This window comes from Micromonospora sp. NBC_01412 (assembly GCF_045040215.1).
Classification (GTDB): domain Bacteria; phylum Actinomycetota; class Actinomycetes; order Mycobacteriales; family Micromonosporaceae; genus Micromonospora; species Micromonospora rubida.
The window spans coordinates 2,916,297-2,972,017 of record NZ_CP109528.1 but is presented as its reverse complement, the minus strand read 5'-3'; the positions used below and the strand labels follow the sequence as shown (position 1 = coordinate 2,972,017).

At 72.8% G+C, this 55,721-nt stretch carries 57 protein-coding genes and 1 pseudogene (1 of these 58 only partly in view); 14 read left to right on the top strand and 44 right to left on the bottom strand.

Annotated features, from left to right (window positions below; all coding sequences use genetic code 11):
* Positions 1-72 precede the first annotated feature (72 nt).
* Together OG617_RS13605 and OG617_RS13600 are read right to left on the bottom strand one after the other, a co-directional pair.
* Entirely contained in the window at positions 73-1,275 is a 1,203-nt protein-coding gene (locus OG617_RS13605; RefSeq protein WP_405101827.1) for an ABC transporter substrate-binding protein, read from the bottom strand.
* Between the two features lie 71 nt (positions 1,276-1,346).
* Complete coding sequence (locus OG617_RS13600) at positions 1,347-2,150, bottom strand: alpha/beta hydrolase family protein (RefSeq protein WP_405101825.1); 804 nt, start codon at positions 2,148-2,150, stop codon at positions 1,347-1,349.
* Between the two features lie 74 nt (positions 2,151-2,224).
* On the opposite strand from OG617_RS13600, the gene OG617_RS13595 reads away from it, so the two are divergent.
* The gene (locus tag OG617_RS13595; protein ID WP_405101823.1) at positions 2,225-2,836 is read left to right on the top strand and encodes a bacterial proteasome activator family protein; all 612 of its coding nucleotides are present in this window, start codon (positions 2,225-2,227) and stop codon (positions 2,834-2,836) included.
* 36 nt (positions 2,837-2,872) lie between these two features.
* On the opposite strand, the gene OG617_RS13590 is transcribed toward OG617_RS13595, so the two are convergent.
* From OG617_RS13590 to OG617_RS13580, 3 genes are all read right to left on the bottom strand, one after another.
* Positions 2,873-3,685: an HAD family hydrolase gene (locus OG617_RS13590; RefSeq protein ID WP_405101821.1), complete on the bottom strand. Its 813-nt coding sequence runs from the start codon at positions 3,683-3,685 to the stop codon at positions 2,873-2,875.
* On the bottom strand, positions 3,685-4,506 hold the full coding sequence (locus OG617_RS13585) for an HAD family hydrolase (protein WP_405101819.1): 822 nt from the start codon (positions 4,504-4,506) through the stop codon (positions 3,685-3,687). The genes OG617_RS13590 and OG617_RS13585 overlap by 1 nt, the downstream gene beginning before the upstream one ends.
* A 386-nt stretch (positions 4,507-4,892) precedes the next feature.
* On the bottom strand, positions 4,893-5,657 hold the full coding sequence (locus OG617_RS13580) for a hypothetical protein (RefSeq protein WP_405101817.1): 765 nt from the start codon (positions 5,655-5,657) through the stop codon (positions 4,893-4,895).
* Positions 5,658-5,849: 192 nt separating this feature from the next.
* Between OG617_RS13580 and OG617_RS13575 the strand changes: the two genes are divergently transcribed.
* The 3 genes from OG617_RS13575 to OG617_RS13565 all read left to right on the top strand — a co-directional run bounded on the left by OG617_RS13575 (position 5,850) and on the right by OG617_RS13565 (position 7,608).
* The gene (locus OG617_RS13575; protein WP_396676738.1) at positions 5,850-6,281 is read left to right on the top strand and encodes an OsmC family protein; all 432 of its coding nucleotides are present in this window, start codon (positions 5,850-5,852) and stop codon (positions 6,279-6,281) included.
* A 127-nt stretch (positions 6,282-6,408) separates the two neighbouring features.
* The gene (locus OG617_RS13570; RefSeq protein ID WP_396676857.1) at positions 6,409-6,756 is read left to right on the top strand and encodes a metallopeptidase family protein; all 348 of its coding nucleotides are present in this window, start codon (positions 6,409-6,411) and stop codon (positions 6,754-6,756) included.
* Positions 6,757-6,885: 129 nt separating this feature from the next.
* Positions 6,886-7,608, top strand: coding sequence for an AIM24 family protein (locus OG617_RS13565; RefSeq protein WP_387022512.1), 723 nt, complete (start codon positions 6,886-6,888; stop codon positions 7,606-7,608).
* A 41-nt stretch (positions 7,609-7,649) separates the two neighbouring features.
* On the opposite strand, the gene pheA is transcribed toward OG617_RS13565, so the two are convergent.
* The 5 genes from pheA to OG617_RS13540 all read right to left on the bottom strand — a co-directional run bounded on the left by pheA (position 7,650) and on the right by OG617_RS13540 (position 11,131).
* The gene (gene pheA / locus OG617_RS13560) at positions 7,650-8,606 is read right to left on the bottom strand and encodes a prephenate dehydratase (protein WP_405101814.1); all 957 of its coding nucleotides are present in this window, start codon (positions 8,604-8,606) and stop codon (positions 7,650-7,652) included.
* A 10-nt stretch (positions 8,607-8,616) separates the two neighbouring features.
* Positions 8,617-9,129 (bottom strand): hypothetical protein, encoded by a 513-nt coding sequence (locus tag OG617_RS13555; protein ID WP_405103680.1) that lies wholly within the window; start codon positions 9,127-9,129, stop codon positions 8,617-8,619.
* 150 nt (positions 9,130-9,279) lie between these two features.
* Positions 9,280-9,669, bottom strand: a complete 390-nt coding sequence (locus tag OG617_RS13550; RefSeq protein WP_405101812.1) for an ACT domain-containing protein — start codon at positions 9,667-9,669, stop codon at positions 9,280-9,282.
* Between the two features lie 93 nt (positions 9,670-9,762).
* On the bottom strand, positions 9,763-10,218 hold the full coding sequence (locus OG617_RS13545) for a PAS domain-containing protein (RefSeq protein WP_405101810.1): 456 nt from the start codon (positions 10,216-10,218) through the stop codon (positions 9,763-9,765).
* Positions 10,219-10,390: 172 nt separating this feature from the next.
* The gene (locus OG617_RS13540; protein ID WP_405101808.1) at positions 10,391-11,131 is read right to left on the bottom strand and encodes a hypothetical protein; all 741 of its coding nucleotides are present in this window, start codon (positions 11,129-11,131) and stop codon (positions 10,391-10,393) included.
* Between the two features lie 164 nt (positions 11,132-11,295).
* Between OG617_RS13540 and OG617_RS13535 the strand changes: the two genes are divergently transcribed.
* Positions 11,296-12,534, top strand: a complete 1,239-nt coding sequence (locus tag OG617_RS13535) for an arginine deiminase (protein WP_405101806.1) — start codon at positions 11,296-11,298, stop codon at positions 12,532-12,534.
* Between the two features lie 64 nt (positions 12,535-12,598).
* Here the strand turns inward: OG617_RS13535 and OG617_RS13530 are convergent, their stop codons facing one another.
* From OG617_RS13530 to OG617_RS13470, 13 genes and pseudogenes are all read right to left on the bottom strand, one after another.
* Positions 12,599-13,483: a DUF5926 family protein gene (locus OG617_RS13530; protein ID WP_405101804.1), complete on the bottom strand. Its 885-nt coding sequence runs from the start codon at positions 13,481-13,483 to the stop codon at positions 12,599-12,601.
* 106 nt (positions 13,484-13,589) lie between these two features.
* Complete coding sequence (locus tag OG617_RS13525) at positions 13,590-14,042, bottom strand: ATP-binding protein (protein ID WP_405101802.1); 453 nt, start codon at positions 14,040-14,042, stop codon at positions 13,590-13,592.
* Positions 14,043-14,082: 40 nt separating this feature from the next.
* Positions 14,083-15,537 (bottom strand): ATP-binding protein, encoded by a 1,455-nt coding sequence (locus OG617_RS13520; protein ID WP_405101800.1) that lies wholly within the window; start codon positions 15,535-15,537, stop codon positions 14,083-14,085.
* Positions 15,538-15,635: 98 nt separating this feature from the next.
* Entirely contained in the window at positions 15,636-16,424 is a 789-nt protein-coding gene (locus tag OG617_RS13515; protein WP_396676747.1) for a glycerophosphodiester phosphodiesterase, read from the bottom strand.
* 11 nt (positions 16,425-16,435) lie between these two features.
* A complete protein-coding gene (locus tag OG617_RS13510) occupies positions 16,436-16,771 on the bottom strand; it encodes a rhodanese-like domain-containing protein (protein WP_396676859.1) in 336 nt (111 codons plus the stop codon).
* Between the two features lie 78 nt (positions 16,772-16,849).
* Positions 16,850-17,788, bottom strand: a complete 939-nt coding sequence (locus OG617_RS13505; RefSeq protein WP_405103678.1) for an LCP family protein — start codon at positions 17,786-17,788, stop codon at positions 16,850-16,852.
* Positions 17,789-18,018: 230 nt separating this feature from the next.
* On the bottom strand, positions 18,019-19,206 hold the full coding sequence (locus OG617_RS13500; RefSeq protein ID WP_405101798.1) for an LCP family protein: 1,188 nt from the start codon (positions 19,204-19,206) through the stop codon (positions 18,019-18,021).
* A gap of 221 nt (positions 19,207-19,427) precedes the next feature.
* Positions 19,428-20,678, bottom strand: a complete 1,251-nt coding sequence (locus tag OG617_RS13495) for an LCP family protein (protein WP_405101796.1) — start codon at positions 20,676-20,678, stop codon at positions 19,428-19,430.
* A gap of 77 nt (positions 20,679-20,755) precedes the next feature.
* Complete coding sequence (locus OG617_RS13490) at positions 20,756-21,733, bottom strand: NAD-dependent epimerase/dehydratase family protein (RefSeq protein ID WP_405101794.1); 978 nt, start codon at positions 21,731-21,733, stop codon at positions 20,756-20,758.
* Positions 21,734-21,834: 101 nt separating this feature from the next.
* Positions 21,835-23,508: a cation acetate symporter gene (locus OG617_RS13485; protein ID WP_405101792.1), complete on the bottom strand. Its 1,674-nt coding sequence runs from the start codon at positions 23,506-23,508 to the stop codon at positions 21,835-21,837.
* Complete coding sequence (locus OG617_RS13480) at positions 23,486-23,890, bottom strand: DUF485 domain-containing protein (protein ID WP_396676752.1); 405 nt, start codon at positions 23,888-23,890, stop codon at positions 23,486-23,488. The genes OG617_RS13485 and OG617_RS13480 overlap by 23 nt, the downstream gene beginning before the upstream one ends.
* Positions 23,891-24,113: 223 nt before the next feature.
* A pseudogene (locus tag OG617_RS13475) lies at positions 24,114-24,668 on the bottom strand (flavin reductase family protein); the annotation flags it as partial.
* An 82-nt stretch (positions 24,669-24,750) separates the two neighbouring features.
* Entirely contained in the window at positions 24,751-25,245 is a 495-nt protein-coding gene (locus OG617_RS13470; RefSeq protein WP_405101789.1) for an SRPBCC family protein, read from the bottom strand.
* Positions 25,246-25,325: 80 nt separating this feature from the next.
* On the opposite strand from OG617_RS13470, the gene OG617_RS13465 reads away from it, so the two are divergent.
* A complete protein-coding gene (locus OG617_RS13465; RefSeq protein ID WP_161688624.1) occupies positions 25,326-25,580 on the top strand; it encodes a hypothetical protein in 255 nt (84 codons plus the stop codon).
* 66 nt (positions 25,581-25,646) lie between these two features.
* Here OG617_RS13465 and OG617_RS13460 read toward each other — a convergent pair whose 3' ends face one another.
* From OG617_RS13460 to OG617_RS13400, 13 genes are all read right to left on the bottom strand, one after another.
* A complete protein-coding gene (locus tag OG617_RS13460; RefSeq protein WP_405101787.1) occupies positions 25,647-27,335 on the bottom strand; it encodes an ABC transporter permease in 1,689 nt (562 codons plus the stop codon).
* Positions 27,320-28,084, bottom strand: coding sequence for an ABC transporter ATP-binding protein (locus OG617_RS13455; protein ID WP_396676756.1), 765 nt, complete (start codon positions 28,082-28,084; stop codon positions 27,320-27,322). The genes OG617_RS13460 and OG617_RS13455 overlap by 16 nt, the downstream gene beginning before the upstream one ends.
* Positions 28,085-28,224: 140 nt before the next feature.
* Positions 28,225-29,883 (bottom strand): cation acetate symporter, encoded by a 1,659-nt coding sequence (locus OG617_RS13450; protein WP_405101784.1) that lies wholly within the window; start codon positions 29,881-29,883, stop codon positions 28,225-28,227.
* Position 29,884: 1 nt separating this feature from the next.
* Positions 29,885-30,289: a hypothetical protein gene (locus OG617_RS13445; RefSeq protein ID WP_405101782.1), complete on the bottom strand. Its 405-nt coding sequence runs from the start codon at positions 30,287-30,289 to the stop codon at positions 29,885-29,887.
* Between the two features lie 143 nt (positions 30,290-30,432).
* Positions 30,433-32,289, bottom strand: coding sequence for a DUF4153 domain-containing protein (locus OG617_RS13440; RefSeq protein ID WP_405101780.1), 1,857 nt, complete (start codon positions 32,287-32,289; stop codon positions 30,433-30,435).
* 101 nt (positions 32,290-32,390) lie between these two features.
* On the bottom strand, positions 32,391-33,449 hold the full coding sequence (locus OG617_RS13435) for an ATP-binding protein (protein WP_405101778.1): 1,059 nt from the start codon (positions 33,447-33,449) through the stop codon (positions 32,391-32,393).
* A complete protein-coding gene (locus tag OG617_RS13430) occupies positions 33,446-34,123 on the bottom strand; it encodes a response regulator transcription factor (RefSeq protein ID WP_405101776.1) in 678 nt (225 codons plus the stop codon). The genes OG617_RS13435 and OG617_RS13430 overlap by 4 nt, the downstream gene beginning before the upstream one ends.
* Positions 34,124-34,272: 149 nt before the next feature.
* Positions 34,273-36,363, bottom strand: a complete 2,091-nt coding sequence (locus OG617_RS13425; RefSeq protein WP_405101774.1) for a carboxypeptidase-like regulatory domain-containing protein — start codon at positions 36,361-36,363, stop codon at positions 34,273-34,275.
* 191 nt (positions 36,364-36,554) lie between these two features.
* Positions 36,555-37,271: a DUF5701 family protein gene (locus OG617_RS13420; RefSeq protein ID WP_405103676.1), complete on the bottom strand. Its 717-nt coding sequence runs from the start codon at positions 37,269-37,271 to the stop codon at positions 36,555-36,557.
* A gap of 73 nt (positions 37,272-37,344) precedes the next feature.
* Positions 37,345-38,106: a LytR/AlgR family response regulator transcription factor gene (locus tag OG617_RS13415; protein WP_405103674.1), complete on the bottom strand. Its 762-nt coding sequence runs from the start codon at positions 38,104-38,106 to the stop codon at positions 37,345-37,347.
* Positions 38,107-38,129: 23 nt separating this feature from the next.
* The gene (locus tag OG617_RS13410) at positions 38,130-39,353 is read right to left on the bottom strand and encodes a sensor histidine kinase (protein ID WP_405101772.1); all 1,224 of its coding nucleotides are present in this window, start codon (positions 39,351-39,353) and stop codon (positions 38,130-38,132) included.
* 40 nt (positions 39,354-39,393) lie between these two features.
* The gene (locus OG617_RS13405) at positions 39,394-40,965 is read right to left on the bottom strand and encodes a sugar transferase (RefSeq protein WP_405103672.1); all 1,572 of its coding nucleotides are present in this window, start codon (positions 40,963-40,965) and stop codon (positions 39,394-39,396) included.
* A 265-nt stretch (positions 40,966-41,230) separates the two neighbouring features.
* On the bottom strand, positions 41,231-42,091 hold the full coding sequence (locus OG617_RS13400; protein ID WP_405101770.1) for an Fpg/Nei family DNA glycosylase: 861 nt from the start codon (positions 42,089-42,091) through the stop codon (positions 41,231-41,233).
* Between the two features lie 24 nt (positions 42,092-42,115).
* On the opposite strand from OG617_RS13400, the gene OG617_RS13395 reads away from it, so the two are divergent.
* Positions 42,116-43,378, top strand: coding sequence for a glycosyltransferase (locus tag OG617_RS13395; protein WP_405101768.1), 1,263 nt, complete (start codon positions 42,116-42,118; stop codon positions 43,376-43,378).
* 51 nt (positions 43,379-43,429) lie between these two features.
* Positions 43,430-43,915: a hypothetical protein gene (locus OG617_RS13390; protein WP_405101766.1), complete on the top strand. Its 486-nt coding sequence runs from the start codon at positions 43,430-43,432 to the stop codon at positions 43,913-43,915.
* Between the two features lie 41 nt (positions 43,916-43,956).
* On the opposite strand, the gene OG617_RS13385 is transcribed toward OG617_RS13390, so the two are convergent.
* From OG617_RS13385 to OG617_RS13375, 3 genes are read right to left on the bottom strand one after another with little or no spacing between them, the layout of a single operon-like run.
* A complete protein-coding gene (locus OG617_RS13385; RefSeq protein WP_405101764.1) occupies positions 43,957-45,066 on the bottom strand; it encodes a hypothetical protein in 1,110 nt (369 codons plus the stop codon).
* Positions 45,050-46,933, bottom strand: a complete 1,884-nt coding sequence (locus OG617_RS13380; protein ID WP_405101762.1) for a sensor histidine kinase — start codon at positions 46,931-46,933, stop codon at positions 45,050-45,052. The genes OG617_RS13385 and OG617_RS13380 overlap by 17 nt, the downstream gene beginning before the upstream one ends.
* Positions 46,926-47,531, bottom strand: coding sequence for a winged helix-turn-helix domain-containing protein (locus OG617_RS13375; protein WP_405101760.1), 606 nt, complete (start codon positions 47,529-47,531; stop codon positions 46,926-46,928). The genes OG617_RS13380 and OG617_RS13375 overlap by 8 nt, the downstream gene beginning before the upstream one ends.
* Positions 47,532-47,715: 184 nt before the next feature.
* On the opposite strand from OG617_RS13375, the gene OG617_RS13370 reads away from it, so the two are divergent.
* Together OG617_RS13370 and OG617_RS13365 are read left to right on the top strand one after the other, a co-directional pair.
* Entirely contained in the window at positions 47,716-48,312 is a 597-nt protein-coding gene (locus tag OG617_RS13370; protein ID WP_405101758.1) for a hypothetical protein, read from the top strand.
* A gap of 263 nt (positions 48,313-48,575) precedes the next feature.
* Entirely contained in the window at positions 48,576-49,034 is a 459-nt protein-coding gene (locus tag OG617_RS13365) for an RICIN domain-containing protein (protein WP_405101756.1), read from the top strand.
* Between the two features lie 64 nt (positions 49,035-49,098).
* Here OG617_RS13365 and OG617_RS13360 read toward each other — a convergent pair whose 3' ends face one another.
* From OG617_RS13360 to OG617_RS13345, 4 genes are read right to left on the bottom strand one after another with little or no spacing between them, the layout of a single operon-like run.
* Positions 49,099-49,314 (bottom strand): hypothetical protein, encoded by a 216-nt coding sequence (locus tag OG617_RS13360; protein WP_405101754.1) that lies wholly within the window; start codon positions 49,312-49,314, stop codon positions 49,099-49,101.
* Between the two features lie 2 nt (positions 49,315-49,316).
* A complete protein-coding gene (locus OG617_RS13355; protein WP_405101752.1) occupies positions 49,317-50,519 on the bottom strand; it encodes a helix-turn-helix domain-containing protein in 1,203 nt (400 codons plus the stop codon).
* Positions 50,506-50,676 (bottom strand): hypothetical protein, encoded by a 171-nt coding sequence (locus tag OG617_RS13350; protein WP_405101750.1) that lies wholly within the window; start codon positions 50,674-50,676, stop codon positions 50,506-50,508. Before OG617_RS13350 ends, OG617_RS13355 begins: the two co-directional genes overlap by 14 nt.
* The gene (locus OG617_RS13345; RefSeq protein ID WP_405101748.1) at positions 50,673-50,894 is read right to left on the bottom strand and encodes a hypothetical protein; all 222 of its coding nucleotides are present in this window, start codon (positions 50,892-50,894) and stop codon (positions 50,673-50,675) included. Before OG617_RS13345 ends, OG617_RS13350 begins: the two co-directional genes overlap by 4 nt.
* Positions 50,895-51,023: 129 nt before the next feature.
* Here OG617_RS13345 and OG617_RS13340 point away from each other — a divergent pair, with 129 nt between their 5' ends.
* Together OG617_RS13340 and OG617_RS13335 are read left to right on the top strand one after the other, a co-directional pair.
* Positions 51,024-51,851 (top strand): helix-turn-helix transcriptional regulator, encoded by an 828-nt coding sequence (locus tag OG617_RS13340; protein ID WP_350880050.1) that lies wholly within the window; start codon positions 51,024-51,026, stop codon positions 51,849-51,851.
* A gap of 8 nt (positions 51,852-51,859) precedes the next feature.
* Positions 51,860-52,054 (top strand): DUF397 domain-containing protein, encoded by a 195-nt coding sequence (locus OG617_RS13335; protein ID WP_405101746.1) that lies wholly within the window; start codon positions 51,860-51,862, stop codon positions 52,052-52,054.
* Between the two features lie 340 nt (positions 52,055-52,394).
* Here the strand turns inward: OG617_RS13335 and OG617_RS13330 are convergent, their stop codons facing one another.
* The gene (locus OG617_RS13330) at positions 52,395-53,393 is read right to left on the bottom strand and encodes a tetratricopeptide repeat protein (protein ID WP_405101744.1); all 999 of its coding nucleotides are present in this window, start codon (positions 53,391-53,393) and stop codon (positions 52,395-52,397) included.
* 295 nt (positions 53,394-53,688) lie between these two features.
* Between OG617_RS13330 and OG617_RS13325 the strand changes: the two genes are divergently transcribed.
* Both OG617_RS13325 and OG617_RS13320 read left to right on the top strand, forming a co-directional pair.
* Entirely contained in the window at positions 53,689-54,018 is a 330-nt protein-coding gene (locus OG617_RS13325; protein ID WP_405101742.1) for an effector-associated constant component EACC1, read from the top strand.
* A gap of 28 nt (positions 54,019-54,046) precedes the next feature.
* Positions 54,047-55,721 carry the 5' portion of a CHAT domain-containing protein gene (locus tag OG617_RS13320; protein WP_405101740.1) on the top strand. 584 nt of this gene lie beyond the right edge of the window, so only the first 1,675 of its 2,259 coding nucleotides appear in the window; it begins with the start codon at positions 54,047-54,049; the stop codon falls past the right edge of the window.

Below are 55,721 nucleotides of genomic sequence, written 5' to 3'. Positions count from 1 at the left end.
GACACCTGCCCGTCGAGGTCCGGCCCATTGAGCCGAGCCCTCGACACCTGCCGGCGTCGCGGCGCGGCCCGTTCAGCCGAGCGTGGCCAGCTCGTTGATCAGCACGTTGGACAGCAGCCGGCCGTCCCGCTGGACCTTGCGCAGGTACCACTTCTGCTGCGGGGTGCGTGGCTGGTTGAACTGCCACGCCCCGCGCGGGCTGTCGATCTGGCCGATCTTGCCCATCGCGAGGTTGACCTGCTGCGAGGTCGGGTCCGGCCCGGCCAGCCGGATCGCCTTGTCCAGCACCTGAGCCGCGTCGTACGACGCCATCGCGTAGGTGGTGGGCGACGTGCCGTGGGTCTTGCGGTACGCCGCGGCGAAGGTGCGGTTCGCGGTGTTGTTGAGGTCGGCGGAGTAGTTCAGCGCGGTCACGATGTTGCGCGCCTCCACCTCCTGCACCTCGCTGAGCACCGTGCCCTCGGTCAGAAAGCCGGGGGCGTAGATCGGGCCGGCGTACCGCTCCCGGTGCAACTGCTTGATGAACTGGACCGCGGACGGCCCGGCGAAGTGGCAGAAGATCGCGTCCGGCTTCCGGCTCAGCGCCCTGCGGATGTCGGCGCCGTAGGTGGTGCTTTCCGGGGTGGTGGTGGGGTCGGTCCAGATCACCGGGTCGGAGATCCGGGGGTCCGTCGAACCGGCCGCGCTGAACTGGGCCTGGAGGCCCTGGATCACGTCCCGGGAGCCCAGGTTGTCCGGCGCGATCATGGAGATCCGGCTGCCGGCGGGAAGCCGCTGCGCCATGTACGGGCCGAGTGCTCGGCCCGGCTCGTCCAGTACGTACGAGGTGCGCCAGATGTAGACGACGCTCTGCAGGCTCTTCGGGGAGGCGTTGGAGCCGATCAGCGGGACCCGGGCCTTCTCCACGGTGTCCCGGATGCCGACCATGACCGCCGAGTTGACCACCCCGGTCAGCGCCAGCGCACCCTGCTTGAGCAGGTTGTCCACCGCCGCCTTGCCGGTCTTGGCGTTGTCGCCCTCGTCGGCGGTCAGCAGGGTCACCGGGTGGCCGCCGAGTTGCTGGTCGTGCAGGGTGAGGTAGAGCTGGAAGCCGTTGAGGACCTCGTCGCCGATGGCCTTGTAGCCGCCAGACTGCGGCGCGATGAGGCCGATCTTGACAGGGGCGCCGGTGGGGGCCGAGCCGTCCTCGTCCTCCGCGGCGCAGGCGGTGGTGAGGCCGGTGGTACCGAGAGCGGCCAACAGTTGGAGCGCCCGCCTACGGTTCATCTGGGACACCGAGTTCCTTCCGGGAGCTGAGCAGGGCCGATACCGCCCCTTCGGCGTTCTACCCCCTCCGCGACGCTGCGTCAATGACAGTGATCAACCTGCAAGGAACGCAGCGCAAGGGCCACTTCGGGCCAGGCGGACGACTCCGGATCGATAAGCCCGAAATGCTCGCATCCAGGGAGCTCGACCAAGCGGATCCGGCTCCCCGCCGCCCGCGCGGCGGCGACGTAGGACCTGCTCAGCGCCACCGGCACCTGCCGGTCCAGGGTGCCGTGCACGACTACGGTCGGTGTCGGTGGCGGTACCCGAACCGCGGGGTCCGCGTCCGCGTACCGCTCGGGGTGCTCCGCCGGGCTGCCGCCGAGCAACGCCGCCACCGCGCCCGAGTCCAGGTCCAGCCGGTACGCCTCGGCGAGGTCGGCCACCGGGGCCAGCGCCAGCACCCCGGCCACCGTGTCCGGGGCGGACGCGGCGGCGTACAGCGCGAGGTGGCCGCCGGCCGAGTGGCCGACCAGCAGCGGCGGACCAGGGCACAGCCGGCCCCCCAGCACCGGCCCGGCCAGCCCCGGCAGCGCCGCCACCCCGGCCAGCACGTCGGTCAGGGTGCCTGGCCAGCCGCCCCCCGGCTGACCGGTCCGCCGGTACTCCAGCTGGGCCACGGGGTGACCGAGCTCGGCCAGGGCCGCCGCCAGCGGGCCGGTGTGGGCCCGGTCGTACTCCGCCCGCCAGAAGCCGCCATGCACCACCACGACCAGCGGCCGGGGCGGGCCGTTCCCCGTCGGGCGGCGCAGGTCGGCGACCTGGTCCGGATGCCTGCCGTAGGCGACGGTGGCGTCCGGGGCGGGGGCGGAACGGTCGAGCACGGCACGGGGGTCGGCGGGCATGCCGGCGACGGTAGCGCGGAAACTCGCAGCCAGGATCGGTCCCGGCGAGCGTGCCGCCGCTCGGCTGGGCGAAGATGGGACGCATGACCGAAGTGCACTCCGCTGGACAGAACGACGAGCCGGATCACGAGGGTGTCGGGGGCGCCGGCATGGTGGTGGTGGTCGGCCCGGACGGCCGGCCGGTCGGCACCATGCAGACCGACGAGGCCGTCGGGGAGGACCCGACGCGCCTGGTGGAGCAGCCGGCCAAGGTGATGCGGATCGGCAGCATGATCAAACAGCTGCTGGAGGAGGTCAAGTCCGCCCCGCTGGACGACGCGAGCCGGCACCGGATGCGGGAGATCCATGAGCGCTCGATCGTCGAGCTGAAGGAGGGCCTGGCCCCCGAGCTCCGCGAGGAGCTGGAGCGGATCTCGCTGCCCTTCGCCGAGGACAAGGCGCCCAGCGAGGGCGAGCTGCGGATCGCCCACGCCCAGCTCGTCGGCTGGCTGGAGGGGCTGTTCCACGGCATCCAGGCGGCCCTGGTGGCCCAGCAGATGGCCGCCCGGGTGCAGCTGGAGCAGATGCGCTCCGGCCGGCAGGCGCTGCCCAGCGGCCCGGCCGGGCTGGTGCCGGGTATGCCCGGCATGCCGGGCATGGGCCAGCCGCAGGGCGGCGAGGGGCACAGCACCGGTCAGTACCTCTGACCGCCGCGCGCCGGGCCGTCCGCGGCCCGGCGCGGCTCACCCCACCCCGAAGACCTTCTCCAGGTACGCGGCCACACCGTCCTCCGAGTTCGCCGAGGTGACCTCGTCGGCGATCTCCAGGACGGCGGGGTGCGCGTTGGCGACCGCCACCCCCCGACCCGCCCAGGCCAGCATCGGCACGTCGTTGGGCATGTCGCCGAAGGCCAGCACATCCCGCTGGTCGATGCCGGCCCGGGTGCAGTACCAGGCCAGCCCGGCGGCCTTGGTCACCCCGGCCGCCGAGATCTCCACGAGCCCCGTGTACGACGAGTGGGTCGCCTCGGCCAGCCCGCGCAGCGCCCCGGCGACCACCTGGACGAACAGGTCCGGATCCTGTTCCCCGGCCCGGGCCAGCAGCTTCACCGCCGGCACCGAGTGCAGCTCCTCGGGCGAGGTGATCGCCCGGATCGCCTCGGCGTCGGCGTCCCAGCGCAGCGGGTAGCCCGCCTCGTGCCGCATCTCCCGGCTGTCGACGATCTCCACGGCGAAGCTCACCCCGGGCACCTCGGCGCGCAGCCGGCGGGCCACCTCGGCGAGCAGTTCCGGGGCGAGCGGGTCGGCCCGCAGCACCTCGTCGGTCACCGGGTCGTACACCACGGCCCCGTTGGCGCAGATCGCCGGCAGCGGCTCGGCGAGCTGCTCGTACACCAGGGAGAGCCAGCGGAGCGGGCGGCCGGTGACCAGCACGACCGGGGTGCCCCGCGCGGACATCCGGGCCAGCGCGTCCCGGGTGCGTGGGCTGATCGCGCGGTCGTCGCCGAGCAGCGTGCCGTCGATGTCGGTGGCGACCAGCCGAGGTGTCTCTCCCATCACCGGGAGAGTAGTCGGTCCAGGTAGACCGCGACTCCGTCGTCGTCGTTGCGCAGGGTCACCTCGTCGGAGGCGGCCCGGACCGCCGGGTGGGCGTTGGAGACGGCCACCCGGCCCCACCCGGCCCACGCGAACATCGGCAGGTCGTTGGGCATGTCGCCGAAGACCAGCACCTCGGCCGGGTCCACCCCGAGCCGCTGCGCCACCACGGTCAGCCCGGACGCCTTGTCGACGCCGGGCGCGCAGATCTCGATGAAGCCGAGCCCGGCCTGGGTCAACGATGCGACCTCCGCCGGGATGATCCGGCGGGCGGTCTCCAGCAGCGTGTCCACGTGGTGTTCGGCGGTCCGGGCGAACGCCTTGATCACGTCGCCGGAGAGGCACTCGTCGCGGGTGCGGGCCTCGAACCGGTCCGGGTACGGCCAGCTCGGGTGGTAGTCGCCCCAGAGCGGGGCGTCGTGCTCGTCGGATGCCTCGACCATCACGGTGAGCGGGCCGACCGCGGTCTCCAGGTCGGCGACCAGCCGGGCCAGCACCTCGCCGGAGAGCCGCTCGTCGCGCAGCACCAGCGGGCCGGCCGGGTCGCTCTGGTCGACCACCCGGCCCCCACCGGCCATCACCAGGAAGTCGGCGGCGCGGATGTCGTTGCGGGTCAGCTCGGTCAGCCGTGGCCCCCGACCGGTCGCGCAGACCACGGGGATGCCGGCGGCCCGCACCCGGTCGAGCACCTCGTGCGTGTACGCCGAGACCGTCTCGTCGCTGCGGACCAGGGTCCCGTCGAGGTCGGTGGCGATCAGCTTGGGTAGTCCCGGGCGGGTCATCGTTCCTCCTTCGCCCGCCGCCGTCGCGCCGGCCCGTTCGTTCGGTCGTCGGTGCCTTGACCGGGAGTGACGGCGGGCAGCAACCGTACCTCGCCGCGCAGGTCGCAACATGGCTTCCCGGCGAACCGGCCGGCACCGGTGGACGGCCACCCGGTGTCCCCGCCACCGGCCCGGCGGCGGTCGTGAGCGGCGTGGTGCAGCCGTGGCCTGAGATGCCGGCGGGGTGCCGGGTCCGCGCCGCTTGGCGGGGCGCCGGGCTTCCGTCGAGCCCGGTGATCAAGAGGTTTGCGTCAGGGTTCACGCCCACGATGACGCAAACTTCTTGATCAACACGTGGGCCGGCGGGGGACGTGTGGGTCGCCGGACCCCGGCGGCCGGGGCGGTTGTCAGGCGGGCGGTTCGGGGCGGGCGAACGGCAGCGTGGGCTGGACGGTGAGGTCCGCCGGCGCGGGCGGCAGGTCGGCGTCGTGGCCCGACCGGGGCGTGCCGCCCCGCCAGCCCCAGCGGCCCGGGTCCGGCTCGGGCTCCGCCGGCCCGGCCCCGTCGACCGGGGCGCTCTCCCGGCCGGGCGGGCCGGGGGCCGGCACCCGACCGGCGAGGTGCAGCGCTGCGGTCAGCAGCGCACAGGCCGCGAAGGCCATCACCAGGCCCCGGCCGTAATCGACCCGGAAACCGTCCTCGGAGGAGTAGAAGAAGGTGCGCTGGCCGGAGTCGTCGAGCGAGAACGCCGTGGCGACCAGGACGCCGAGTAGGGCCGCCGCCAGGGCGAGGCCGGCCACCCGCGCGTTGTGCCGCACTGCGGGTGTGCCCCGCAGGGCCAGGGCCACCGCCGCGGCCAGCGCGAAGAGGCCCATCAGGTAGCCCACCCCGAACCCGCCGATGTCGGACACCCCGCCCGGCACCCGCAACGTGGTGTTGCCCTCGGGGCCACCGTTCGGCACGGTCAGCACCATCCACTCGCCGACCAGGGAGGCGAAGGCAGCCGCCAACCCGAGACCGGCCGGCAGCAGCGGCAGCCGCCAGTCCCGCCCCAGCCCCGCCAGCGTCCGGCCGGCCCGCCCGGGAGGCGTGGGTTCGGGCCCGCCCCACTCCAGGACGGCGGTGCCGTCGGACCGGGTGTCCTGCCGGGGGATGGGGAGATCCTGGGACATCGGCCACCTCTCCACCGCTCGCGGGCCTGAGCCGAATAATGACACAGCCGACACCGCGCGGCCGGGAACCGGATCGGCTCCGGTCCCGTCGGCGGGATGACCGGCGGACGCCGGGCCGCAGGGCCGCCCGGAACCTGATCCGATCGGACGCAGTCGGTCGCCCGCCGTCCGGCTTTCGGTTAGCGTCGGTGCATGCCTATCCGTACCGCATCCGCACGCTGGCAGGGCGATCTCACCGAGGGTTCCGGCACGGTCCGCACCGGCAAGGGCGGGCTCCAGGGGAACTACTCCTTCAAGTCGCGCTTCGAGGAGGGCGAGGGGACCAACCCCGAGGAGCTGATCGGGGCCGCCCACGCCTCCTGCTTCTCGATGGCGTTCTCGAAGCAGCTCGCCGACGCCGGCGTCACCGGCACCTGGGTGGAGACCGCCGCCAAGGTGCACTTCGACAAGACCGACGCGGGGATGACCGTCACCCGGATCGACCTGGAGACGGTCGGCCAAGCGCCGGGCCTCGACGAGGTCCAGTTCACCAAGCTGGCCGAGACTGCCAAGGAGAACTGCCCCATCTCGCGCCTGCTCTCCCCGGGCGCCCAGATCAGCCTCACCGCCCGCCTCGCCTCCTGACCCCTCCGGCGCACCGCGCCCGCCCGTCGCGGAGGTCCCCGTCCGACCCGGATGGGGGCCTCCGCGTGCCGGGCCGGATCTTGGGCTCGGCGGAGCGGGGCGGCTCGGGAAGAATGGGGGCGTGGCGGTGGAGATGAGTCGGGAACGTTTCGAGGAGCTGGTCGGCGACGCCCTCGACGAGGTGCCCGAGGAACTGCTCGGGCTGATGAGCAACGTGGTGATCCTGGTCGAGGACGATCCGCCTCCGGGCGACGGTGACCTGCTCGGCCTCTACGAGGGGCACGCGCTCACCGACCGGGGCTGGGACTACTCCGGCGTCCTGCCGGACCGGATCCTCATCTACCGCCGTCCCATCCTGCGGATCTGCGACAACGAGGAGGACGTCGTCGACGAGGTGGCGGTGACCGTGGTGCACGAGATCGCCCACCACTTCGGCATCGACGACGACCGGCTGCACAACCTCGGCTGGGGCTGAGATCCACTTGCCGGCGCCGCCCCACGGCGACCGTCACCGGGCCGACTTGGCGGCCCCGCTCGGCCGATGCCGCCGGTTGCGCTGGCCGCCTACTCTCCGGGCAGGCACCCCGAATCAGGAGGCACTTCCATGCGCAGCGCGCTGTTTTCCGCCGAGAACCTGGAGAAGGAGTCCGCCCAGCCCGGCATGCGGCTGCAGAACTCCAAGATGTTGAAGATCGAGCTCAACGGCGAGGCGATGGCCCGGGTCGGGTCGATGGTCGCCTATCAGGGGCAGGTGCAGTTCCAGGCGCTCGGCTCGGGCGGCCTGGGCAAGTTCCTCAAGCAGAAGCTCACCGGCGAGGGCGTCCCGCTGATGAAGCTCAGCGGCCGGGGTGACGTCTTCCTCGCCGAGCTGGCCAAGGACGTGCACATCGTCGACCTGGAGCCGGGCGACGCGCTGTCCATCAACGGCTCGAGCGTGCTGGCCTTCGACTCCACCCTCCAGTACGACATCAAGATGGTCGGCGGCGCCGGGATGGCCTCCTCGTCCGGCCTGTTCAACTGCGTCTTCACCGGCCACGGCCGGATCGCGATCACCACGAAGGGCACCCCGGTGGTGCTGAACGTCGACGCCCCGACGTACGTCGACCCGCAGGCCGCCGTCTGCTGGTCGGCAAACCTCCAGACCGGCTACCACCGGGCCGAGCAGTTCGGCCTGGGCTCGCTGCTGGGCCGCACCACCGGCGAGGCGTTCACGATGAGCTTCGCCGGGCAGGGCTTCGTGGTGGTACAGCCCTCCGAGGAGCCGCCGGTCGCCGGCAGCGGCGCCCAGGAGCAGCAGGGCGGCCTGCTCGGCGGCCTGCTGAGCTGACCGACCGGGGCGGGGTGCCCGCGCAACCGGGCACCCCGGTCTCAGCTCAGCTCGCCGGCACGCAGCCGGGCCAGCCAGGCCGCCGCGTCGGCGTAGTCGGCGTCCGAGAGGCCGGCCGGGGCGGGGACCGGCCGTTCGGCCGCCCCGTCGGCCCAGCGGTGCCGGGGGTACGACCCGAGGAAGCGCACGTCCGCACAGACCCGGCGCAGCCCTCGCAACGCCTCGCCGAGCCGGACGTCGGCCACGTGGCCGGTGCAGTCGAGGAAGAAGACGTACCGGCCCAGCGCCTCGCCGGTCGGCCGGGACTCGATCCGGGTCAGGTTGACCCCGCGCACGGCCAGCTCCATCAGGACCGACAGCAGGACACCCACCCGGTCGTGGGCGATGTAGACGGCCAACGACGTCACGTCGTCCCCGGTGGGGGGCGGCGGCGGGCCGGGGCGGGACAGCAGGGCGAACCGGGTCACCGCATCGGCGTGGTCGGCGATCTTGTCGGCCAGCACGGCCAGCCGGTGCCGGGCCGCCCCGATGGGGGCGCAGATCGCCGAGTCGTACTCGCCACCCGCGGCGCCGGCTGCAGCGGCCCCGTTGGAGAGCACGTCGACCACGACGGCGTCCGGCAGGTACGTGCGTAGCCAGCCACGGCACTGGGTGGACGCCTGCGGGTGGGCGGCCACCGACCGGATCGCCGCCAGGGAAGTCCCCTGGCGGGCGCCGAGCACGAACTCGACGGGCAGGATCACCTCTCGCGTGATCACCAAGGGCTCGCCCTCGGCCAGCTCGTCCAGGGTCACCCCGACCGCGCCGCCGATCGAGTTCTCCAGCGGGACCAGGGCCGCGTCGGCGTCCCCCGACCGGACGCTCTCCAGCGCCTCGCCGACGCTGCGGGCGGGCGTGCGGGTGCCGTGTTCGGCGGCGGGCACGGTGCGCAGTGCCTGCTCGGCGAAGGTGCCCTCGGGGCCGAGGTAGACGAAGCGGGTGGGCGGTGTTCCGGGCATGTCGCCCAGCCTACGCACCCGGTACGCCTCCCGGGACGCCGTCGCAGGCGAGCGTCCGGATGCCGATCGGCCCGGCCACCCGTACCTCGATGGTGCAGACGTCGGTGCCGGCGGTGACCAGCTCCAGCGTGCCGGGCCAGCCCCGGGTGACCACCTGGAGCTCCTCGTGCCCGGTCACCCGGAGCACCGTGTACTGCCAGTCCCCGGCGCAGAGCGGGCCGGTGCCCACCTGCACCCCGACCGCCCGGGGCAGCACGTCGGCCGAGCCCCGCAGCAGTGTGATCACCCGGTCCCCGGACGGGCCCTCGCGGCATGCGGTGGCGACCAGGTCGGAGCCGGCGGTGGGCGACGGGACGGCCGGCGGCGGGGGGACCGGGACCGGTGGGACGGCCGGGGTGGCGGGCGTGGTCGGGCCGGCGGAGGCGCCCGCCGTGGCGGTCGGCGCCGGGGCCGGCCGGCGCAGCTCCGGCGGCGTGCCGCAGCCGGCGGACGCGAGAGCGAGGGACGCGACGGCGAGCAGCACGGCCGGGCGGGGTGGCCGGCGGGCTGCGGCGCGGTGCGGTGCGGTGGGCGGCACGAGCCGATCCTTGCATCGAAGAACGTCGTGACGGCCGGGTGGCCGAGCCCATCGTAGGAGCCGTTGGCGCTCCGGTGAAGACCGCTGCGGGGATTGTCAGTCGAGGAGGCGGTGGCCGGCCCGGCGCAACGTGGCGGTGGCCTCGTCCAGCCGCACGGCCGGGACCAGCACATGGTCCGTGTCGTAGGTGGAGAACGCCACCACGTTGACCCTTGCCTCCGCCAGCGGGGCGACCAGCGCGGCCAGGGTGCCGGTCACCGGATGGCCGAGGGGCCCGACGACCCGCAGACATCGCCAGTCGGTCTCGGCCTCGGTCTCGTCGGGGGCGCGGGACGCGGGACAGATCACCGAGACCCCATCGGCGGACCAGCTCACGCTGACCACCTCGCCGTCGCCCAGGTCGCCCCACAGGGCGGGCCGGAGGGCGGAGCCGGCGGGCAGCCGGCACACCGCGTACTCCCCCGGCAGCAGAGCGACATCGAGCATGAGGGCACCCTACGGCCTGGGTGTGGGTCCGACCCAGCGCCAAAGGGTGCGGCGAACACCACATTCGTGCAGTTCAGGACGGAGACGGGCGGATCAGATCTCGGAGAAGAAGGTGAGCGAGCCGGCCACCTCGCCGTGGGTCAGCACCGGCGTGGAGATGGCGTCCACCGTGGCGTCCGACCGGCCCGCCGGGGCCTGGACCCGGAGCAGCCCTCGGGCGAGGCGCCCGGAGTGCAGGGCGAGCAGCGGCGGGATCTTGTCGGTGTCCTGCTCGGTCAGCTCGCCCCGGTTGGCGGTGAAGTCGAGCAGGCGCAGGCACCCATCGAGCAGCGGGAGGCCGATCACGTCCTCGGGGCAGCACAGGCAGAGCAGCTCGCAGCCGGCTGAGGAGACCGCGACGACGCGGGTTTCCGCGTCGATCAGCAGGCAGGGCTCGGCCGCGTGGGACACGGTGGCGGACCACTGGCCGAAATTGTCGGACTCCTGCTCCGGCGGCGTCCGAGCGGCGGGCACGAACACTTCCGAGATCGAGAGTTCGACGTGGGCCACCGCGCCTCCTATGTACACCGACGGTCTGTCCACGCTAACCGGTTGTCGCGGGGAACACCGACCACGCTTCAGCCACCAGGCCGCCGGTGATCAGTTGCCCTGCCCCCGGGGCCGGCGACGGCGCGGCCGGTGCTCCGGGTGCTGACCGGACCGCATGGCGTCGCCGGAGACGTTACCGGCGGTTGGCCGGCTTGTCAGCCGCCGTTCGGCCGTCGTCGTACCACCGGTAGTCGGCGGCGGGGCGGTACGTGCCGTTCATCCAGGTGCCGGGGTGCTGCGCGACCTGGGCCAGCTTGTCGGCGGTGGCGGGGCTGATCCGGTTGCCCCCGGCCACGAGCAGGCGGTCCAGCTCGCGGTGGGTGGCCATCAGGCAGTCCTTCGGCAGGCCGTACACGCTGATGACACCGGAACCGACGAAGGTCAGGACCGGCGTCACCGGGATCGACAGCCCGACGGCCGCGGAGAGCGCCTTGCTCGCCCGCCTGGCGTCCCGGCGGGTCTCGGCCACGTAGGGCGGGCGCTTGCCGTTGATCTGGACGACGTCCCCCGCCACCAGCACCCGGGCCCGGCCGTGGTCGGCGATGGTCACCGCGAACAGGCCGCTCGGGCCGATCGCGAGGAACCCGGCCCGGTCGTCCTGCCCCTGGTCGAGGAGTAGGTCCGAATTGTCCGTGCGGGGCCACTCGATGACGTGCCAGGCCGGCCCGAGGTGGTCGAGCCGGCCGAGGGCCCGAGCCCCGGCTGCCTCCAACCGACGGGCACCTCGCTCGGCGCGCCGTCGGCGAGCCCACTCAAGGGGGCTCGGACGGACGGGCTCGAGCGCCCCCGGCGCCTCGGCGCGGGGGTGTGGCACCGACACGGGCGGCAGTGCCCGCGAGGTGGGTGCGCCTCGGCGTGCGGGAAAGACAGTCATCGCGACCTCCGGCAAAAGGTCCCTCGAAGTTATGTCCTCACTACCCTACGTCGACATACCGGGTACCCGGCAAGTCGGAGCGCCGGAGTGAGTGCGGATGAATGCCATATTCATCCGCAGATGTTTTACCGGATGCCGCCAAACCCTGCCCTACCCTTGGCCGAGTGACCCACTACGTGGACAGCGAAGTCGGCCGCCTCGGCACGGTGCTGCTGCACCGACCAGGGCCGGAACTGGCTCGACTCACCCCGCGAAACAACGACTCTCTCCTCTTCGACGCTATCCCATGGGTGGGAAGGGCGCAGGAGGAGCATGACGCCTTCGCCGCCGCCCTGCGCGAACGCGGGGTGGAGGTGCTCCACCTCGCCACCCTACTGGCCGAGACGCTGGCCGTCGGCGAGGCCCGCGCCGAGCTGACCGAGCAGGTGCTCAGCTCGCCCCGGCTCGGCGACACCCTGCGTCGGCGGGTCGCCGACCACCTCGCCTACCTCGACCCGGCCGCCCTCTCCGACGTGCTCATCGCCGGGCTCGCCCACGAGGAGCTGCGGATCAGCCAGGAGCGGCCGGGCGGGCTGGTCTACGCCCTGATGGACCGGCACGAGTTCGTCATCGACCCGCTGCCCAACCTGCTGTTCACCCGGGACTCCTCACTGTGGATCGGGGACCGGGTCGGGGTGACCAGCCTGGCCATGCCGGCCCGCCGCCGGGAGACCACCATCACCGACGCGATCTACCGGCACCACCCGCGCTTCGTCGGCACGGAGTTCGTCTACCACCCGGGGCTGGAGCACCTGGAGGGCGGCGACGTGCTGCTGCTGGCCCCCGGGGTGCTGGCGGTCGGGGTGGGCGAACGGACCACGCCCGCCGGGGCGGAGCGGCTCGGCCGGCAGGTCTTCGCCGCCGGGCTGGCGCACACCATCCTGGTCGTCCCGATCGCCCAGGAACGGGCCACCATGCACCTGGACACGATCTGCACGATGGTCGACGTCGACGCCGTGCTGATGTACGCGAACGTGGCGAGCACCCTGGCCGCGTACACGGTGGTGGCCGGGCCGGACGGCGAGCTGCGGGTGGACGGGCCCGCGCCGTTCCTGCGTGCCGCCGCCGACGCGATGGACCTCGACCAGCTCCGGGTCATCGACACCGGCCTCGACCCGGTCACCGCCGAGCGGGAACAGTGGGACGACGGCAACAACACCCTCGCGCTGGCCCCCCGGCTGTGCGTCGGCTACGAACGCAACACCGGCACCAACGCCCAGCTCGAACGGGCCGGCATCGAGGTCATCCCGATCGCCGGCTCCGAGCTGGGCTCCGGCCGGGGCGGCCCGAGGTGCATGTCCTGCCCTCTGGTCCGCGAACCCCTCATTCGCGAACCCATGGTCCGTGAACCCCTCGTCCGGTAGGAAGGGGCCCCGGCCCGCGCCAGGCGTCGACAGGAGCCCCTTCCGACGCCCGGCGTGGGCGACCTCAGCGGAGGGTGAGCTGACGGCCGAGCAGGCCGTGCCGGGCCCGGCGGCCCGCCGCGTCCAGCGCCTCGCCGGTCTCCAGTGCCTCGGTGTAGCGCTTGGCGAACTCGGTCACCGGCTCCTCCCAGTCGGCGGCCGGGACGTCCTCGGGCAGGTCCCAGACGGGCACGAGGCGGCCGTGCGCGCGGAACATGCCGGCGAACTTCGTGTTCCCGGCGAGGGGCAGCGTGCCCGCAACGCTCAGCCGGGCCAGCGCGTCCAGGGCGGCGTCCTCGTCGTCCGGGAGCACCCAGCGCACGTGCGCCTTCTCCGGCACCTGGCACCAGTACGCGGCCCGCGCCGCGGTGAGCCGCACGGTCGGGTAGATCGCCGCGTTGGCCCGCTCCAGCGAGGCCTGGACGGTCGGGTCGTCGGCGGCCCCCGGGTCGAGCCAGAACTCGAAGCCCTCGTGCATGGTGACGTCCAGCGGCCCGTCGACCAGGATGTCCTGGAGCCGGGGGCCGAGGCCCGGCAGCGGCGGCACCGTGACCGGCTTGCCGGGCTCGGCGCGCAGCGCGCAGAGCAGCGCCTCGGCCAGGTCCCGGGAGACGTCGCCGGACTGCTGGTGGCGCTGGAGGCCGATGAAGACCCGGCCGTCGGCCTTCGTCATCGCCGGGGCCGCCATGGGCAGCACGGTGGCCAGGGTGACGGCTCGGTCGCCGTGCTCCTCGACCAGTTCGGGGACGAGTCGCAGGGGCGCGGACGCGGCCGGGACCAGCTCGCGCAGCGCGATCCACTTCGGCTCGTCGGTCAGCCCCTCGAACGGTCGGGGGACGAAGACGTCCCGTACCTTCTCCCGCTTGGGGGTGGCTTCGGAGGCCCGCTGGCTCTTTCGACGCTTGCTCACGGCGAATCAGCCTAGAGGCCCCACCGGAGGCGGCGGACCCGGCCCGCCCTCGTGGACCCCGGCCTGCCCTCGCGGACCCCGGCCGTCCCGCTCGGCGGGACGGGGGTCAGCCGGTGGCGACGAGGCCAGCGCTGGGGGTGCCGGCGGGGTCGAACTCGGCCCAGACGCTCTGCCCGAGGCCGTCCCGGTCGACGCCCCAGCGGCTGGCCAGGCCGGAGACGATGTGCAGGCCCCGGCCGTCGACGGCGTCCTGGCTGGCGGCCCGCATCCGGGGCCCGGTGCCCGCCCCGCCGTCGGTGACCCGGAGCTGGACGAGGCGCTCGTCGCCGGTGGCCGGGCCCAGCCGCCAGGCCACCCGGACCACCCCGCCGGGGAGCGGCTCCGCGTGCCGGATCGCGTTGCCGACCAGCTCGGCCAGGACGGCCACCAGGTCGGCCAGCAGCATCGCGGGGACGAGGCCGGCCAGCTCGTCGGCGAGCCGGTGCCGGGCCAGGCGCGCGCCGGTCGGGTGGTGCGGCACCACCACGCACCACGACCGCTCGTCCGGCCCTGAGGTCACCGCGCTCCTTCACGCCTTCCAGGTGGCGGCCCGGCCGCGTTCACGCACGCGGCAGCCGCACCTCTGCGACCGTACCGCCACCTGCCCTCGGCCGTAGGGATACCCAGCCATTCTGTTGCTCGACGATCCGGCGGACCAGGTACAGGCCGAGCCCGGCGCCCGGGTAGCCCCGGCGGTCGCCGGACTCCCCCTGCCAGAACCGGTCGAAGGCCCGCTCCACGTGCTCCGGCCGGATGCCGATGCCCCGGTCGCTGACCCGGAACGACACGGTCTGGTCGTTGCCGGTGGCGGCGATCTCGATCGGGGAGTCGGGCGGGGAGTACTTGTCGGCGTTGGTGCCCAGCTCGGTCAGCACCGTGGCCAGGCTCTGCCGCTCGCCGACCGCCTTCGGCAGGCCGGCCGGCACGTCCAGCACGATCCGGCGGCGCAGGTCCGCGGGCAGGTCCGCCACCGCCGACCGGAGCGCGTCGCCGAGGTCGAACGGGGCCAGCGGCTCACCGGGGCGTCCCTCGGTGGCGGAGGCGAGCAGCCGGTCGACCAGCCGGGCCAGCTCGTTGGCCCGCTGCCCGATGACCCGGGCGGCGTGCCGCCGGTCGACGTCGGTCAGCGAGTCCCAGTGGTCGGTGAGGGTGTCCGCGTACCCCTTGATGACGGTGACCGGGGTGCGCAGCTCGTGGCTGGTGACCGCGACGAAGAGGTCCCGGTCCTGGTCGCGTAGCTGCTGGTCGGTGATGTCCCGGAAGGTGACCACCCACAGCCCGCCCGGGCCGGGCAGCTCCCCCGAGGTGATCTTCAGCCAGCGGCCGTCCGGCAGCCGGTGGTCGAGGACCTGACCGGACGGGGGGAGCGGGAACGGCAGCGGACGGTTCAGCGCCTCGGCGGCCGAGAGGCCGGTCACCTCGGCGGCGGCCGGGTTCCACAGCCGGACGTGGCCGCCCCGGTCGACCACGGCCAGCCCGTCGGCCAGCGCCGCCACCACCGGGCCGTCGCCGTGCACCGGCAGGCCGGTCTGGTCGCCGTACATGTGGGCGATGCAGGCGGCGATGTACGCCAGCACCTCGTGCTGCCCGACGGCCGTCGACTCGTCGTGGTCGAGGTAGAAGGCGTGCAGGCTGCCGACGGTGAGCCCGCCGATCTCGGCGCGTGCGACCACCATCCGGCGCAGCCCTCGGTCGATCAGCTCCTCGCCGATCGGGCCGGGGATCCGGTCCACCCGGATGTCGCGGACGCGGGCGCCGGAGAGCAGGCAGACGGTCGCGGGGTCGGTGGGCGACACCGGGCGGCCGACGGCCCACTCGGCGTCCTCGGTCGCGGCGATCACCCGGCCGCCCTTGGGCGCGAACTCCACGAACGCCGTGCTGGCCGCCCCGACGGCCGGCAGCACCACCTGGAGCAGCCGGTTCAGGACCGGCAGTCCGGCCTCACCAGAGTTGATCATTTCGATCACCCTGCCATGGCCGACGATGAGAGCGGCGAGGTCGGTGCGCTCCGGCATGTCCCGAGTGTGCCGCGCCGAACCCTCCATTGGCACCCCTGGCTGTTCAGACATCCAGCCGGCGCCGCTGAGCCAGCGGGTCATTCCGCCCCGGGGACTCACCGGCCCAGCCGGGCCAGCGTGTGGGCCGGCCGGTCGGTGATGATCCCGTCGACTCCCGCGTCGAGCACCAGTTCCAGGTCGGCGGGCTTGTTGACGGTCCAGACGTACACCTGGTTGCCGGCGGCCCGCAGCGTGGGCAACAGCCGAGGGCGGGACCGCACCAGCCCGACCCCGGGCCCGGCGATCCGGGTGCCGGACGGCAGCCGGCCGGGCGGCAGCCAGCGCGGCAGCACGTCCAGCAGCAGCACGGTGGGCAGGCCGGGGGCCAGGTCGTGGACGCGGCGCACGGCGAGTGGGGAGAAGGACATCACGGTGACCCGGACCGGGCTGTCCGGCCCGGGCTCGGCCAGGCCGTACCGGCGCAGCAGGGCCACCAGGCGGCGCTCGACGTCCCGGCCGTACCGGGAGGGGTGCTTCGTCTCGATCAGCAGCCGGACCGGCCGGCCGGCGGCCAGCACGGCGTCCAGCAGCCGTTCCAGGGTGAGCAGCCGGGTGTGCGACTCGTCGGGCGGCTCGTCGCCGTCCGACGGGGCGCAGCCCGGGTGCCAGGAGCCGAAGTCCAGCGCTTCCAACTCGGCGAGCGTGCGGGCGCTGACCAGGCCGGTGCCGTTGCTGGTCCGGTCCAGCCGCCGGTCGTGCACGCAGACCAGGTGGCCGTCGCGGGTCAGCCGGACGTCGCACTCCAGCCCGTCGGCGCCCTCGTCGAGGGCCCGCAGGTACGCGGCGAGGGTGTGCTCCGGCAGGTCGGCCGACGCCCCTCGGTGGGCGAAGACGAGGGGATCCATGCCCGTCGCTCTCAGATGACCTGGCCTGGCCGCCCTTCTGTATCGACCACGGGTCGCCCGACGGCGGCCCACTGGCGCATCCCGCCGTCGGCGTTGCGCACCTGGTCCCAGCCGTTGTTCATCAGGTAGGCCACCACCTGCGCCGACCGGCCGCCGGAGCGGCAGATCACCGCCACCTCACGATCGGTCGGGACCTCGGCCAGCCGGGCCGGCAGCTCCGTCATCGACAGGTGGTGGGCGTCGGGCGCGTGCCCGGCGGTCCACTCGTCGTCCTCGCGTACGTCGAGCAGGTAGGTGTCGTCGGCGATCTCGGTCACGGGCACGGTGGGAACCTGGGGTCCGAACACGGTCACCAAGCCTAGATCCTCGCCGGCCCGAACCTGCGGGCGACGTGCGGAAGAGATGCGACCGGGCCCGTGACGCGGTCAGAGCCGGGTGATCCACCGGGGGTTGGCCTGGGCCCAGTCGGGCATCCGCTCGCCGCGGGCTGCGTCGAACAGGCCGTTCCCCCCGCCATCGAGCACCACGTAGGAGACCTCGTCGATGGTCTCCGGGTGGGAGGGGACCTGCACGCCGGTCAGCGCTTCCGGGGGCAGGTCCCGCAGGGTGAGCGCCAACTCCTCCAGGGGCACCCCGTTGGTGTCGACGGTCAGCGACGCGCCGACCGCCCGGATCAGCCGGTCCAGCCGCACCGGGTCGCGTCGCAGGTTCGTCTCGCCGGCCCGGTCCAGCATCGCCCTCAGGAGCTGCTGCTGGTGGCGCTGCCGGTCGTAGTCGCCGCCGGGCAGGTCGTACCGCTGGCGGACGTAGTCCAGCGCCCGGGCGCCGTTCATCTGCTGGCAGCCCACGGGGAACAGGGTCCTGGTGTGGATCGAGCGGACCTCGGTGTCGACGCACATCCGGATCCCGCCGAGCAGGTCGATGACCTGCCGCAGCCCGGCGAAGTCGATCAGCGCGGCCCCGTCGAAGCGCAGGCCGGTGAGCCGGGCGAGGGTGGCCGAGAGCAGCCGGACCCCGGCCTCGCCGCCGCCGCCGTGCTCGTACGCAGAGTTGATCTTGTCGCTGCCGCCGGCCCAACCGTTCGGCGCGGGCGGGATGGCCACCAGCAGGTCGCGCGGAATGGAGATCAGGTACGCCCGTTTCGTGCCGGCCGGCACGTGCACCACGAGGACGGTGTCCGACCGCTGGTCGTCCCCGGTGGCGCCGGGCCGCCGGTCCGAGCCGACCAGCAGGTAGTTCAGCGCGTCGTCGAGGTCGGTCCGGTCCCGCCGGGCATCCGGGTCGAGCAGCTGCTCCCGGGTCACCGTGCGCTCGTACCGGTGGCTCAGGATCTTGAGCCCGGCCACCGCGGCGGCGGCCAGCAGGGTGAGGGCCAGGCCGGCCCCGAGGAGGGCCCGGCTCCACCGGGGTACGCGCCGACGGGCCGGCTCGCGCCGCCCCCGCCCGGCTTCCCCCGACCTGGTCGTGACGCCCCCCGTCGCCGAACGTGAAACCTTCTCACGTCAGGCTATTGGGGCGACCGGGCCGACGGGCGGCTTTCGCGCAGGCGGGACGGTTTACCCGCAGGTGGGACGGCTACCCGCGGGCCGGACGGCTACTTGCGGGTCGACAGCACGTCCGGGTTGGCGTACACGAACTCGGCGAGCTTGTCGTTCTTGATCGCCTGGAACATCTCCATGCTCTGCGGGCTCAGCGCCTCCTTGGTGCCCGCGGCGTTCGCGTGGAAGGTTCCGCCGTTGGTCCGCAGCATGGTCAGGTCGTTGCCGGTGACCCCGCGCATGGTGAAGATCATGTCGATCATCGGCACCCCGCCGGTGTCCAGCACGAGGGCGTTGCCGGCCGCCTTCATCAGCCCGTTGAGCTTCACCGGGTTGGTCAGCATGCCGTTCTCGGTCGCCTTTTTCGCCATCGCCTTGATGAGCTGCTGCTGGTTCTGCTGGCGGTCGTAGTCGCCGCTGTCCAGGCCGTAGCGCTGGCGGGAGTAGTCCAGCGCCGCCCAGCCCTCCATCTCCCGGCAGCCCTTCTTGTGCAACACCGGGGTCATCTTCTTGCCGGTCTTCTTGGCGTCGGCGTTCCACATCGGCTTGCCGTCGACGTACGACATGTGGTGCGACTTGACCTCCTGGGAGACGCAGATCCGCACGCTGCCGAGAGTGTCGATGACCTTCTTGAAGCCGCCGAAGTTGATGATCCCCGCGCCGTCGAAGCTGACCCCGGTCATCTTCTTGATCGTCTTAGCCATGAGCTGGGCACCCCCCTCCCAGCCGGCCCCGTTCTGGGCGCCGAACTGGAACGCAGCGTTGATCTTGTCCGAGCCGTGGCCCGGGATCTCCGCCTCGGTGTCGCGCGGGATCGAGATCAGGTACGCCTGGTCGTGCGAGGCGGGGATGTGCAGCACGATGATGCTGTCCGCCCGGACGTCGTCGGCGGCCCAGCGCTCGCGCGCGTCCACGCCGAGCAGCAGCATGTCGATCGGGCCCTCCAGGTTCGCGCCGCCCTCGGCGTCGGACTTGCCGGCGTCGCCGAGCAGGTTGCGCTGGGCGATGTTGCCGGTGGCCTGGTCGATGAGCGCCTTGCTGCCCACGATGGCGATGCCGCTGGTCAGCATCAGCACCGCGCCGAAGACCACGGTGAGACGCGCCCAGAGGGGGTCCTTGCGGCGGGCCCGCTTCTTCGCGGGGCCGCCGGGGCGCTTGCCGCCACGGCGGGGCTGCGACGGGACCCGTGCGGCTGCGCCGACGGGCTCCAGCGACGGGGGGCGACGGCTGGCTTGAACCGGCATGCGTGCTCCAGCTCGCGTTTTGAGGGGGGCGGGACCACTGTACGTACCGCTTCCCGTCAAGGCGAGTTCGTCACGCGGTTATTTGCCGTTCTCCCGGCCGTCGCCTTTGGGAATTGCCCGAACGTCCAGATCGATGCGACCGGTCGGCGGTTCGACCCCCGGCGAAGGGGGCTCTACCGCCGACCGGCGATGACGTCTGTCGAAGTAACGGGTGCCGTGCGTCAGTTCCCGTTACCCGTGCCGGCGGCCGGCGGGTTGGCCTTCACCCAGTCGGCCATCGTGTCCGCCGACATGGCCTGGTACATGCCCAGGGCCTTCTCCCGGTCGGAGACCACCACCGACTCACCATTGATCGTGTCGCTGCCCGAGTTCGGGCTGGTGACGAAAATCAGGTTGTCCCCGCGCAGGCTGCGGAACTGCAATGCCATGTCGACCAGCGAGAATCCCTGGTCCACCGTGACCGCGTCGGTCACCGACTGGAGGAAGGCGTTCAGCTTCTTCGGCTTGGTCAGCGTCCCCGTGCTGGCAGCCTTGTTCATCAGCGCCTTCAGGAACTCCTGCTGGTGGCGCATCCGCGCGAAGTCGCCGTCGGGGAACTGCTTGCGCTGCCGGATCCAGTCCAGCGCCTCGGCGCCGTTCATGTGCATGGTGCCCTTGGTGAACTTCCGGAACGGCTTGTGGATCGACGTGACCGAGCGCTCCACCTTCAGGTCGACCCCGCCGAGGGCGTCGGTGACCTGCTTGAAGCCGGCGAAGTCGATCGCCAGCACGTGGTCGATCCGCACGTCGGTGAAGCACTCCACCGTCTTCACGGCCAGCGGCAGGCCGCCGAACGCGAACGCCGCGTTGATCTTCGCCCGCTGGCCCGTGCCGCACTCCGACTGGGCGTTCTCGGGGATCGGCACGTACAGGTCGCGGGGGACGGAGACCAGGTAGGCGGACTTGTGGTCGGCCGGGATGTGCATGACGATGATCGTGTCCGCTCGCCACTGGCTCTGCTGGTCCACCGGGGCGTCCGGGTCCCGCGAGTCGCTGCCGACCAGCAGGATGTTCAGCGCGCCGTTCACCGCCTTGGCCGGGCGACCGCCCGTCAGCTCCGAGAACGGGTCGGTGCGGGCCAGATCGTCGTTGAGGTTGCTGGTGTAGAGCCAGGCGCCCGCACCGCCGAGCAGCGCGAGCACCAGCGCCGCCACGCCGGCCACCAGGGCGATCCGGCGCCAACGCGGCCCCTGCCCGCCAGGTCGCCTCGGCCCGCCGGGACGGTTCGGCCCGCCGGGGCCGGTGGGCCCACCCGGGCCGCTTGGCCCGCCGAAGCCGCCGCCCGGCGACCGGTCGCCGGGCGCGGGGGGCCACTGGGCGTCGGACACGCGGGCGCGTCCCGGGGAGCCCTGGCCGGGGCCGGGGACCGAGGCGCGTCCGGCGCTGCGACGCAGGTGCGGGAGCGGGACGCCGGCGGGAGTGGTCGCTGACATGTACCCGAGGGTACGTAGCCCCGTCGAGTGTCGTGCCGAAGCGCAGGTCGCCCGGCGGGGCGTGGCCCGTCGGGCGGTTACCCTAGCCGCGCGCGAAAGTGCTCGATGGTGCGTCGGAGGCCGTCCTCGGGCGCCACGGACGGCTCGTATCCGAGCAGTTCACGGGCGAGGGTGAGGTCCGGCCGGCGCATCTCCGGGTCGTCGGCGGCCCGGGTGACGTACGTCACCTGCGACGTGCTTTCGGAGAGTGACACGATCAACTCGGCAAGTTGCCGCATGGTCAACTCGTGCTCGGTGCCGCAGTTGACCGGGCCGGTCTCGGTCGAGTCGAGCAGCAGCAGAATGCCGCGCACCAGGTCCTCGACGTAGCAGATCGACCGGGTCTGGTTGCCCGTGCCGTGCACCGTGATCGGCTCGCCGCGCAGCGCCTGGGAGATGAACGTCGGGATGGCCCGGCCGTCGTCCGGCCGCATCCGCGGGCCGTACGTGTTGAAGATCCGCACGATCGCGGCGTCCAGCCCCCGGTACCGGTGGTACGCCATCGTGGCCGCCTCGGAGAACCGCTTCGCCTCGTCGTAGACGCTGCGCACGCCGATCGGGTTGACGTTGCCCCAGTACGTCTCGCGCTGCGGGTGCTCCTTCGGGTCCCCGTACGCCTCGGAGGTGGAGGCCATCAGGAACCGGGCCCCGTCGGCGACCGCGCGGTCCAGCAGGTGCAGGGTGCCCACCGAGCCGACCCGGAGGATCTCCACCGGCAGGGTGGCGAAGTCCGTGGGGCTGGCCGGGGAGGCCATGTGCAGGATCGCGTCGAACCGCTCGGCCAGCGCCGGGTGGTGGGTCGGCAGCCCGTCCGAGATGTCCGCCTCGACGAGCGTGAAGGTCGGCTTCTCCAGCAGGTGGGCGACGTTGTCCTTGGAGCCGGTGACGAAGTTGTCCAGCACCACCACTGTGCAGCCGCGGGCGACGAGGGAGTCCACCAGGTGCGACGGCACGAAGCCGGCGCCGCCGGTGACGAGGACACGGTGACCGGGGCCGAAGCGCGGAGCAACCTTCATACGGCCAGCCTACAGAGGTGAGGAGGGGCCCCCGGCCAATGCCTCGGGCGTGGCGGGGGCCCCTCGACAGCTCGGCGGGTGCGGTGCCGAGCGGGTCCGACTCAGTGCGCGCCGGCGCCGGTGAGCGCCCGCACCTCCAGTTCCGCGTACTTCTCCTCGTCGTGCTCCTTCGAGATCACCGTGCCGATCCACCCGCACAGGAAGCCGAACGGGATGGAGAGGATGCCCGGGTTGGACAGCGGGAACCAGTGCCAGTCGTGGTCCGGGAACATCGAGGTCGGCGCCCCGGAGACCACCGGCGAGAAGAACACCAGCAGCACCGCGGCGAGCAGGCCGCCGTAGATCGACCAGACCGCGCCGGAGGTGTTGAACCGCCTCCAGAACAGGCTGTAGAGGATCGCCGGCAGGTTGCCCGAGGCGGCCACCGCGAACGCCAGCGCCACCAGGAAGGCCACGTTCAGGCTCTGCGCGTAGATCGACAGGGCGATCGACACCGCGCCGATGACCAGGGCCGAGAGCCGGGCCACCCGGACCTCCTGGCGTTCCGACGCCTGCCCCTTCTTGACCACGTTGGCGTAGAAGTCGTGCGCGAGGCTGGACGACGAGGCCAGGGTGAGCCCGGCGACCACCGCCAGGATGGTGGCGAAGGCGACCGCCGCGATGATCGCCAGCAGGGTCGCCCCGCCGAGGTCGCCGCCGAAGAACTCCCTGCCGAGGGCCTCGGCGAGCTGCGGCGCGGCAGTGTTGCCGGCCTTGTCCTGCGCGACGATGTCCTTGCCGCCGACCAGCGCCGCCGCGCCGAAGCCCAGGGCGAGGGTGAGCAGGTAGAACGCGCCGATGATGCCGATCGCCCAGAGCACGCTCTTGCGGGCCGCCTTCGCGGTCGGCACGGTGTAGAAGCGGATCAGGATGTGCGGCAGGCCGGCCGTGCCGAGCACCAGTGCGATGCCGAGCGAGAGCAGGTCGACCTTGTTGTAGAACGTCTGCGTGGCGTTTCCGGCCACCTCGACGCCGTACCGCAGGCCCGGTTCGAGGAAGGCGCTGCCCTTGCCGGAGGACGCGGCGGCGTCGCCGAGCAGCGCCGACAGGTTGAAGTTGTACTTCGCCAGCACCAGCAGGGTCATCACGAGCGCGCCGGTCATCAGCAGGAACGCCTTGACGATCTGGACGTACGTGGTGCCCTTCATGCCGCCGACGGTGACGTAGATGATCATCAGGGCGCCGACCATGATGATCGTGGCGATCTTGGCGGTGTCGGCGTCCATGCCGAGGAACGTGGTGCCGGGCTTGATGCCGAGCAGCAGCGCCACCAGCGCGCCCGCGCCGACCATCTGGGCCAGCAGGTAGAAGATCGACACGGTGATCGTGGAGACCGCCGCCGCCGTCCGGACCGGGCGCTGACGCATCCGGAACGCCAGCACGTCCGCCATCGTGTACCGGCCGGAGTTGCGCAGCAGTTCGGCGACGAGCAGCAGCGCCACCAGCCAGGCGACCAGGAAGCCGATCGAGTAGAGGAAGCCGTCGTAGCCGTACAGGGCGATGATGCCGGCGATGCCGAGGAACGACGCGGCCGACATGTAGTCGCCGCCGATCGCCATGCCGTTCTGGAAGCCGGAGAAGGACCGGCCACCGGCGTAGAAGTCGGTGGCCGTCTTGGTCTGCCGGCTGGCCCAGACGGTGATGGCGAGGGTGATCGCCACGAAGACCAGGAACAGGGTGATGGTCAGGTTGCGGGCGGTGCTGCCGCCCGCTTCAGCCGCGAGGACCGTGTTCACGGGTCACCTCCCCGATCTCGGTGCGGATCCGGTCGGCGACGGGGTCGAGCCGCCGGTCGGCGAATCGGGAGTAGAGCCAGGCGATGAGGAAAGTCGAGACGAACTGGAGCAGCCCGAAGACCAGGGCGACGTTGATGTGGCTGCCGAACAGCCGCGTGCCCATGAAGTCCCGTGCGTACGCGGACAGGATCACGTAGAGCGCGTACCAGAGGAAGAACGCGACGGTCATCGGGAAGACGAAGCCGCGCAGCGCGCGACGCAACCCGACGAACTCGTCCGACCGCTGCACGGCGAGGTACCGGTCAGCGGCGGACGCGGCCGAGGTCGCCGTCTCCGGCGCGGCCGGCGACGGCGCGTCCGGCGCGGGTGTGTCCGTGGACATCTGTGGATCACCACCTTCACAGGCGTGGGGAGTTTCGCGCACGGTAGGAACCGCGCCCCTCGCCCGGGAAGAGGTGGGCCGACCCTGGTCGCCCACTGCGCCGAACGGTCGCCTGCCTGCGCCAAGTGACCCACGTCACTCCGGTGACCGGCGGCCGGTGGTCAACGCCCACGTCGGTGGCGTGGCGACCTCCCCGCCCGAGTCGCCGACACGGCCCGGCCGCTCAGGTCAGCTCGTGGTACCGGCCCCGGTAGTGCAGGAGGGGGGTGGTCTCCTCGGTCAGGGTGACGGCCTCGATGGTGGCCTCGACCAGCAGCGCCCAGCCGTACTCGCGGGCGGTGTCGAGCCGGCAGCCGGCCCAGCCGCCGGCGTCGGCGGGGACCGGGCCGTACTCCGTGTCGGTCCAGCCGCCGGTGGCGAAGAGGCCGCCCGGCGACGGGAACAGGCCGGCGAACCGGTCGGCGAGCTGCCGGTGCGCCGGGCCCAGCGGCGCGACCGCGAACCGTCCCGCCTCCTCGACCGCCGCCCACAGGTCCGACTCCGGGTCGACCAGGCCGAGCAGCCGGTCCGGCTCACCCTCGGCGACCAGCGTGGACGACACCGTCAGGCCGGACGGCCCGGGCGCGGTCCAGAGCGTCACCGGAGCCGCGAGGCGGCCCCGCAGGCGACGGGCCGGGGACTTCTGCCCGGAGGGTATGGCGAACGGGTCGGTGTGGTGGATCTCGGCGCCCGGCTGATGATTCACGTGAAACATTGTGCCGCCCCGGGCGCGCGCCCAGCCCAGTTGCCCATGATCGTCTGCGGAGAACGGAGGACGACACGCCGCGTGCGTCTCATTTTCGGCAGACGATCAAGGAAACTCAGTCGTCGGTGGTGAGGGAGTGGCGGGCGGCAGCCAGGACCTCCGGGTCGGTGCAGCCGGCGGCGTACCCGGCGATCCGGCGGCGGATGTCCCGGGTCAGCAGCCACACCCCGATCCGGTCGGCGACCGGGCGCAGGAACGCCGGCCGACAGCGGAAGCTGTACCGCCAGGTGGCGACCGCCGTGCCCGGCTCCGGGCCGGGCGCGAACCGCCAGCCGCCCGCGAACATCTCGAAGAACCACGGGCCCCGGACCATCTTCATCCCGACGTGGCTCGGTGGGGCGAAGGAGACGTACTCGCTGACCATGGTCAGGCCGTGCCGGGACCGGGTGAACGTGCGCACGCCCTTGCCGGGGCGGGTCGCTCCGTCGGTGAAGTGCTGCTCGCGGACGAACGGGTCCCAGCGGTAGCGCACCGGTGCGACGGTCTGCGACACCGCGAAGGCCAGCTCGGGCGGCACCGGGACGGTGACCATTGACTCGACGACAGGCATCGGCCCATTGTGCTGCCACCCGCCAACTCACGCCTGAGGACGGCCGGCGGCGCGTGCGCGGGGGACTTATCGTGCCGGGCATGGCCCCAGTGACGCCGCAGAAGCTCGCCCAGACCCGCGTACTCGACGTCGACGCCCTGGCCCGCAACGAGGTGGACCTGCGGGCCTACCCCCACCGGCACCTCGCGCTGCTCGCCCGCCCCGGCATGACGAACAGCGGCGTCACCCGGCTGATGGAGGGCGTCGAGTACCTGTCCCAGTTCGGGTGGGAGCTGGTGAACGTCACCGACGTCAGCCGGAACCAGTTCCTCTACGCGTTCCTGCGCCGCCGCTGACCCGCGTTCCCACGCCGCCGCTGACGGTCACCGCCGGGCGGGGCGGGACATCAGCGGGGCGGGTCGTCAGCGGCGCGGGGTCACGGCCGTCAGCAGCTCGGGGGCCCGCCGGTCGAGCACGTCCCCGGCCAGGTAGGTCCCGAGCAGCGTGGCGCCCAGGCCGTACGCGAGGCCCAGCGGCAGGGCCAGCCAGAGCCAGACGTCGCCGAGCAGCGCCGCCGCGACCACCATCGGCACCGCGGCGACCGCCGAGCCGATCATCGACAGCAGGGTGAGGAGACCCTTCGCCAACCCGGCCCCGCTGTTCATCGCGAACGGGTTGCTCGTCTCCGGCAGCGAGTACGCCCCGAGCACCGAGATGAGCGCGTTGATCGCCAGCCCCACCCCGTACGAGGCGAGCAGGGTGCCGGCCAACAGGCCCAGCCACGCCGGCCGGCCCAGCACCACCGCCAGGACGACCGCGACGACGGCCAGGATCGGCAGCACGTACACCGAGAACGCCGCCGCCCGGGCGCGCAGCTCCAGCCGGCCCGGCACCCCGGCGACGACGTTCGCCGCGTACGCGCTGCCGTCGAAGCCGAACTGGTTGGCCAGGGTGACCGAGGCGAGCACCCCGACGAAGATCACCGAGAGGCTGGCCAGCACCGGTGAGGAGTTCGGGGCGGCGAACTCCATCCCGTCGGCGGTGGAGAAGCTCGCCCCGCCGAAGTTGACCATCACCGGCACGAAGATCCCGATCACCGCGATCGTGATCAGGTTGGCCCGCCGCCGGGCGTCCCGCCACCAGTAGCGGCACTCCCGGGCGACCAGCGCGCCGAACCGGTCCCGCCGGGCCCAGCCGAGAGCCCGGGGGAAGAGCTGCGCCACCGCGCCGCCGACCGGGCCGCGGCGGACCTTCGCCGTGCCCCCGCCGGCCGCCCCCACCATCGCCGACTCCAACGACCGGGACCACCACCACAGCAGCGCCCCGATGGCCGCCGCCGTGATCAGCAGCTTCAGCGGGGCCGCCCACGCCCGCCCCTCGGCCACGTCGATGCCGACCGTCCACGGGGCGCCGAACGGGGTCCAGCCGACGATGCGGGCCACCCCGGCCAGCCGGTCCCAGTCGGCCTGCCGCACGGCGGCCAGCACCAGGATCTGCAGCGGGCCCAGCAGCGCGGCGAGCACCGCCAACAGCACGGCCGCCAGGTCGCGTACCCTCCGCGACCGCAGCATCGTGGCGAACGCACTGGTCACCGCCCGGCTCGCGGCGACGCAGAGGAGCAGCCCGGCGGCCACCCCGACGGCCGCGACCAGCGCCGCCGCCCATCCGCCCAGCATGCCGGCGGTGAGCACCAGTCCGAGGGTCGCGATCAGCACCGCCACCGTCGGGACGCTGACCAGTGCGGCGGCGAACAGCCCGGTGACCAGGGTGCGCCGGGACAGCGGCAGCAGGGCGAACCGGGCCGGGTCGAGCGTCTCGTCCACGCCGAAGAAGACCAGCGGCAGCAGCAGCCAGCCGAGCACCAGCAGGCCCCCGCCGAACGCGGCGACCATCAGCGCGTACTTCGGCTCGCCGGCCAGCCCGGGGGCGGCCAGCAGGAAGAACCCGGTGGCGGCGAACCAGAGCCCGGCGACCACGCCGCCCACGAACATGGCGATCCGCCAGCCCTGGCCGCGGAAGTTGTTGCCCATCACCCGCAGCTTGAGCCGCACGAAGTGCCGGGCCGAGACCGGTCGGGCCCGCTCGGCGGGCGCGGTCACCGCGACAGCCACGCCAACTCCTCGCCCGTCGCGGTGCGCCCGCCGACCACCTCGACGAAAACGTCCTCCAGCGAGCGGTCGCCGCGCACCTCGGAGAGGGTGCCGACCTGCTTGATCGTCCCCTCGGCGAGGATCGCCACATGTGAGCAGAGTCGCTCCACGACCTCCATCACATGACTGGAGAAGACCACCGTCCCGCCGCCGACGACGTACCGGTGCAGGATGTCCCGGATCAGCGCCGCCGACACCGGGTCGACCGCCTCGAACGGCTCGTCGAGCACCAGCAGCCGGGGCCCGTGCAGCAGCGCACAGGCCAGGCCGATCTTCTTCTTCATGCCGGCGGAGTAGTCCACCACCAGGGTCCGGCCGGCGTCGCCGAGGGCGAGCACGTCGAGCAGCTCCGCCGCCCGCTGGTCGACCACCGCCGGGTCCATGCCGCGCAGCAGACCGTGGTACGCCAGCAGCTCCGCCCCGGTGAGCCGGTCGAACAGCCGTACGCCGTCCGGCATCACACCGAGGAGCTGCTTCGCCCGTACCGGGTCGGCCCACACGTCGTGCCCGAGCACCCACGCCCCGCCCGCGTCCGGGCGGAGCAGCCCGACCGCCATGGACAGGGTGGTGGTCTTGCCGGCGCCGTTCGGGCCGAGCAGCCCGTAGAACGAGCCGGCCGGGACGTCGAGGTCGACGTGGGCCACCGCCACCTTGCCGTCGAACCGCTTGGCGAGGCCACGCAGCGCGAGCGCGGGGTGCTCATCAGTCATGGTCCGACGGTATCCGGCCGGGACGAGTGATCGCTCCCGCCACGGGACGAGCCCGGCCTCCTCCCCTGGTAGGAGGGGGTCCGGCGCACGGCTGACCGGGCCGTCCAGGGGAAGCACACCCTCCCCCTCCACGGCGGGCGTCAGGAAGGGGACCTTCCCTCGGCGCGGAGCGCCTCGGGGGAGTGCAGGCGGAGCATGGTGCCGGCGACGTCGGCGGGGAGCCTGCGGCGGGTCGCCGTCGACACCGCGACCATGACCGTGAAGGCGAGCGGGACGGTCCAGGCGGCCGGCTGCGTGGTGAGTGTGGCCGGCCAGCCGGACAGCGGCGGCCCGAGCACCGTCAGCAGCACCGCCCCGACGGCCGCGCCGCCGCCCACCAGCACCCCGGCTGCGGCGCCCACGTCGGTCAGGCCGCGCCACCAGATGCCCAGCACCAGCAGCGGGCAGAAGCTGGACGCGGCGACCGCGAAGGCCAGCCCCACCACCTGGGAGACGTCCAGCCCCGAGACGTTCAGCGCGAGCACCGTCGGCACCCCGCCCGCGATCACCGTGGCCAGCCGGAAGCCGCGTACCGAGCCGCGCCCCAGCACGTCCGTGGAGATCACCCCGGCCACGCTGGTGAGCAGCCCGGACGAGGTGGACAGGAACGCGGCGAACGCCCCGGCGGCGACCAGCGCGGCGAGCAGCCGGCCGGTCGTGCCGTCCCCGAGCGCCGCCCCGGGCAGCAGCACCACCACCGCGTCCGTCTGCCCGGTGACCAGCAGTTGTGGGGTGTAGATCCGGCCCAGCACCCCGTACAGGGTGGGCAGCAGGTAGAACGCGCCCACCAGGGCCAGCACCACCAGGGTGGTGCGTCGGGCCGCCGCGCCGTCCGGGTTGGTATAGAACCGGACGAGCACGTGCGGCAGCCCCATGGTGCCCAGGAACGTGGCCAGGATCAGCGAGTACGTGGCGAACAGCCCCCGGTCGTCGTCCCCGGCGGTGTCCGGCAGCAGCCAGTCGGCGGCGTCGGTGGCCGTGCCGGAGACCTGCGGCACCGGGTCGCCGGCCGCGAAGTCGAGACGGTCGCCGGGGCGTACCTCGCGGGCGTCGCCGTCGGGGAGGGTGAGGGTCGCCCGGTGCTCGACCACGACGGTGGTCGCGGTCCGGAACGCCGGCCCGTCGGGCGGGGTCACCGCCGGGCGGGCGTCGGCCTGCCACTGCAACACCAGGAAGATCGCGGGTACGGCGAGCGCGGTGAGCTTCAGCCAGTACTGGAACGCCTGGACGAAGGTGATCGCGCGCATCCCGCCCAGCGCCACGTTCGCGGTGACCACCACCGCCACCAGCACCGCCCCGACCGGGTACGCCGCGCCGGTCAGCGTGGCCAGGGTCAGCCCCGCCCCCTGTAGCTGCGGCACCAGGTACAGCCAGCCGATGAAGATCACGAAGACGGTGGCCAGGGTGCGCAGCCGGCGCGAGCCGAGCCGCAGCTCGCAGAAGTCGGGCAGGGTGAACGCGCCGGAGCGGCGCAGCGGCGCGGCCACGAACAGCAGCAGCGCCAGGTAGCCGGCGGCGAAGCCGACCGGGTACCAGAGCACGTCCACGCCGTACTTGAGGATCAGCCCGGCCACGCCGAGGAAGCTCGCCGCCGACAGGTACTCCCCGCCGATCGCGGCGGCGTTCCAGGTCGGGCTGACCGAGCGGGAGGCGACCAGGAAGTCGGAGGTGGTCCGGGCCAGCCGCAGCCCGTAGAAGCCGATCCCGACGGTGACCAGGGTGACCGCGACGATCGCCGGGACGACGTACCCGTTGCCCATCTCAGCGCTCCGGCCGCTGGACCAGGTCGGTGAAGTCCTGCTCGTTGCGCTCCGCCAGCCGCACGTACGCCCAGCCGACCGTGATCAGGAACGGGAAGGACGCCACCCCCAGCAGCAGCCAGGGCAGGTTCACCCCGAACACGGTGACCCGGCCGACCGCCGGCGCGATGGCGAACAGCCAGGGCAGACCGCCCAGCCCGATCAGCACCACCAGGCTCAGCCGCAGCGCCAACGCGAGCTGGGCCCGGACCAGCCCTCGGACCAGCGCCTCACCCACCCGGGTCTGCTGGGTCAGCTCGGCCCGGGCCCGGTCCGCCCCGGGCTCCCGGCGGGACACCTCGGCCAGCACGACCCGGGTCCGGCCCGGCGCGACCGGCGTCCGGCCCGACGCCTCACTTCGGGTCACCGGGGCCCGGGGTGGCGGTACGGGATCGTCGGGTGCACCCACCCCGGCAGTCTCGCCCGATCGACGGGATTGTCAAGGGCGTTCGTGCGGTGGCCGTCCGTCGCACGGGGCCGCTGTCCATCGGGCCGTCCGCGGGTCGGGCCTCACCCTCGGCGGAAGGTGGGGCAGCTCAGGGCCGTCGTGCCTGTCGGCGACAGGTCCAGCAGGTCACGGGCCGCCGCCCGGCCCAGGTTAGCCGTCCGGACGTGGTCGACCGGCAGCTCGATGGCGATGTACCGCAGCGCGCAGGAGCGCAGCGGCTCGGGCAGCCGGTCCAGCGCCGGCACCGCGTCGGCGGAGAGCCGGGAGGCGTACTGCACGTCGATCATTCCGGTCAGCCGGTACCGGTCGACGTTGCGCTCGGCGATCAGCCGGTCCGGGTTGAGGGCCGCCAACCCGAGCAGGGCGAGCACCGCCGTACCCACCACCAGCTGCGGCAGCCAGCCGGCCCGCAGTCGCACCACGGCCACGCCGACCAGTACGAACAGCGCCCCGAGCCACAGCTCGACGGCGGCCACCATCAGCCGCAGCCGGGTCGCCCCGTACGCGTCGGCGTACACCTGCATCCGGTACAGCGCCGAGACGACCACGACCAGGCTGAGCGCGGTGAGCGTGCCGAGCAGGAGCCGGAACAGGAGCCGGTCGGCTCGGGTGGCCCGGGGCGCCCAACGGGTGGCTCCGGCGATCACCAGCAGGGTGAGGGCGGCGACCGCGAGCAGCTGCCAGAAGCCGCCGCGGCCGTACTGGGCGTAGCTGAGGCCGGCGGTGCGTCGCACGTGGGCGGAGCCGCCGAACAGCACGGTGAGCTGTACCAGCACGAACGCGGCGAACAGCGCGTCGAGCAGGGCCAGCGGCACCACCCACTCCAGCCGGCGCACGGGCCGGGCCGGGGCGGCCCGCAGCCCGCCCAGGTCGGCGGGCGCCGCCAGCAGGTACGCCGCGCCGAGCAGGCCAGCGCCGATCAGCGCGCAGCGGAACAGCCAGCCGATCGTCGCGCCCACCGACACCTCGGGCAGCAGGCCCGTCACCAGGTCGGCGAAGGCCGCGTCGGCCGAGGAGAAGAGCAGGCCGAAGACGAGCAGCAGCGCCACCGAGGCGGCGACGGTGGCGAGGCCGCGCCCGACCGTCGACCCGCCGGGGCCGGACCGGGGCAGCCCACGTCCCGCCCAGGGGAGCGCCCGGAACGGGGCCGCCGGGGTGATCCAGGCGGCCGTGAGCATGCCCAGCGGCGTCCGGCCACCCGCCACGGCGAGGATGCCGGTGACCACGGCGGCGAGCAGGCAGAGCACGAAGAGCCAGCCGGCCGCGCGGACGTACCCGACCGAGACGAGCGCGATGGTGGCGACGGCCCAGACCAGCCGGTCCGGTGCCCACCTCGGGACCCGGCCCTCCGCCCGATCCGCGGCCCGATCCGCAGCCCGGCCCGGGGCCTGGTCCGCCGCCCGCCCCGGCGCCCCCGTGGCGTCGGGACGGCCGGCGGACCCGGCAGCCGCCCCGGTTCGGGCGGTCGTCTCGGGGGAGACGTCGGTGCCGGCAGCCACCTCCGGACGGACCATCGTGCCGGGCGGTGGATCGGACGCCGGGCCGGGCGTCGAGCCGTCCGGTGCGGGATCCCGGCGTCCCGTGGCGGCCGTGACGAGCGCGGCGGTCGCGGCGAGCACCGCCACCAGCCAGCCGAGCCCGGGGCGGTCGAAGGGGACGAAGAACGCCGCCACCCCGGCGGCCACGGCCACCGCGCCGAGCACCACGGGCCGGGCCGGCCCGTTCGGCCCGGGCCATCGCCGCTCGAAGAAGGACGGCGGCCGGGGCCGCACTCCTGCCTGTGGCGGTATCCCCGTCTGCGGCCATACTCCTGCCTGTGGCGGCACTCCTGCCCGGGGGGCTCCGGGGGCGGCCTGCCCCCCGCCGTCCGTCAGCACGGCCTGCTGCCCGGTTCCGGCCGCCTCCTTCCCGTCGATCATGGGCTCGCGGTGGAATACGTTTGCTGATTTGTCGCTCATGTCGGGCACCGCAACTCCTTGATCGACGCCGAGGGGAGAGGAAGGAAGGGAAGAGAGGAAGGTCAGGGGTGCGTGGGGTGGGGGAGGGACACCCGGATGCGGCAGCCGGGGTGGGAGCTCGGGTGGGGCAGGCCGGAATCCAGGACGGCGATGGCACCGCCGTGCAGCTCCACCACCCAGCGCGCGATCGCCAGGCCCAGCCCGGTCCCACCGCCCGGCGACCGGTCGCCCCGGGTGAACCGCTCGAACACCCGGGAGCGTTCGGCTACCGGGATGCCCTCGCCCTCGTCGGTGACCTCGAAGTGCAGGTGGCCGTCCCGCTCCTCCGCGCTGACCAGCACCGTTCCGCCCGCCGGGCTGTGCCGGGCGGCGTTGTCCAGCAGGTTTGCGAAGACCTGGTGCAGCCGTGCCGGGTCCGCGTACACGGTCAGCGGGGCCGGCAGCGGGTCGAGCCGGAAGCGGACGTCCCGCCCGACCCCGGCGGCGGTCGCCGCCGCGTGTTCCACGGCCTCGTCGAGGAATTCGGCGACGTCGATCTGCGTCCGGCGCAGCGGCACCACCCCGGCGTCCAGCCGGGACAGGTCGAGCAGGTCGGCGACGAGGTGGCTGAGCCGCTCGGTCTGGGCCAGCGCGGTGCGCAGCGCGGCCGGTTCGGTCGGGGCGACGCCGTCGACCAGGTTCTCCAGCACCCCCCGCAGCGCGGTGATCGGCGTACGCAGCTCGTGCGAGACGTTCGCGATCAGCTCCCGCCGGCGCTGGTCGGCCGCGGCGAGGTCGGCGGCCATCTTGTTGAACGCGTGGGCCAGCTCGCCGACCTCGTCACGGGAGGTGGCCCGGACCCGCCGGGAGTAGTCGCCCCGGGCCATCGCCCCGGCCGCTGCGGTCATCTCCCGCAGCGGCGAGGTCATCCCGTGCGCGAGCACCTGCGAGGTGAGCAGGGCCAGGCCGATCGCCGTCGCCGAGGTCATCGGGGGCAGCCAGCCGATGGCGTACCAGAAGTAGGACAGGCCGGCGGCGCCCGAGATGACCAGCAGGACGCCCAGCTTCACCTTGATCGAGCGGACCGGGTCGAGCGGCCGGGGCAGCACCCGGTTCAGCCACGTCACGAGGCGCTCGGTCACGACTGTGTCTCCAGCGCGTAGCCGACGCCGTGCACGGTGCGGATCAGGTCCGCGCCGAGCTTGCGGCGCAGTGCCTTCACGTGGCTGTCGACCGTCCGGGTGCCGCCGCCTTCCGCCCAGCCCCACACGTCGGCGAGCAGCCGCTCCCGGGGCAGCACCGCGCGCGGCCGGCCGGCGAGGTGCACCAACAGGTCGTACTCGGTGGGGGTCAGGTGCACCTCGACGCCGTCGCGCAGCACCCGGCGCTCGGCCTGGTTGATCTCGACGTGGCCGACCGCCAGCGTGGCGGGCCCGGCGGCAGCCGCCCGCTCGACCCGGCGCAGCAGCACGTGTACCCGGGCGGCCAGCTCCCGCATCGAGAACGGCTTGGTGAGGTAGTCGTCCGCCCCGACGGCCAGCCCCACGAGCAGGTCGGTCTCGTCGTCGCGGGCGGTCAGCATGAGGACGGGCACCGGCCGGTCGCCCTGGATCCGCCGGCACACCTCCAGGCCGTCGAAGCCCGGCAGCATGACGTCGAGGACGACGAGATCGGGCCGCCACGTCCGGAACCGGTCCACGGCGGTGGGCCCGTCCCCGGCGATCTCCACCGTGAAGCCCTCGGCCCGCAGCCGGGTGGCGACCGACTCGGCGATCGTCCGCTCGTCCTCGACCACCAGCACCCTGCGTTCCCTCATGGGATGTGACTGTAGGCAGGGGCCGTGGAGAACGGTGGGGCGCGTTGTGAACAACCTGTGGAGAACTCTCCACACCCTGTGGATAACCCGGTGGAAAACGCGGATCGGGGCCGGTGGTAGCGCGCCACCGGCCCCGCGACGTGCCCCGCTCAGCTCGTCGGGACGACCAGGTCCACGGCGAGCGTGCCGGTCGCCGGCACGGTGAACAACGCCAGCCTGCGGACGCCGTCCTCGCCGGTCGCGAGATACCGGCCCGAGTATTCGTCCTCCGCGTCGCCGAAGGTCGCCTCGTAGGAGAGGAAGATTCGCTGCGTGCCGGTCACCGGCATGGTGAACTGGCCGTCGGAGAGCAGGCTGAAGCCCGCCACGTCCCCGGTGGCCGCGCTGTGGGCGACCACCTGGCCGTCGCGGAACGCCACGCCGCCGGGGTTGGTGAACGTGCCGGTGACCGTGCTGCCCCGGCGCATGGTGGTGTCGTGGGTGGCGGTGCCGCCCCCGGTCACCGTCACCGGGGTGGCGGTGAACCGGCTGACCGCCTGCCCCGACCAGTGGGTGGCGTACGTCTTGCCGCCGAACACCAGCGGCCAGGCGTACGGCCCGAGCCGTTCCAGGCTGTACCGACCGTCGTCGTCGGTCGTCGCGTCGGTCGCGCCCAGCGAGGGGTTACCGGTCAGCACGGAGACGTCGATCCCTTTGACGGGCTCGCCGGTCACCGCGTCGGTCACCGTGCCGTCGACCCGGCCGGCCCGGTCCAGCCGGACCTGCGGCCCGTCGGCGACCGAGCCCACGGTCGCGCTGACCGTCGCCGCCTCCCGCTCGTCACCGGTGCCGCCCGTGGCGCCCACCCACTGCCGGCCGTACGCCGACTCGCCGATGGAGGAGACGAACAGCCGGTAGTTTCCGCCCACGAGCGGCCCGATCCGGATGTCCCCGGCGCGGTCACTGCACCTGCTGGGGCTGTCGACCAACTCGGCCTGCTTGTTCAGGAAGGCGTCCACGCAGACCCCTGACACCGGCCTGCCGGTGGCCCCGTCGACGACGGTGGTGGCGATCACGGCCCCGGGACGCAGTTTCGGGGCGACCGTCGTGGTCTGGTTGGCGATCACCCGGACATCGAGGAGTTGGCGGGAGTAGTACGACCGGTCCGGGTCGTACAGCAAGAGGTCGTGCCGGCCCTGCGGCAGGCCCGTGATGGTGACGTGGCCGGTGCCTCGGCTGCACGTCTCCTCGGACTCCACGCAGAAGTCGGTCACCGGCGCGCCGGTGACCGAGTTCACCGCGGAGATCCGCACGGACCCGGTGCCGAGCAGGCTGTCCTCGATGGTGGTTTGCTGCCCGCCCCGCACCACCACCACGTCGGCGCTCTCGTGGTCGAGCTTGCCCCGGTAGTACTGCTGCCGGGAACCGGCGGTGAAGCCCACCTTGTAGGAGCCGGCGAGCAGCGTCGGGACCGCGAAGGCCCCCGTCGCGTCGGTTTGCGCGTCGACCCCGCTCCACCAGTTGACGGTGTTCACCGAGACGTCGACGGAGGCCAGCGGCTCGCCCGACGCGGTGGTGAACCGGCCGGAGAGGCTGCCGGTCGGCAGCACCGTGTCGTCGACCACGGTGTCCGCGTCGGCGCCGACCTGGAACCGGCCGGCGTCATCCCGGTCGAGCTTGCCCGGCACGTACTGCGTCTGGGAGGAGCCCTCGACGGGCTCGAAGGCGAGATTATAGGTGCCGGGCAGGACGCTCATGCTGTACCGCCCGTCCTCATCGGTCCGCCCGCCGCCCCACCTGTAGGTGTCCACCTCGGTGGCGTTGACGAGGAGGTCGACGACCGGTTGACCCGCCGCGTCGGTGATCCGCCCGCTGAGGGAACCGAGCGCCAGGAGTTGATCGTCGGCCCTGGCGGTCCCGCCAGCGGTGACCATCACCTCCTCGGCGTCCGACAGGTTCGTCGTCTGCCGGTAGTACTGGTCGGGGCCGGGCGAGAAGAACATGACCGTGTACCGGCCGGGGACCAGCCCGGTGACGGTCCAGTCGCCGGCGCTGTCGGTGCGGGCCCCGCCGACGTGCTCGTACTTGCCGCTGGGGTAGATCACGAGACCGATTTCGGCGGCAGCGGCTCCGCTGCTGGTGGTCAGCCGCCCGCTGATCGTGCCGGTCTCCGCCGCCAGCGCCGGGGTCGCCCCGGATAGCACGACGGCACCGACGACGACGCCCACGAGGGCGGCGCGACGTATGGGGGGAAGGCGCATCTGCGTCCAAACGTGAGGGGGTGGGGGCGGTCCACGGCAGGCTCCGCCCGCACCGACCCTGCCCCCGTGCCGGAATCGGTAGCAGCAGGATAGGCGAGCGACGATCGATGCGTCATCGGGAAAAGCGTCGCCGGTGGCGTGACTGCGCCGTGACTCCTACGTCTGGTCGAGTCGGGACGGCGGCCGGCGCTTCAGCCCAGGCCGATCCGTTCCGGGCGGGCGGAGGCGGAGCCGAGCCAGGTGTGCGGGTTGCCGTGCCAGCACCAGCCGAGCTTCGGCGCGCCCTGGCTGATCCACAACGCGGGGACCCGGCGGTCGCCGCACCTCGACCCGACCAGCGAGAAGCACCGGTTGCTCGCCAGCGCGGCCGGGAACTGGGTGACGAGGGCGATCCCCTCGTCGATGGTGATCGGCAGTCGGCCGACGGCCGCCATCGCGTCCACGGCGGCGGCGGGCGTCACGTTGCGGAACTCCTCCCCCCGGTCGACGTCGAAGAGCAGGTACGCCGGCCCAGTCGGTAGGCCCAGCTCCTTGACCGGCTCGAACCTCGGCAGGTCGGCGAGGGGGAAGTTCTTGTCGATGAAGCCGGGCCTGCGCTTGCCGGCGAGGGTGGTCAGCGCGAGGCGGTCCGGCACGGGCACCAGGTCGCGGGTGATCACGAGCAGGAACGGCACCCGCGCCTCGGTCGGCGGCGGCAGCTCGGCCGCGCCGGCCACGGCGGCGGCCCGCAGCGGCGCGACCAGCTCGGTGAACCGGTCGACGGTCCAGCCGGCGAGGGCCGGGTAGCCGAGGCGGACGAGGTTGGCGCCCTGCCGGTCGAACTCGGCGCCGGGGTCGAAGCCCCCGGGTTCGATGACGGCGGTTCGGTCCAGGTCGGTGGTGCGGTCCGTGTCGGTGGTGCGGTCCATGACGGTCACGGTGGCCTCCCGGGAGTCGTACGTATACCGTACAACGTACGGCGGCGTTTCGGTTGTTCCCGGCTCAGCGGTTCCAGTCCTGCTTGGTCGCGCGGACCAGCTTGTCCTTCAGCTCCCTGGTGTGCCGCCGGCTCACCGGCAGTTCCGTGCCGTCGAGCACCACGACGTAGCCGGAGTTGACCAGGCGCAGCTCGGCGATCAGCTTCAACTGCACCAGGTACGACCGGTGGATGCGCACGAATCCCGCGTCCGCCCAGCGCTCGGCGAGGGTGGCCAGCGAGACCCGGACCAGGTGCGAACCGTCGGCGGTGTGCAGCCGGGCGTAGTCGCCCTGCGCCTCCACCCAGCGCACCGCCGAGCGGGGCAGCATCCGGGTGGTGCCGGCCAGCTCGACCGGGATCGTCGGGTCCTCCTCCGCCCGCGCGAGGGCCGCCGGGTGCGTCGGCACGACCCGGGAGCCGACCACCCGGCGCAGCGACTCGGCCAACCGCTCGGCCCGTACCGGCTTGCGCACGTAGTCCGTCGCGCCCAGGTCGAAGGCGTCCGCCGCGCCGTCGTCGTACGCGGTGACGAAGACGATCGCCGGGGGCCGGGCGAAACGGCGCAGCACCCTGGCCAGTTCCATGCCGTCCAGCCCGGGCATCCGGATGTCCAGGAAGACCACGTCCACGTCGCCGTCGCGGAGCACCCGCAGCGCCTCCGTGGCGTCCCCGGCCGTGTGCAGCCGGGCCACCCGGGGGTCGGCCCGCAGGTGGTACGCCAGCTCGTCCAGCGCCGGCGGCTCGTCGTCGACCGCCAGCACCCGGAGGAAGGCGCCGGTGGCCAGGCCGGCGGGGCCGGGCCGCTCGCTCACGAGCCCGCCCGCACGCCGGGGTGGAACTTCGGCACCCGCATGCTCACCTTCGTGCCGGAGCCGAGGCCGGTCTCGACGACCAGGCCGAACCGGTCCCCGAAGGCCGAGCGGAGCCGCTCGTCGACGTTGGAGAGCCCGACGTGCTGGCCCGGGTCGTCGGTCGGGTCGCTGCCGGCCCCGGCCAGCTCGGCGATCCCGGCGGTCAGCGTCGTCGGGTCCATGCCCACTCCGTCGTCCTCCACCGTGATGTGACACTCGGCACCCGCGTCCCGGGCCTCGATGCTCACCATGCCGGTGCCGGGCTTGCGGGACAACCCGTGCCGGACGGCGTTCTCCACCAGCGGCTGGAGGCACAGGAACGGCAGCGTCACCGGCAGCACCTCCGGGGCGATCTGCAACCGGACCTGGAGCCGGTCGCCGAACCGGGCCCGCTCGATGGTCAGGTACCGGTCGATCGAGCGCAGCTCCTCGGCCAGGGTGGTGAACTCGCCGTGCGCGCGGAACGAGTACCGGGTGAACTCGGCGAACTCCAGGATCAGCTCCCGGGCCCGCTCCGGGTCGGTCCGGACGAACGAGCCGATCGCGGTCAGCGCGTTGTAGATGAAGTGCGGGCTGATCTGGGCGCGCAGCGCGCGCACCTCGGCCCTGGCCAGCCGCTCCCGGGAGGCGTCCAGCTCGGCCAGGGCGAGCTGGTTGCCGGCCCAGTGCGCGGTCTCCAGGGTGGCCTGCACCAGCCCCGGCGCGGGCGGGCCGTCGGCGACCGCGACCAGCGCCCCGACCACCCGGCCGTCGGCGCGCAACGGGGCGACCACCGCGCCCCGGACCGGGCAGTCGACCCGGTCGCAGTGCAGCTCCGGCTCCCCCAGCACGGTCGACCGCCCGCCGGACACCGCCCGCCGGGCCGCCGCGACGAGCTGGTCGGTGTGGTGCGTCCCGCGCCCGTCGAGGGCGAGCAGGGCCTCCCGGTCCGTCAGGGCCAGCCCGGCCGCCCCGACCAGGGCCCGCAGGTGGCGTACGGCCTTCGCCGCGCCCGCCGCGCTCAGGCCGGCCCGCAGCGGCTCGGCGGCCAGCCCGGCGGTGTGCAGCACCTCGTAGGTGGCCCGCTGGGTGGCGGTGGCGATGCCCCGCCGGGCGCGCAGCCGGACCACCGCGTACAGCGCCGCGGCCAGCGCGGTGCCGAGCGAGACCACGCCGACGACGGCCGATATGTTGCCACCCACGCAGCGATCCTGGCCTGTCCCGCCTGCTACGCCAAGCCCGTCAGTACGCGCCCTTGCTCGCCAGCACCACGCCCACCGTGCGCCACAGGATGCTCAGGTCGTACGCCAGGGACCAGTTGTCGACGTAGTAGAGGTCCAGTCGGACCGATTCGTCCCAGGACAGGTCGGAGCGGCCGGAGACCTGCCACAGCCCGGTCATGCCCGGCCGGACCAGCAGCCGGCGGCGCACGTCACCGAGGAAGTCGCCGTCGTCGGCGGGGAGCGGGCGCGGACCGACCAGGGACATCTCGCCCCAGAGCACGTTGATCAACTGGGGCAGCTCGTCGAGGGAGGAGGCCCGCAGGAAGCGGCCCACCGGGAAGACCCGGGGATCCTGCTTCATCTTGAACAGCATGCCGTCGGTCTCGTTCTGGTCGACCAGGCCGGCCAGCCGGTCCTCGGCGTCGACGTACATGGTGCGGAACTTCCACACCCGGAACGTGCGGCCCTCGTGGCCGACCCGGGGCTGGCGGAAGAAGACCGGGCCGGGGTCGGAGAGCCGGATCGCGACCCCGACGGCCAGGAAGACCGGGGCGAGCAGCAGCAGGCCGAGCCCGGCGGCGACCCGGTCCATCAGGTTCTTGACCAGCAGCGCCGGGCCCGACAGCGTCGGCTCCTCGACGTGCAGCAGCGGCAGCCCCTCGATCGGGCGGATGTGCACCCGGGGGCCGGCGATGTCGGTGAGCTGGGGGGCCACCACCAGGTCGACGCCGGAGCCCTCAAGCTGCCAGGCCAGCCGGCGCAGCTCGCCCGGCTCCGCGCTGGCCGAGCCGCAGACCGCGATCGTGTCGCCGCCGACCTCCCGGACCAGGGCGAGGACGTCCCGGCCGGCGTACACCGGGACCGGGGTCTGCATGCCCCGGGCGGCGGCGTACCCGTCGGTGATGTGGATGGCCACCGGCATGAGCCCGGCGCTCGGGTTGCGGGTGACCGCCGTGTAGACCTCCAGGCACTCCGGGAGCGTGCCCACCAGCACCATCCGGTGCGCGGCCTGGCCGGCCCGGCGGCGGACCGTGTGCAGCGTGAACCGGGCCAGGATCCGGCCGAGCAGGGTCAGCACCAATGCCCCGAGCAGGGCGAAACCGACGGTGAACCGCGACAGGTCGGTCTTGGTGGCGAAGGCGATGAAGGAGACCGTGGCGGCCACCGCCACCCCGGCCCGGATGACCCGCTTGAACTCGTCCGGCCCGAGGCCCAGGTATCGCCGGTCGTAGGCCCGGTTGCCCCAGAGGCTGACCAGCCAGCCGAGCGGCAGCAGCACGAACGCCACCGTGTAGAACCAGGTCGGGTCTTCCTGCGCCTTGTAGAAGCCCGCCCGCGCCTGCCCGAAGGCCTCCTGGGCGATCCAGTCGGCCAGCACCACGGCGGCGAAGTCGATCAGCAGGAGGGCGACGGTGTAGGGGCGGTGCCAGCGGGAGACGCGTCGGCGGGCCCGGGCCCAGGCCGACCGAGGCACGCCGTTGTGTGACGGCGGTGTCGGCGGCTGGATCTCGAAGCTGTCCACGTGCCGCACGAGTTCGCTCCGGCCTTCGTTGGTTACCGGGCGCTGGAGGCTTGTCGTCACCTCACCCATGTCCTCCCGCATGACGCGCGCCGCTCACTCGCAGTGAGGGCTCGGGTCGCCCACCGTTCAGTTTCCCACGCGGGGCCCGCACCGGACGTAGACCCTAGGGACTTCTCGCCCGGTGTGCCGCGTGGGATCCGGCCGGCTCCACCTCAGGTGCGAAAGCCGGGGACCGAGCCACTATACCGATGGATGGCGGCCCCGGTAGAGGCGCGGACCGGGAGGATCGGCGCTCGCCCGGCGATTCCACTCCGTAACCACCCTGCGCCATCACTCACCGTACGAGGCGAGACAACCGACGGTCAGCGAGTGGCTTGCCGCCGGTCTGACAGGTGGGGCAGTACTGGAGGCTGGAATCGGCGAACGAGACCTCCCGCACGGTATCGCCGCAGATGGGACAGGGCAGCCCCGTCCGGGCGTGCACGGTCAGCCCGGACCGCTTCTCGCCCTTCAACTCCGCAGCCTTTTGTCCCAGTGAGCGGGACACCGCGTCGCCCAGCACCCGGCCGGTCGCCTCGTGCAGGGCGGCGACCTGCTCGTCGGTCAGCCGGTCGGACAGCGCGAACGGGGACAGCCGCGCGGCGTGCAGGATCTCGTCGGAGTACGCGTTGCCCACCCCGGCCAGCACCGTCTGGTCGGTCAGCACCCCCTTGACCTGCCCCCGCCGGCTGCGCAGCCGGCCGGCGAAGGTGGCCAGGCCGGCGGCGAGCGCGTCCGGGCCGAGCTTCGCCACCCCGGGCACCGCCGCCGGGTCCGTGACCAGGTACGCGGCCAGCTTCTTCTGGGTGCCCGCCTCGGTCAGGTCGAAGCCGGAGCCGTCGTCGAGCCGGACCCGCAGGGCGATCGGCCCCTTGCCGGGGCGCAACGGCCCGCCGGAGGGGAACGACTCCCGGTAGTGCAGCCAGCCCGCCCGGGCCAGGTGCACCACCAGGTGCAGGTCGTCGCCGAGGACCACGGCGAGGAACTTGCCGTACCGCCGGGCGTCGGTCACCGTACGGCCCGACACGGCGGCCGGCGCCGGCTCGTACGTCTTCAGGGCGCTGATCGCGGCGACCTCGACCCGGTCGACGCGCCGCCCGACGGCGCGCTCCCGCAGGTAGCCGGCGAGCGCTTCCACCTCGGGAAGTTCAGGCATCAGCCAACGGTAGCCTTCTTTCCCGTGAGAGTCGTGGTGGCGCACAACCGGTACCGGGAGGCTCAGCCCTCCGGCGAGAACACGATCGTCGACGCGGAGATCGCCCAGCTCGCGGCGGCCGGGGTCGAGGTGCTGCCGTTCCTGCGCAGCTCCGACGAGATCCCGACCATGCCGAGGACGGCCAAGGCGCTGCTGCCGGTCTCCCCGATCTACGCCCCCCGGGCCCAGCAGGAGCTGAGCCGGCTGATCACCGAGCACCGGCCGGACGTGTTGCACCTGCACAACCCGTACCCGCTGCTCTCGCCCTGGGTGGTGCGGACCGCGCACAAGCACGGCGTGCCGGTGGTGCAGACGGTGCACAACTACCGGCAGGTCTGTTCCTCCGGGCTGTACTTCCGGGACGGCATGATCTGCCAGGACTGCCGGGGGCGGACGCTCGGCGTGCCGGCGATCGTGCACCGCTGCTACCGGGGGTCGCGGGCGCAGAGCGCGCTGATGGCGACCACGCTGGCCGTGCACCGGGGCACCTGGAAGTCGGTGGACCGGTTCGTCGCGCTCACCTCGGCGGTCGCCGACCACCTGCGCGACTACGGCGTCCCGGCGGACCGGATCGTGGTGAAGCCGAACGGCATCCCCGACCCGGGCGCGCCCGCGCCGCTCGGCGACGGCTTCCTCTACATGGCGCGGCTCTCCCCGGAGAAGGGGCTGGGCCTGCTGCTGGACGCCTGGCGGCGGCATGCCGACGGATCGCTCGGCCCGCTGCGCATCGCCGGGGACGGCGAGCTGCGCCCGCTGGCCGAGGCCGCCGCCGCCGAACGCGCCGACGTGACGTACCTCGGCTCGCTGGACCGCGCCGGGGTGCGCGCGGCAATCGAGGCCAGCGCGGTGATCATCGCCGCCTCCACCTGGCACGACGTGCTGCCCACGGTGATCATCGAGGCGCTGGCCAGTGGGCGGCCAGTGCTCGGCACCGCCCTCGGCGGCATCCCGTACCTGCTCGGCGCGGACGCCCCGCGCGAGCCCGCCGGCACCGGCCCGGCGGCCGTCGCCACCGCCGCGCCGGGGGAGGGCCGCGTCGCGCTGCCCACCGGCGTGGAGGTGGGCGAGGCGGGCTGGGTGGTGGCCCCGGAGCCGGCCGCGATGGCCGCCGCGCTGCCGGTGGCCCGCGCGGGCGCGGCGCGGCTCGCCCCGGCCGCCCGGGCCCGCTACGACCGCACCTTCCACCCCGACGTGGTCACGCGGCAGCTCATCGACGTGTACGCCTCCCTCGTCCGACCGCCCCGCTAAGTCACCTCGCTCGCGGGGGCGGCGGTGTCTCGGACGGAGTCGGGGGGACGTATGAGCGTGGTGACGGTGGAGGGGCTGCCGCCCTTCGAAGTGATCGACGCGCCGCAGGGCATCCGGTGCTGGGGGACGGACGCGCCGGCAGTGCGCTGGGCCAACGGGCGGGAGGTGCGCGTCTACGTGGTGCGGGAGCGCGGCGAGCCGGACTTCCCGGAGGGCATCGATCCCGGCCTGATCCGCGGCGTCGTGCAGAACCTCGACGGGTACGTACACGCGGCGCTGGCCTACCTGCGGGCCTCGCTGCTGGCGGACCCGGGGCTCTTCGGGCTGAGGATGGACGACGTGGCGGCGTACGAGGCGTCGGAGCCGCATGAACTGCCGCTGTCGGAGCCGGAACTGACGTTCCGCACCGGCGACGAGTGGGATCTGCGGTTCGCGGAGGGCAGCATGCCGATCTGCGACCCGTACGGGATCATCGTCACGTTCGACCGGGACCGGCCGGTGCGGGTGGAGGACCTCAGCGAGGCCGAGGACGCCTAGCCGGGGCCGTTGTCGTCCTGGTGGAGCTGCTCCGGGCGTAACTACCGGACCGCAGGCTGGTGCTCGATCTTCGCGCTCACGCCGGACACCTCGAACGGGCGGGCTCCGGTGAGCATGTCCTCATACCTGCGGTCGTCGCGCAGCGTCCGCTCGTAGTAGGCGGTCAGATACGCCACCGCGAACGCGCGCTGACTCTCCTCGTTCGGCCGGTTCGGGTCCTCCGGGCAGTCGCTGTCGTCGCTGGAGCCGAACTCGCCGCTGGACGGCGACCACACGGTGTTGAAGAAGTTGTGGTTGCCGGCCTGGACCGACGCGGTGTAGACGGGAACCTGGTTGAGGCCCCGGACCCGCTCGTAGTATTCCTCGCCGCCGCGCCAGCAGGTGGCGCCGAGCACAGTGAAGGGGATCTTGGTGACCAGCACGTCGCCCGGCGTTTCCTCGAAGTAGACGGAGGCGACAGCGGCCACGGCCCGGACCGTCACGCCGGCCGGCCAGTCGCCGCGGTGCTTGTCGGACGCCTGCCACATCACGCCCTGCCCGGCGACTGAGTGGCCCATGGTGCCGACCCGGCTCAGGTCGACCCGGCCGTGGAAGTCGACCGGGTCCTTCGCGCCGGTGTCCGGGTTGCGGAACTTCCCGGCGAGCGGTCCGTCGCCGTTCGCGGAGAGCCGCTGCCACATCGCCAGGTGCCGGTTGATCAGCCTGGCCCGCTGCGGCGCGGTGCCCACCCCCGCGTTGATTCCGTTGGCGCTGAGCGACACCACGACGAAGCCGCGCCCTGCGAGCGCCTCGCCGAGGTAGTCGTAACCTCGGTAGCTCGGCACGGGCTGCACGCCGGGCGGGCACGGCCAGCCGGTGTCCTCGTCGGTCGCGCACGCGTACTGCTGGCCGTGCAGCTGCACGATCAGCGGCGCCCGCCCGCGCAGCCCCTTCGGGTAGTGCACGACGGCCGTCAGCTCGCTGGTGCCCGGCCAGTCCGGCCGGTCGGTGAAGGCGGAGTCGCCCAGGCGGTACTCGGCGACGCCGACCTGGTGGTGCACGGACGCCTCGGCCTCGTGGCCTTGCCAACGTACGGAGGCGACCGCCGCGCCGGCCAGGAGGGCCGCCGCCGCAGTCACCAGGGCGATCCGGCGTTTACCGCTCGTGAGCATCGATACTCCCGTCGTGGGTGTGTGGAAGATGGAGAGTGAAGACAGCGCCGGAGCCGGGTGCTCCGGAGACGGTCGCCGTGCCGCCGTGCGCCTCGGCGATTTTGCGGACGATGGCGAGGCCGAGACCGCTGCCACCGGTCTGCCGGCTGCGCGACTTCTCCGCGCGCCAGAAACGCTCGAAGACCAGGGCCCGCTCGTCCTCCGGGATTCCCGGCCCGGTGTCGGACACCGCGACGACCACCCGCTCCCCCTCCGTCCGGGAGGAGAGGGTGATCCGGCCGCCGGGGGGTGTGTGCCGGATCGCGTTGGTGACCAGGTTGCCGACCGCCTGCCGGAGCCGGATGGGGTCGGCGGTGAGGGTGCCGGGCATCGCGGCAACCGCCAGCGCCACCCCGGCGCGTTCGGCTGCGGGGGCGAAGGCATCCGCGACGGCGTGCAGCAGCTCCGGCACCTCGATGCGATGTGGGTACAGCCGCAGCTCTCCCGCGTCTGCCGCGGAGAGGTCCTGTAGGTCGTCGATGACGTGCTGGAGCAGCATCGCCTCCTCCAGCAGCGAGGTGACCAGCTCCCGGTCCAACGCGACGACGCCGTCCTCGGCGGCCTCCAGCCAGCCACGAATGTTGGTCACCGGTGTACGCATCTCGTGCGCGATGTCGCCGACCATGTCCCGGCGCAGCTCCTCGACGTGCCGGCGCTGCTCGGCCATGGCGTTGAAGGCGTCGCCGAGCCGGGCGATCTCATCGCGGCCGGTGACCTCGACCCGGGCCGTGGTGTCGCCATCGCGCATCCGGCCGGCGGCGGCGGTGAGCGCGTGCAGCGGCCGAACCAGGCGCATGCCGACCAACACCGTGACGCTGACCGCGACGAGCAGCACCAGCCCGGCCACCCCGAAGATCCGCAGCCGGTTGGCGGGCGACAGGTCAAAGCCGCCGACGGGTGCCGGGGTGCCCGGCTGGGTGACGAAGAGCAGCGCGGGCGGGGCGACGTAGCCGGCGAGCTGGTCGCGCCGGGCCGTGGAGAGGCAGCCGTTCACGGCGACGCGATAGTCGCGGGTGACACCGTTGAGGCCGGTGCGGCCGAGCGGCGTCCACACCCCGTCCAGGCCGGCCCGGACCGGCGGCAGCAGTTGCCGTCCCAGGCAGGCGTTGACCAGGTCGTCGAGCTGATCCAGCGCCGTGCGCTCGGTCGCGGTCGGCCTGGCCAGCCGGTCGAGTTCTTCCTGGCACCGCTGGTACAGGCTGGGGTCGGTGCCGAGCGCTTCGATCCGGGGCCGCCCGCTCGGCGTCATGTCGATGTCCACGTCGCCGACCGGCCGGTGCTCCTCCGGCGCGCCCTGCGGCCTCGGCGGCGCGGCGACCGGCGGTTCCTCCGGCTTGGTCGGCCCGTTGAGGCAGGAACGGACGCGCTCGGCGTCCGCCCGCAGCGCGGCCCGCTCGGCGTCCGGCAGCCGGTACGGCCCGACCGCCCGCGCGTCGATACCGTCCGCCGCCGCCGTCCCCGCCAGGCCGGTTTCGACGCCGAGTGGGTCGACGGCCGCGGAGGCACGCTCCGGCAGCGCGCCTGCGGCGGAGGCGGCCAGCGGCGTACGGTCCCGATCGGTGATCACGATCCGGCGCCCGGTGGTGGCCGCGAGCGAGCCGACGAGGGGCAGCACGTCCGCCCAGTCCTGATGGGTGGCGGCGTGGCCGAGCAGCGCGTCGTAGATCTTGGCGTCGTCCGCGAGCGCTTGGCCGCGCTCCTCCTCGATGGCCTGGGTCGTGTCGCGCACGGCCAGCCAGGCGGTCGCGGTGATCGACAGAACGGTCACCACCACGGAGACGGCGAGCAGCCGGACCAGCAGGCTGCTGCGCCGACGGCGCTCAGCCATCGGCCATCTTGTAGCCGATGCCGTACACGGTCAGCAGCCGGACCGGTTGGCGCGGGTCCGGCTCGATCTTGCGGCGCAGGTTCATGATGTGCACGTCGACGGTGCGACCGGTGATGTACGAGTCGATACCGTGCAGCCGGCGCAGCAGCTGATCGCGGGTGAAGACCCGGCCTGGCTCTGCGGCGAACGTCTTGAGCAGGTGGAACTCCCCCGGCGTACAGACGATCGGGGTTCCTGCGACGGAAACCTCGTGGCGTACGGGATCGAGCACGAGGTCGCCCACTCGCAGCGACGGCTCGGCCGGCGGGGCTGCCGCAGTCCGGGTCCGGCGCAGCAGCGTCCGGACCCGCGCGGCCAGCTCGCGCGGACTGTACGGCTTGGTCAGGTAGTCGTCGGCGCCCAGGTCCAGGCCGAGCAGCAGGTCGTCCTCGGTGCTGCGGGCGGTGACCATGAGCACCGGCAGGTCCGAGTCGCGGCGCAGGATGCGGCAGACGTCGAGCCCGTCGACCCGTGGCATCATCACGTCCAGAATTAGCAGATCGGGCGGCCGGCGGCGGACCTCGTCCAGCGCCGCCCGGCCGTCCGCGACCACGGCCACGGTGTGGCCCTCGTACTCCAGGTAACGCCGGAGCAGCTCGGCCTGTTGGGGTCGTCCTCGGCGATCAGCAGGTACGCCTTCACGGCGGCGAGTCTAGGTGCGTGTGGCCGACGAAGACGGCGGCGAACAGGACCACTACCGGATGACAACAGGTCTCTGACAAGTGCCCGCCAGGATTCCGGCCATGTTACGGAAACTCGTGCCTGTCGCCGTCCCCATCGCCGCGATCCTGTTCCTCAGCGCCTGCGCCGGCACCCCGGACGCTGCCACCCCGGACGCTGCCACCCCGCAGAACGCCCCGCCGCCGACCGCCACTCAGGACGGTGCCAAGGCTGCCGCGCAGGACGGTGCCAAGGCCGCCGCGCAGGTCGCCGACACCGGCGTCCGGCTTCGCCTGGACACCACGGACGCCGAGGAAGCCCGTCTCTGGGAGGTGTGGAAGACCTGCATGTTCGCCAACGGCGGCCAGGACTTGACTGACCCAGGCCCACAGATCGGCACCAGCAACCGGATGCTCGACGTGGAGGGCTCGCCGAAGGCCGCCCACGAGAAGTGCCAGCCGAAGAAGCCGCTGCCCCCGGTCGAGCTGGATGAGAAGACCAACCCGAGATACGCGGAGCAGTGGAAGGAGATGGTCCAGTGCCTGCGTAAGAACGGCCTGAAGGTGTCCACCACCAAACCCGGCGAGTGGACCTACGACGACCAGGACGGCGACAGCGGCATCGACGTCGAGGCCCTCCAGGACCGGTGCACGCTCAAGGTCTTTGGTGGTAGGAAATAGGTCCATCCTGCGCAACATCAGGGGTGCGCGGCGTGCCGGTGGTGCAGACGGTGTCTGTCGAGCTGGAAACAACGTTGCCCGGCTTTGCCCCCCCGGCGCTATATTGATCATGGTTCCGTCCGAAAGGCCGCTGCCAACCAGCCAGTCCAAGGGGTGGCATGAATGCCTCCGTGCTGGCCAGAAGTCTCGACGCGCGACCCGTGCCGGCTGTCCCGGCGCGGCCCGTTCATCGAAAGGCAACTGTGTTCAAAAAGAGCCGTAGGGTGGCGACCGCCCTTGCCGCCGCCGCCCTTGTTCTGCTGTCCACGGCCGCACCGGCGCAGGCCGCCGTCGCCAGCGGCTTCACGCTTCGTCCCACTGGTTACGACCTGTGCCTGGCGGTCGCCGGCGCCAGCGTGGCCAATGGCGCCCACGTCATCGTCGCGACCTGCAATGGTGGCGCCGAGCAGCGCTGGGACTGGGACGGGTCCGCTCAGCTCGTCAACGCCAAGAGCGGCAAATGCCTCTCGATCGAGGGCGGCAGCATCGCGGCGGGCGCCCACGCCGTCCAGGTGACCTGTGTCTACGGTGCCTTGGAGCAAGGCTGGTCCCAGGAGGGCTACCTGCGTAAGAACCACAAGAGCGGCCTGCGGCTGAGCCGCCTGGACGCCACCCCGGTGAACGGCGGACACGTTGGGCAGTTGGGCCCCAACTCGGGCCAGTACTGGGGCGTCTACAGCTGATCCTCGACGACACGTACACCATCGACCGGGCCCGGCGGGAAACCGTCGGGCCCGGCCCGTTCGGCTACGACAGTTCGTCGTTCGCTGCCTGCTCCTCCGCTGCGCGGGGAGCAGAGGCGGCACGGATGACGTTGCGGGCGGCGGTCGACACCGGGCAGTGCGGGCGCCGGCAGACCCGGCAGCGGCCGTCCGGGCCGGTCCGGTGGTCGCGGAGGACCGCTCGGGCGGTGAGGATCAGCCGGTTGCGGATCTGGGCCAACGACAGGAACGGCGCGGTCATGCTCAGGTCACCCCGAGGGCGGCGGCGAGTCGGATGATCGTGGCCGGGGCATGCGGGTCGCGGGCCACCTGGGCGAGCACCTCCCGGGCGGCCGGACGGTGGCGTACCTCAGCCGGTGCCATCCGGTCGACATCGACCAACACGCGGCCCGCGCCGACCGGGTCACCAGCCTGGGCGTAAGCGCGGGCGGCATCGACCAGGTGCGCCGCCCGGTGTTCCACTGGTAGCCACCGCCAGGCGTCCCGCTTGGTCGTCCTCTCGTGCCAGGCAACCGCCTCGCTCGCGTCGCCCAGGTCGAGGGCTGCGGCGGCACGGGCCAGGTCGACCGCCGTCGGCCCGAACGCGGTCCGGTGATGATCGTGGCCGTCTCCCACCCGGGCGGCCATGCCGGCGGCCTCGTCGAGGAGTTCGGCGGTGGCGTGGTCGTCGCCCCGGCGGGCCGCCGCCAGGGCGGCCTGCACGAGCAACGTCCCGCACAACGACAACGCGCCGGGGCTACCGTCCCCCGGATCAGGCGGTGCGATCCGGTACGCGGCGGCCAGCGTCGCCGACAGCGCCGCCCGCGCCCGCCCCGAAGCGCGGAACACCTGGCCGAGCTGCACCGCAGCGGCGGCCACCAACACAGGATCGCCGGTCGCGGCAGCCATCGCCCGATCTGCGGCCAGCCAGCCCAGATCGACCTCGCCGAGCTTCACCACCAACGACGCGGCCAGCCGATACACCTCCACCAGCAGCGGGCGACCCCACCCGGAGTCGTCGGCGACGACACGCTGCACGCCGGCCAGCAGGCCGGGCACCACGGCGATCACCTGCGGATACCGGGCATGCTGAAACATGACCCACGCGTGCTCGACATCCCGGGCCAACCGGTCGGCCGGCAGAACAACACGGCGGGCCGGTGGCCGACCCAAAGCGATCTCGTACGTCGACAGGGCCTCCCGAATCCGCTCCACTCCCTCGGCCCGCTCGGCTACTGCGGCGGGTTGAACGTCCCGGCTGAGCAACACGGCGGTATCGATCCGTAGAGCAGCTGCGATGTCCCGCAACGTCGACACCTTGTCCAGCGACCGGACACCCCGCTCGACCTTGTCGACCCAGGACTTCGACTTGCCAAGCCGGTCGGCGAACACCTGCTGCGACAACTTCCGTCGCCCCCGCCAGTACGCCACCCGCCGACCGACCGGCAGCAGATCACTGCTGTCCACGCCGCCACCGCCGATCCGGCAGCGCTCGCGTCGTCTCCTCTGCCGGTATCCGGTCCGCCTCGGCCTGCGCGAGGATCCGCTGCCGCGCGGCCTCCCGTTCCGCCGCCTGGATCTGCTCGCCTCGGTCCTCGCGCTCGGGCTTCCGCCGCGCCGTCACGACCAGCACCCCGCCCGGTGCTTCCCCGCGAGGACCGGCAACGGCCGTTCCGGCAGGTAGGTCACCCGGGCTACGCCGATGGCCCGGTATGCCGCTGGTCGCGTCGGATGGATGGTCGCCGGGCCGAGATGGTCGAGCGGCTTTGTGCGACGGGGCTCGAACGGCCAGATCCAGCGCAGCAGGCCGGGGTGTGTCGGGTTCTTCGCATGCCGAGCCATGAGTCCTCCCGAAGGACCTCTGGTTCCTCAAATTAGGAGTCCAGAAAAGTAGGCTAGCGAGGCGATCCTGATTTGGGAACTCACGGCGTGTCGCCGGGCGGGTGGCGGCAGGGGCGGGATACTCGCCGCATGGTCACCCCGACGATCCAGAGGCGTCGCCTCGGCAACGCCCTCAAGCGCGCCCGCGAGGCGGCAGGCAAGACCCAGGAAGAGGCCGCAGAGGTCATCGACTCGGCGTCGAGCAAGGTCAGCCGGCTGGAGCTGGGCCAGTCCGGCATCCGGCTGACCGACTTGAAGCTGCTGCTCGACTTCTACGGGGTGACCGGGGAGGAAGCCGAGCCGCTACGGGACCTCGCTCGCGCCGGACGGCAACGGGGGCGGTGGAGCGGCTACCGGAACGTGGTGCCGGACTGGTTCCGGCAGTACCTCGACCTGGAGGCCGACGCGGCGGAGATCCGCTGGTACCAATCCGAGGTCATCCCCGGCATCCTCCAGACCGAGCCTTACATCCGGGCGATCATCGACAGGGAGGACGTGGAGCAGCAGGTTGAAGTTCGCCTCGAACGACAGAAGGTCATCGATCGCCTGGACGGGCCGGAACTGAACTTCATCCTCAGCGAGTCCGCGCTCCGGCGGAACCTCGGCGATCGGGAGACCATGCGGGAGCAGCTATCCCAGATCGCCACTCTCGCCAACCGCCCGAACGTCACCATCCAGGTGTTTCCGCTGGATGCCGAGACCTACGTGGTCTCCTCGTTCAACTTCATCATCCTCCGTTTCGGGGAGGAAGTCGCGTCGGACGTCGTCTACCTGGAGACGTTCACGGACGCGGACTACCTCGACAGTCCCGAGGCGGTCCGGGCCTACAATCGGCACTGGGACCGTCTCCGGGCTGCGGCGTTGGGGCCGGCGGAGTCGCGCGGGCTCGTCCTGCGCATCGCCGACGAGATGAAGTAGAGGTTGACATGACGAATCCGGACCTCACCAGCGTGGTGTGGCGGAAGTCCACCCGCAGCGACGGCAACGGCGGCGCGTGTGTCGAGGTGGCCGACCTCCGCGACGGGGTGGCCGTCCGGGACAGTAAGGACCCGAACGGACCCGTGCTGGCCTTCGACGCTAACGGCTGGCACGGCTTCATCGACTCCCTGAAGAACAACTAGCGTCACCCCAAGGGGCGCTGACCTCGTGCCCGGCCGCCGGGACGAGCCCGGGATCGGGCGGCTGCACCTGGCCGGGCGCGCCCGGTGGCGGGACTTGGTCGTCGGTGCGCTCCACGAACCGGGCAGAGGCGACCGCGCGGACGACGTCCCGAGGCCAGGTTGACCATGAAAGCGGCGGCTCTCGGCGTGTATGCCTGCCGGCGCTGTTCGAAGAACTCCCGCGACGAGGTGCGGTTGACGTTCCCTCCGTACCGCAGACGCGGATCCGTTCCCTCCCGTACGTGGGACAGGTCTAGGTCTGTCTCTGATGGGTCCATCAGATTGATCTGGCGGACCTATCTCATGTGGATTCCTGGTCTTCCGCGCGTTGTCGGCGGAGTTGTTCGAGGACGGCGGTGTCGGCGTCGAGGTCGGGGTGGTCGACCTGGCGGTCCAGGTCGACGACGTGTTCGAGTTCCTGGATCGCCTGGTCGAGGTCACCGCCCGCCCGGTGGACCATCGCGATGTTGTACCGGGTGATGGCTTCGCCGGCCCGGTCGCCGACCTCCCGCCGGATGGGGAGCGACTGGTGGTAGAAGTCTAGAGCCCGCCGCCGTTCCCCCAACCCGTCGTGCACACCCCCGATGTTGTTGAGGGTGGTGGCTTCGCCGGCCCGGTCGCCGACCTCCCGCCGGATGGGGAGTGCTTGGTGGTAGAAGTCGAGAGCCTGCCACCGGTCTCCCAACCCGTCGTGCACGTGGCCGATGTTGTTGAGGGTGGTGGCTTCGCCGGCCCGGTCGCCGACCTCCCGCAGAATGGGGAGTGCTTGGTGGTAGAAGTCGAGAGCCCGCCGCCGTTCCCCCAACCCGGCGTGCACGTGGCCGATGTTGCTGAGGGTGACAGCTTCGCCGGCCCGGTCGCCGACCTCCCGCACGATGGGGAGTGCTTGGTGGTAGAAGTCGAGAGCCTGCTGCCGGTCTCCCAACCCGTCGTGCACACCTCCGATGTTGTTGAGGGTGGCGGCTTCGTTGCCGTGGTCGCCGGCCTGCTGGCACATGGTCAGGGCCCGGTGGAAGTCCTCCAGCGCCGGCCGGGGCTGGCCGGTCGACGACCGTGCCCAGCCACGCTGGTAGAGGGCGCTGGCGTCCGGGCCCAGGGTCAGGGTCGCGGTGGCCATGGCCTCGACGGCGGCGAACCGGGAGGTACGCAGCCACACCCGGCACACCCGGGCGCCGGTGTCCCGGGCGATCGCCGCCTGCCGGCCGGCGACAGCGAGCCGATGCACCTCCACGTGTCGGGTGACGGTGGCCGTCGCAGCGAGGCTGAGGGGATGCGGTCGCGACGGTTCTGGATCCTCCATGCCCGAGCCACCTCGTTCTTCCTGCTGCTCCGGCTGCCGACTCGGCGCTTGCCGAGAGCCGGACCACGGCACCGGTGTGGGGCGGGTGCGTTGGTCGTCATTGTTCTTCCCACGATGGCCGGGATGCGGTCAGTGAGTCGGAAACTCGTCACATGAGCCTGGTCTACCGACCGGGCCCGGTACGCGAATGAAACGTACAGTGGCCGCCATGGCCCGCCGCCGATTGCCTGGCCTGGGCCAGACGCAGGCGGTCCTGGGCCGGCTTGACCAGCCACAGCGGGGGAGGGTGTGGGCGATGAGCAGCGCCACAGTGGAGGTTTCCGGGGCTCAGGCCGCGCGGTGGGCCGCAGAGCTGCGGGCTGTATTGGCCGCGGCCGTGGGGCCGGACGACAGTGTGTCGCCGGTGCAGGTGCAGCGGTCGGCAGAGATGGTGATCGCGGTGATCGGGCTGGTGTTCTCCGGGGTCGAGGTGGCCAAGACGATCACCGAGTGGTGGAGTTCCCGCCGCCGGGACGGTGCTGCGGTCACGGTGCTGCTGCCTGACGGCACCCGGATCGAGCTGACCGAGGGCAGCCAGGCGCGGCTGGAGATCGCCATGCGGCAGGACGGCACCGGGCAGCACTGATCACCGGCCACCAAAACGGGATGGGCAGATGACCACCTTCGAACTGGAGGTCTTCGCGCAGACCTCCAACTACTACGAGCTGCGGCTGGCCGCCGATGGCGAGCCGCCCCGGACGCGTGGTCTGGACCGGGCTGCGGTCGATGAGCTGATCACGCTGGTGCGGCGTGACTACAGCAGTGACGCTGGCGCACAGAAGGTGTACGGCGCGGTCCGGCTGGCTGAGCTGGGGGCGCGGCTGGCGGAGTTCCTCGACGGCGACCAGCGGTGGCTGACCCCGATCGTGGCCCATCCCGACGGGGCGGTGCTGCGGATCACCGCCGAGCAGCGGCTGCGGCACCTGCCCTGGGAACTACTCGCTCAGCAGGGCACGTTCCTGACCGTGGCCGGGCGGGCACCGCTGTTGCCGGTCCGTGCGGTCGGCACCCACGCGGCGCTGACCGGCCTCGTCGAGCCGGGCAACCGGCCGTTGCGGGTGCTGTTCATGGCAGCTTCTCCCGAAGGTGTCGAGCCGGTGCTCAACTTCGAGGCCGAGGAGGCCGCGATCCTGGCGGCGACCCGACGGACCGGCACCGATCTGGTGGTCGAGGAGAGCGGCACCCTGGAAGGGCTCCGGTTCCTCAGCCGCGACTACGGGCCCGGCCACTTCGACGTGCTGCACCTGAGCGGGCATGCCACCACCGACGGCGGGGAGCCGGTCTTCGTGGTGGAAGACGAGTTCGGCGTGATCGCCAGGGCGACGGCCGATCAGATCGCCCAGGCGATGCAGGGACACTGGCCGAGGCTGGTGTTCGTCTCCGGCTGCCTCACCGCTGACGCCCCTGACGGTGGGGTGTTCCCATCGATGAGCGAAAGCCTGGTCCAGGCTGGTGCCCCCGCAGTGCTCGGCTGGGCGCTGCCGGTCGGGGACGTCTCCGCCACCGATTTCGCCGCCGCTCTCTACCAGGCCCTGGCCGACGGCCGGTCGCTGGACCAGGCCGTCGTCGAGGCCCGCCGCCACCTGTTCCGCGACAAGAAGAGCAGCTACTGGCATCTGCTCCGGGTCTACGCCGACCGGTCCCCGCTGGCGCCCATGGTCACGTCGCTGCACACCAAAGGCCGCAGACGGTCGCAGGTACGCGCCGCCGATCAGCAGTTCCTGGACCCACAGACCCAACTGTCCCGGGTCGCGTCCCGCGCCGAGTTCGTCGGCCGGCGTCGGCTCATCCAGCGCTGCCTGCGCACCCTCAGGCAACCCGCCGACACCCCCGGTGCGGCGCAGGGCCTGCTGCTGGCCGGCATGGGCGGGCTCGGCAAGAGCAGCCTCGCCTCCCGGCTCCTGGAACGCATGCCCACCCACCAGTACGCCGTCTGGTACGGCCACGTCGACGCCATCAAGTTCCGCGAGCTGACCAGCAAGATCCGCTTCAACAGGGTCGAACAGACCATCGAGGCCACCAAACTCCTCGACAACGAACAGATCCCCCTCCTGATCCGGCTGCGGCACCTGCTCGACGCCGACGGGCCACTCGGCGGGACACCCTTCCTGTTCGTGTTCGACGACTTCGAAGCCGGCAACCTCGACGCGCGTGACGACGGCAGCCGTGTGCTCGCCCCGGCGATGGCCGACATCCTGCCCGCCCTACTCACCGCTATCCGCGACACCGGCAGCCCAAGTCGTGTCATCATCACCAGCCGTTACCGCTTCCCCGCCCCGGCCGGCACCA

Bases quoted from the DNA above. Each gene is read 5' to 3' on its own strand.
- OG617_RS13600 (WP_405101825.1), bottom strand. From the start codon at position 2,150: ATGCCCGCCGACCCCCGTGCCGTGCTCGACCGTTCCGCCCCCGCCCCG.
- OG617_RS13595 (WP_405101823.1), top strand. From the start codon at position 2,225: ATGGGACGCATGACCGAAGTGCACTCCGCTGGACAGAACGACGAGCCG.
- OG617_RS13590 (WP_405101821.1), bottom strand. From the start codon at position 3,685: ATGGGAGAGACACCTCGGCTGGTCGCCACCGACATCGACGGCACGCTG.
- OG617_RS13585 (WP_405101819.1), bottom strand. From the start codon at position 4,506: ATGACCCGCCCGGGACTACCCAAGCTGATCGCCACCGACCTCGACGGG.
- OG617_RS13580 (WP_405101817.1), bottom strand. From the start codon at position 5,657: ATGTCCCAGGATCTCCCCATCCCCCGGCAGGACACCCGGTCCGACGGC.
- OG617_RS13575 (WP_396676738.1), top strand. From the start codon at position 5,850: ATGCCTATCCGTACCGCATCCGCACGCTGGCAGGGCGATCTCACCGAG.
- OG617_RS13565 (WP_387022512.1), top strand. From the start codon at position 6,886: ATGCGCAGCGCGCTGTTTTCCGCCGAGAACCTGGAGAAGGAGTCCGCC.
- pheA (WP_405101814.1), bottom strand. From the start codon at position 8,606: ATGCCCGGAACACCGCCCACCCGCTTCGTCTACCTCGGCCCCGAGGGC.
- OG617_RS13550 (WP_405101812.1), bottom strand. From the start codon at position 9,669: ATGCTCGATGTCGCTCTGCTGCCGGGGGAGTACGCGGTGTGCCGGCTG.
- OG617_RS13540 (WP_405101808.1), bottom strand. From the start codon at position 11,131: ATGACTGTCTTTCCCGCACGCCGAGGCGCACCCACCTCGCGGGCACTG.
- OG617_RS13520 (WP_405101800.1), bottom strand. From the start codon at position 15,537: ATGCCGGAGCGCACCGACCTCGCCGCTCTCATCGTCGGCCATGGCAGG.
- OG617_RS13515 (WP_396676747.1), bottom strand. From the start codon at position 16,424: ATGGATCCCCTCGTCTTCGCCCACCGAGGGGCGTCGGCCGACCTGCCG.
- OG617_RS13500 (WP_405101798.1), bottom strand. From the start codon at position 19,206: ATGCCGGTTCAAGCCAGCCGTCGCCCCCCGTCGCTGGAGCCCGTCGGC.
- OG617_RS13495 (WP_405101796.1), bottom strand. From the start codon at position 20,678: ATGTCAGCGACCACTCCCGCCGGCGTCCCGCTCCCGCACCTGCGTCGC.
- OG617_RS13490 (WP_405101794.1), bottom strand. From the start codon at position 21,733: ATGAAGGTTGCTCCGCGCTTCGGCCCCGGTCACCGTGTCCTCGTCACC.
- OG617_RS13480 (WP_396676752.1), bottom strand. From the start codon at position 23,890: ATGTCCACGGACACACCCGCGCCGGACGCGCCGTCGCCGGCCGCGCCG.
- OG617_RS13470 (WP_405101789.1), bottom strand. From the start codon at position 25,245: ATGCCTGTCGTCGAGTCAATGGTCACCGTCCCGGTGCCGCCCGAGCTG.
- OG617_RS13465 (WP_161688624.1), top strand. From the start codon at position 25,326: ATGGCCCCAGTGACGCCGCAGAAGCTCGCCCAGACCCGCGTACTCGAC.
- OG617_RS13455 (WP_396676756.1), bottom strand. From the start codon at position 28,084: ATGACTGATGAGCACCCCGCGCTCGCGCTGCGTGGCCTCGCCAAGCGG.
- OG617_RS13450 (WP_405101784.1), bottom strand. From the start codon at position 29,883: ATGGGCAACGGGTACGTCGTCCCGGCGATCGTCGCGGTCACCCTGGTC.
- OG617_RS13440 (WP_405101780.1), bottom strand. From the start codon at position 32,289: ATGATCGACGGGAAGGAGGCGGCCGGAACCGGGCAGCAGGCCGTGCTG.
- OG617_RS13430 (WP_405101776.1), bottom strand. From the start codon at position 34,123: ATGAGGGAACGCAGGGTGCTGGTGGTCGAGGACGAGCGGACGATCGCC.
- OG617_RS13425 (WP_405101774.1), bottom strand. From the start codon at position 36,363: ATGCGCCTTCCCCCCATACGTCGCGCCGCCCTCGTGGGCGTCGTCGTC.
- OG617_RS13420 (WP_405103676.1), bottom strand. From the start codon at position 37,271: ATGGACCGCACCACCGACACGGACCGCACCACCGACCTGGACCGAACC.
- OG617_RS13405 (WP_405103672.1), bottom strand. From the start codon at position 40,965: ATGGGTGAGGTGACGACAAGCCTCCAGCGCCCGGTAACCAACGAAGGC.
- OG617_RS13400 (WP_405101770.1), bottom strand. From the start codon at position 42,091: ATGCCTGAACTTCCCGAGGTGGAAGCGCTCGCCGGCTACCTGCGGGAG.
- OG617_RS13390 (WP_405101766.1), top strand. From the start codon at position 43,430: ATGAGCGTGGTGACGGTGGAGGGGCTGCCGCCCTTCGAAGTGATCGAC.
- OG617_RS13385 (WP_405101764.1), bottom strand. From the start codon at position 45,066: ATGCTCACGAGCGGTAAACGCCGGATCGCCCTGGTGACTGCGGCGGCG.
- OG617_RS13380 (WP_405101762.1), bottom strand. From the start codon at position 46,933: ATGGCTGAGCGCCGTCGGCGCAGCAGCCTGCTGGTCCGGCTGCTCGCC.
- OG617_RS13370 (WP_405101758.1), top strand. From the start codon at position 47,716: ATGTTACGGAAACTCGTGCCTGTCGCCGTCCCCATCGCCGCGATCCTG.
- OG617_RS13360 (WP_405101754.1), bottom strand. From the start codon at position 49,314: ATGACCGCGCCGTTCCTGTCGTTGGCCCAGATCCGCAACCGGCTGATC.
- OG617_RS13345 (WP_405101748.1), bottom strand. From the start codon at position 50,894: ATGGCTCGGCATGCGAAGAACCCGACACACCCCGGCCTGCTGCGCTGG.
- OG617_RS13340 (WP_350880050.1), top strand. From the start codon at position 51,024: ATGGTCACCCCGACGATCCAGAGGCGTCGCCTCGGCAACGCCCTCAAG.
- OG617_RS13335 (WP_405101746.1), top strand. From the start codon at position 51,860: ATGACGAATCCGGACCTCACCAGCGTGGTGTGGCGGAAGTCCACCCGC.
- OG617_RS13330 (WP_405101744.1), bottom strand. From the start codon at position 53,393: ATGGAGGATCCAGAACCGTCGCGACCGCATCCCCTCAGCCTCGCTGCG.
- OG617_RS13325 (WP_405101742.1), top strand. From the start codon at position 53,689: ATGAGCAGCGCCACAGTGGAGGTTTCCGGGGCTCAGGCCGCGCGGTGG.